This is a genomic window from Mucilaginibacter sp., from assembly GCF_964263795.1.
Lineage (GTDB): Bacteria > Bacteroidota > Bacteroidia > Sphingobacteriales > Sphingobacteriaceae > Mucilaginibacter.
Genome location: NZ_CAXVWK010000109.1, coordinates 1 through 46,054 on the forward strand (window position 1 = coordinate 1; position 46,054 = coordinate 46,054).

Annotated in this window: 56 protein-coding genes; 24 read left to right on the forward strand and 32 right to left on the reverse strand. The window is 44.6% G+C overall.

Annotated elements, in window-relative coordinates; genetic code table 11:
- The coding region (locus ACE5CV_RS17200) for an exo-beta-N-acetylmuramidase NamZ domain-containing protein (RefSeq protein WP_374951429.1) at positions 1–631 on the reverse strand (631 nt) is incomplete at its 3' end.
- An 84-nt stretch (positions 632–715) separates the two neighbouring features.
- On the opposite strand from ACE5CV_RS17200, the gene ACE5CV_RS17205 reads away from it, so the two are divergent.
- Positions 716–1,933 carry an ABC transporter permease gene (locus ACE5CV_RS17205; protein WP_374951430.1) on the forward strand — a complete coding sequence of 406 codons (1,218 nt, stop codon included), beginning with the start codon at positions 716–718 and terminating at the stop codon, positions 1,931–1,933.
- Here ACE5CV_RS17205 and ACE5CV_RS17210 read toward each other — a convergent pair whose 3' ends face one another.
- From ACE5CV_RS17210 to ACE5CV_RS17240, 7 genes are all read right to left on the reverse strand, one after another.
- Entirely contained in the window at positions 1,934–2,695 is a 762-nt protein-coding gene (locus ACE5CV_RS17210) for a hypothetical protein (RefSeq protein WP_374951431.1), read from the reverse strand.
- Positions 2,692–4,143, reverse strand: a complete 1,452-nt coding sequence (locus ACE5CV_RS17215; protein ID WP_374951432.1) for a hypothetical protein — start codon at positions 4,141–4,143, stop codon at positions 2,692–2,694. Before ACE5CV_RS17215 ends, ACE5CV_RS17210 begins: the two co-directional genes overlap by 4 nt.
- Complete coding sequence (locus ACE5CV_RS17220; RefSeq protein ID WP_374951433.1) at positions 4,136–4,690, reverse strand: RNA polymerase sigma factor; 555 nt, start codon at positions 4,688–4,690, stop codon at positions 4,136–4,138. Before ACE5CV_RS17220 ends, ACE5CV_RS17215 begins: the two co-directional genes overlap by 8 nt.
- Positions 4,691–4,838: 148 nt before the next feature.
- Positions 4,839–5,291 carry a hypothetical protein gene (locus tag ACE5CV_RS17225; protein WP_374951434.1) on the reverse strand — a complete coding sequence of 151 codons (453 nt, stop codon included), beginning with the start codon at positions 5,289–5,291 and terminating at the stop codon, positions 4,839–4,841.
- A gap of 65 nt (positions 5,292–5,356) precedes the next feature.
- A complete protein-coding gene (gene mazG / locus ACE5CV_RS17230; RefSeq protein ID WP_374951435.1) occupies positions 5,357–6,160 on the reverse strand; it encodes a nucleoside triphosphate pyrophosphohydrolase in 804 nt (267 codons plus the stop codon).
- 145 nt (positions 6,161–6,305) lie between these two features.
- Positions 6,306–7,019, reverse strand: a complete 714-nt coding sequence (gene mnmD, locus ACE5CV_RS17235) for a tRNA (5-methylaminomethyl-2-thiouridine)(34)-methyltransferase MnmD (protein WP_374951436.1) — start codon at positions 7,017–7,019, stop codon at positions 6,306–6,308.
- An 89-nt stretch (positions 7,020–7,108) separates the two neighbouring features.
- The gene (locus tag ACE5CV_RS17240; protein WP_374951437.1) at positions 7,109–7,453 is read right to left on the reverse strand and encodes a hypothetical protein; all 345 of its coding nucleotides are present in this window, start codon (positions 7,451–7,453) and stop codon (positions 7,109–7,111) included.
- 140 nt (positions 7,454–7,593) lie between these two features.
- Here ACE5CV_RS17240 and ACE5CV_RS17245 point away from each other — a divergent pair, with 140 nt between their 5' ends.
- Positions 7,594–8,427, forward strand: coding sequence for an N-acetylmuramoyl-L-alanine amidase (locus ACE5CV_RS17245; RefSeq protein ID WP_374951438.1), 834 nt, complete (start codon positions 7,594–7,596; stop codon positions 8,425–8,427).
- A gap of 261 nt (positions 8,428–8,688) precedes the next feature.
- Positions 8,689–9,789: a Gfo/Idh/MocA family oxidoreductase gene (locus ACE5CV_RS17250; protein WP_374951439.1), complete on the forward strand. Its 1,101-nt coding sequence runs from the start codon at positions 8,689–8,691 to the stop codon at positions 9,787–9,789.
- A gap of 31 nt (positions 9,790–9,820) precedes the next feature.
- Here ACE5CV_RS17250 and ACE5CV_RS17255 read toward each other — a convergent pair whose 3' ends face one another.
- Positions 9,821–10,429: a hypothetical protein gene (locus ACE5CV_RS17255; protein WP_374951440.1), complete on the reverse strand. Its 609-nt coding sequence runs from the start codon at positions 10,427–10,429 to the stop codon at positions 9,821–9,823.
- 196 nt (positions 10,430–10,625) lie between these two features.
- Between ACE5CV_RS17255 and ACE5CV_RS17260 the strand changes: the two genes are divergently transcribed.
- The gene (locus ACE5CV_RS17260) at positions 10,626–11,450 is read left to right on the forward strand and encodes an alpha/beta fold hydrolase (protein WP_374951441.1); all 825 of its coding nucleotides are present in this window, start codon (positions 10,626–10,628) and stop codon (positions 11,448–11,450) included.
- A 109-nt stretch (positions 11,451–11,559) separates the two neighbouring features.
- On the forward strand, positions 11,560–12,135 hold the full coding sequence (locus ACE5CV_RS17265; RefSeq protein WP_374951442.1) for a YceI family protein: 576 nt from the start codon (positions 11,560–11,562) through the stop codon (positions 12,133–12,135).
- Positions 12,136–12,237: 102 nt separating this feature from the next.
- Here ACE5CV_RS17265 and ACE5CV_RS17270 read toward each other — a convergent pair whose 3' ends face one another.
- On the reverse strand, positions 12,238–12,696 hold the full coding sequence (locus ACE5CV_RS17270; protein WP_374951443.1) for a DUF2147 domain-containing protein: 459 nt from the start codon (positions 12,694–12,696) through the stop codon (positions 12,238–12,240).
- A 250-nt stretch (positions 12,697–12,946) separates the two neighbouring features.
- On the opposite strand from ACE5CV_RS17270, the gene ACE5CV_RS17275 reads away from it, so the two are divergent.
- The 3 genes from ACE5CV_RS17275 (at position 12,947) to ACE5CV_RS17285 (ending at position 17,221) form a co-directional block, all read left to right on the forward strand.
- Positions 12,947–15,343, forward strand: a complete 2,397-nt coding sequence (locus ACE5CV_RS17275) for a glycoside hydrolase family 3 N-terminal domain-containing protein (protein WP_374951444.1) — start codon at positions 12,947–12,949, stop codon at positions 15,341–15,343.
- 86 nt (positions 15,344–15,429) lie between these two features.
- On the forward strand, positions 15,430–15,879 hold the full coding sequence (locus tag ACE5CV_RS17280) for a DUF695 domain-containing protein (RefSeq protein WP_374951445.1): 450 nt from the start codon (positions 15,430–15,432) through the stop codon (positions 15,877–15,879).
- A gap of 145 nt (positions 15,880–16,024) precedes the next feature.
- Entirely contained in the window at positions 16,025–17,221 is a 1,197-nt protein-coding gene (locus ACE5CV_RS17285; protein ID WP_374951446.1) for an ROK family protein, read from the forward strand.
- A gap of 64 nt (positions 17,222–17,285) precedes the next feature.
- Here the strand turns inward: ACE5CV_RS17285 and ACE5CV_RS17290 are convergent, their stop codons facing one another.
- The 6 genes from ACE5CV_RS17290 to ACE5CV_RS17315 form a co-directional block, all read right to left on the reverse strand.
- Positions 17,286–18,089 (reverse strand): alpha/beta hydrolase, encoded by an 804-nt coding sequence (locus ACE5CV_RS17290; protein ID WP_374951447.1) that lies wholly within the window; start codon positions 18,087–18,089, stop codon positions 17,286–17,288.
- 93 nt (positions 18,090–18,182) lie between these two features.
- Positions 18,183–18,845, reverse strand: coding sequence for an MBL fold metallo-hydrolase (locus ACE5CV_RS17295; RefSeq protein WP_374951448.1), 663 nt, complete (start codon positions 18,843–18,845; stop codon positions 18,183–18,185).
- A gap of 49 nt (positions 18,846–18,894) precedes the next feature.
- Positions 18,895–19,539 carry an HAD family hydrolase gene (locus tag ACE5CV_RS17300; protein WP_374951449.1) on the reverse strand — a complete coding sequence of 215 codons (645 nt, stop codon included), beginning with the start codon at positions 19,537–19,539 and terminating at the stop codon, positions 18,895–18,897.
- 71 nt (positions 19,540–19,610) lie between these two features.
- Complete coding sequence (locus ACE5CV_RS17305; RefSeq protein WP_374951450.1) at positions 19,611–19,763, reverse strand: hypothetical protein; 153 nt, start codon at positions 19,761–19,763, stop codon at positions 19,611–19,613.
- A 104-nt stretch (positions 19,764–19,867) separates the two neighbouring features.
- The gene (locus ACE5CV_RS17310; protein WP_374951451.1) at positions 19,868–20,098 is read right to left on the reverse strand and encodes a hypothetical protein; all 231 of its coding nucleotides are present in this window, start codon (positions 20,096–20,098) and stop codon (positions 19,868–19,870) included.
- A 68-nt stretch (positions 20,099–20,166) separates the two neighbouring features.
- A complete protein-coding gene (locus ACE5CV_RS17315; protein WP_374951452.1) occupies positions 20,167–20,637 on the reverse strand; it encodes a VOC family protein in 471 nt (156 codons plus the stop codon).
- Positions 20,638–20,768: 131 nt separating this feature from the next.
- On the opposite strand from ACE5CV_RS17315, the gene ACE5CV_RS17320 reads away from it, so the two are divergent.
- The 3 genes from ACE5CV_RS17320 to ACE5CV_RS17330 all read left to right on the forward strand — a co-directional run bounded on the left by ACE5CV_RS17320 (position 20,769) and on the right by ACE5CV_RS17330 (position 22,062).
- Entirely contained in the window at positions 20,769–21,422 is a 654-nt protein-coding gene (locus tag ACE5CV_RS17320) for a Pr6Pr family membrane protein (RefSeq protein WP_374951453.1), read from the forward strand.
- A gap of 135 nt (positions 21,423–21,557) precedes the next feature.
- Complete coding sequence (locus tag ACE5CV_RS17325; RefSeq protein WP_374951454.1) at positions 21,558–21,728, forward strand: hypothetical protein; 171 nt, start codon at positions 21,558–21,560, stop codon at positions 21,726–21,728.
- A 43-nt stretch (positions 21,729–21,771) separates the two neighbouring features.
- Positions 21,772–22,062 (forward strand): hypothetical protein, encoded by a 291-nt coding sequence (locus ACE5CV_RS17330; protein ID WP_374951455.1) that lies wholly within the window; start codon positions 21,772–21,774, stop codon positions 22,060–22,062.
- Between the two features lie 47 nt (positions 22,063–22,109).
- Here the strand turns inward: ACE5CV_RS17330 and ACE5CV_RS17335 are convergent, their stop codons facing one another.
- Complete coding sequence (locus ACE5CV_RS17335; protein WP_374951456.1) at positions 22,110–22,958, reverse strand: family 16 glycosylhydrolase; 849 nt, start codon at positions 22,956–22,958, stop codon at positions 22,110–22,112.
- A gap of 158 nt (positions 22,959–23,116) precedes the next feature.
- Here ACE5CV_RS17335 and ACE5CV_RS17340 point away from each other — a divergent pair, with 158 nt between their 5' ends.
- The gene (locus tag ACE5CV_RS17340) at positions 23,117–24,379 is read left to right on the forward strand and encodes a metallophosphoesterase (RefSeq protein ID WP_374951457.1); all 1,263 of its coding nucleotides are present in this window, start codon (positions 23,117–23,119) and stop codon (positions 24,377–24,379) included.
- A 288-nt stretch (positions 24,380–24,667) separates the two neighbouring features.
- Positions 24,668–25,708 carry an ABC transporter ATP-binding protein gene (locus ACE5CV_RS17345; RefSeq protein ID WP_374951458.1) on the forward strand — a complete coding sequence of 347 codons (1,041 nt, stop codon included), beginning with the start codon at positions 24,668–24,670 and terminating at the stop codon, positions 25,706–25,708.
- Positions 25,709–25,754: 46 nt separating this feature from the next.
- Here ACE5CV_RS17345 and ACE5CV_RS17350 read toward each other — a convergent pair whose 3' ends face one another.
- Positions 25,755–25,961 carry a hypothetical protein gene (locus ACE5CV_RS17350; RefSeq protein WP_374951459.1) on the reverse strand — a complete coding sequence of 69 codons (207 nt, stop codon included), beginning with the start codon at positions 25,959–25,961 and terminating at the stop codon, positions 25,755–25,757.
- A gap of 118 nt (positions 25,962–26,079) precedes the next feature.
- Between ACE5CV_RS17350 and ACE5CV_RS17355 the strand changes: the two genes are divergently transcribed.
- A complete protein-coding gene (locus ACE5CV_RS17355) occupies positions 26,080–26,292 on the forward strand; it encodes a hypothetical protein (protein WP_374951460.1) in 213 nt (70 codons plus the stop codon).
- Positions 26,293–26,313: 21 nt separating this feature from the next.
- A complete protein-coding gene (locus tag ACE5CV_RS17360) occupies positions 26,314–26,871 on the forward strand; it encodes a YdeI family protein (RefSeq protein WP_374951461.1) in 558 nt (185 codons plus the stop codon).
- 1 nt (position 26,872) lies between these two features.
- On the opposite strand, the gene ACE5CV_RS17365 is transcribed toward ACE5CV_RS17360, so the two are convergent.
- From ACE5CV_RS17365 to ACE5CV_RS17375, 3 genes are all read right to left on the reverse strand, one after another.
- A complete protein-coding gene (locus tag ACE5CV_RS17365) occupies positions 26,873–27,232 on the reverse strand; it encodes a DUF1493 family protein (protein ID WP_374951462.1) in 360 nt (119 codons plus the stop codon).
- A gap of 107 nt (positions 27,233–27,339) precedes the next feature.
- A complete protein-coding gene (locus tag ACE5CV_RS17370; RefSeq protein WP_374951463.1) occupies positions 27,340–27,849 on the reverse strand; it encodes a GNAT family N-acetyltransferase in 510 nt (169 codons plus the stop codon).
- 28 nt (positions 27,850–27,877) lie between these two features.
- The gene (locus ACE5CV_RS17375; protein WP_374951464.1) at positions 27,878–28,213 is read right to left on the reverse strand and encodes a cupin domain-containing protein; all 336 of its coding nucleotides are present in this window, start codon (positions 28,211–28,213) and stop codon (positions 27,878–27,880) included.
- A gap of 86 nt (positions 28,214–28,299) precedes the next feature.
- Here ACE5CV_RS17375 and ACE5CV_RS17380 point away from each other — a divergent pair, with 86 nt between their 5' ends.
- Positions 28,300–28,995: a DUF2490 domain-containing protein gene (locus ACE5CV_RS17380; RefSeq protein ID WP_374951465.1), complete on the forward strand. Its 696-nt coding sequence runs from the start codon at positions 28,300–28,302 to the stop codon at positions 28,993–28,995.
- A gap of 90 nt (positions 28,996–29,085) precedes the next feature.
- On the opposite strand, the gene ACE5CV_RS17385 is transcribed toward ACE5CV_RS17380, so the two are convergent.
- Positions 29,086–30,165 (reverse strand): acyltransferase, encoded by a 1,080-nt coding sequence (locus ACE5CV_RS17385; protein WP_374951466.1) that lies wholly within the window; start codon positions 30,163–30,165, stop codon positions 29,086–29,088.
- Between the two features lie 111 nt (positions 30,166–30,276).
- On the opposite strand from ACE5CV_RS17385, the gene ACE5CV_RS17390 reads away from it, so the two are divergent.
- The 3 genes from ACE5CV_RS17390 (at position 30,277) to ACE5CV_RS17400 (ending at position 31,941) form a co-directional block, all read left to right on the forward strand.
- Positions 30,277–31,182, forward strand: a complete 906-nt coding sequence (locus tag ACE5CV_RS17390; protein ID WP_374951467.1) for a DnaJ C-terminal domain-containing protein — start codon at positions 30,277–30,279, stop codon at positions 31,180–31,182.
- Between the two features lie 16 nt (positions 31,183–31,198).
- Complete coding sequence (locus ACE5CV_RS17395) at positions 31,199–31,492, forward strand: chaperone modulator CbpM (protein ID WP_374951468.1); 294 nt, start codon at positions 31,199–31,201, stop codon at positions 31,490–31,492.
- A 110-nt stretch (positions 31,493–31,602) separates the two neighbouring features.
- Entirely contained in the window at positions 31,603–31,941 is a 339-nt protein-coding gene (locus ACE5CV_RS17400) for a hypothetical protein (RefSeq protein WP_374951469.1), read from the forward strand.
- Positions 31,942–32,112: 171 nt separating this feature from the next.
- Here the strand turns inward: ACE5CV_RS17400 and ACE5CV_RS17405 are convergent, their stop codons facing one another.
- From ACE5CV_RS17405 to kaiC, 5 genes are all read right to left on the reverse strand, one after another.
- A complete protein-coding gene (locus ACE5CV_RS17405) occupies positions 32,113–32,883 on the reverse strand; it encodes an enoyl-CoA hydratase/isomerase family protein (RefSeq protein ID WP_374951470.1) in 771 nt (256 codons plus the stop codon).
- A 71-nt stretch (positions 32,884–32,954) separates the two neighbouring features.
- A complete protein-coding gene (locus ACE5CV_RS17410) occupies positions 32,955–34,613 on the reverse strand; it encodes an ATP-binding protein (protein ID WP_374951471.1) in 1,659 nt (552 codons plus the stop codon).
- Between the two features lies 1 nt (position 34,614).
- A complete protein-coding gene (locus ACE5CV_RS17415; RefSeq protein ID WP_374951472.1) occupies positions 34,615–34,932 on the reverse strand; it encodes a circadian clock KaiB family protein in 318 nt (105 codons plus the stop codon).
- Between the two features lie 14 nt (positions 34,933–34,946).
- On the reverse strand, positions 34,947–35,234 hold the full coding sequence (locus tag ACE5CV_RS17420) for a circadian clock KaiB family protein (protein ID WP_374951473.1): 288 nt from the start codon (positions 35,232–35,234) through the stop codon (positions 34,947–34,949).
- A complete protein-coding gene (gene kaiC / locus ACE5CV_RS17425) occupies positions 35,231–37,003 on the reverse strand; it encodes a circadian clock protein KaiC (RefSeq protein WP_374951474.1) in 1,773 nt (590 codons plus the stop codon). Before kaiC ends, ACE5CV_RS17420 begins: the two co-directional genes overlap by 4 nt.
- Before the next feature lie 374 nt (positions 37,004–37,377).
- Here kaiC and ACE5CV_RS17430 point away from each other — a divergent pair, with 374 nt between their 5' ends.
- Together ACE5CV_RS17430 and ACE5CV_RS17435 are read left to right on the forward strand one after the other, a co-directional pair.
- Positions 37,378–40,020 (forward strand): PAS domain-containing protein, encoded by a 2,643-nt coding sequence (locus ACE5CV_RS17430; protein ID WP_374951475.1) that lies wholly within the window; start codon positions 37,378–37,380, stop codon positions 40,018–40,020.
- A gap of 53 nt (positions 40,021–40,073) precedes the next feature.
- The gene (locus ACE5CV_RS17435) at positions 40,074–40,433 is read left to right on the forward strand and encodes a response regulator transcription factor (RefSeq protein WP_374951476.1); all 360 of its coding nucleotides are present in this window, start codon (positions 40,074–40,076) and stop codon (positions 40,431–40,433) included.
- A gap of 43 nt (positions 40,434–40,476) precedes the next feature.
- Here ACE5CV_RS17435 and ACE5CV_RS17440 read toward each other — a convergent pair whose 3' ends face one another.
- Together ACE5CV_RS17440 and ACE5CV_RS17445 are read right to left on the reverse strand one after the other, a co-directional pair.
- Positions 40,477–40,920: a DUF983 domain-containing protein gene (locus ACE5CV_RS17440; RefSeq protein ID WP_374951477.1), complete on the reverse strand. Its 444-nt coding sequence runs from the start codon at positions 40,918–40,920 to the stop codon at positions 40,477–40,479.
- Positions 40,907–41,791 carry a helix-turn-helix domain-containing protein gene (locus ACE5CV_RS17445; RefSeq protein WP_374951478.1) on the reverse strand — a complete coding sequence of 295 codons (885 nt, stop codon included), beginning with the start codon at positions 41,789–41,791 and terminating at the stop codon, positions 40,907–40,909. The genes ACE5CV_RS17440 and ACE5CV_RS17445 overlap by 14 nt, the downstream gene beginning before the upstream one ends.
- Positions 41,792–41,943: 152 nt before the next feature.
- Here ACE5CV_RS17445 and ACE5CV_RS17450 point away from each other — a divergent pair, with 152 nt between their 5' ends.
- A complete protein-coding gene (locus ACE5CV_RS17450) occupies positions 41,944–42,576 on the forward strand; it encodes an HAD family hydrolase (RefSeq protein WP_374951479.1) in 633 nt (210 codons plus the stop codon).
- A 40-nt stretch (positions 42,577–42,616) separates the two neighbouring features.
- Positions 42,617–43,006, forward strand: a complete 390-nt coding sequence (locus tag ACE5CV_RS17455; protein WP_374951480.1) for a hypothetical protein — start codon at positions 42,617–42,619, stop codon at positions 43,004–43,006.
- A 78-nt stretch (positions 43,007–43,084) separates the two neighbouring features.
- Here the strand turns inward: ACE5CV_RS17455 and ACE5CV_RS17460 are convergent, their stop codons facing one another.
- From ACE5CV_RS17460 to ACE5CV_RS17470, 3 genes are all read right to left on the reverse strand, one after another.
- Positions 43,085–43,405: a hypothetical protein gene (locus ACE5CV_RS17460; RefSeq protein WP_374951481.1), complete on the reverse strand. Its 321-nt coding sequence runs from the start codon at positions 43,403–43,405 to the stop codon at positions 43,085–43,087.
- Positions 43,406–43,407: 2 nt separating this feature from the next.
- On the reverse strand, positions 43,408–43,887 hold the full coding sequence (locus ACE5CV_RS17465) for a PA2169 family four-helix-bundle protein (RefSeq protein ID WP_374951482.1): 480 nt from the start codon (positions 43,885–43,887) through the stop codon (positions 43,408–43,410).
- A 134-nt stretch (positions 43,888–44,021) separates the two neighbouring features.
- On the reverse strand, positions 44,022–44,792 hold the full coding sequence (locus ACE5CV_RS17470; RefSeq protein WP_374951483.1) for a DNA-formamidopyrimidine glycosylase family protein: 771 nt from the start codon (positions 44,790–44,792) through the stop codon (positions 44,022–44,024).
- 128 nt (positions 44,793–44,920) lie between these two features.
- On the opposite strand from ACE5CV_RS17470, the gene ACE5CV_RS17475 reads away from it, so the two are divergent.
- The gene (locus ACE5CV_RS17475; RefSeq protein ID WP_374951484.1) at positions 44,921–45,979 is read left to right on the forward strand and encodes a type III polyketide synthase; all 1,059 of its coding nucleotides are present in this window, start codon (positions 44,921–44,923) and stop codon (positions 45,977–45,979) included.
- The last annotated feature ends 75 nt before the right edge of the window (positions 45,980–46,054 follow it).

A 46,054-nucleotide genomic window follows, 5' to 3' on the forward strand; every position in this document is an offset into this window, starting at 1 on the left:
TGCCGTGTACGATAGGGATAGTGTGCATACCTACAAACGACCGGTAGGCGGTGTCTAAGATCGGCCCGTCAACAAATACACCGTTGGGGTTTGGCCTGTCCAAAATCATCAGTTCGATGTTGTTTTCAGCGCAAGCCTCCATCACGTAATGGAGGGTAGATATGTAAGTATAAAAACGCGCGCCGACATCCTGCACATCAAATATCACCAGATTAATGCCCTTCAGATCTTCTTTGGTAGGTTTACGATGCGTACCGTATAGCGAAATTGCAGGCAACCCGGTAACCGGATCTTTAGTGTCGTCTATCTCCGCACCATCTGCAGCATTACCCCTAAACCCATGCTCCGGGCCAAAGATCTTCTTTACACCGATTCCCAGCTTTACCAAACTATCCACCAACGGTGTTTTTTTATTACCGATAACAGATGTTTGATTAATGAGCATCGCAATGCTTTTGCCCTTCAGATAATCCAGGTAAGCGGTGGTTTGGTCGGCAGCGGTAATAATGGTTTTAGCTGTCGTTTTAGGCGCAGGTATTTCTTGCTTTTTGGTTGACTGCGCAAAATTGTCGCATCCAAAAAAAAGGCGGCTGACTAATAAAATGGGTAGGAATAACTTTACTCTCGTCATAATTTATAAAGTTAAAGCAAATTAAAAGGCGATATGTTTAACGTTAAAAACGCATATTTGCGAAGGTACAAAAATCATTCTGCATTGAGTTTCGCCAGGTTCATATCCAATCGTATAACATTCAAATCAAAACGCACGTTCTCCAAACTGATCGTGCGGATTGCTATTGTAGGCATTATGCTGGGGCTTGGTGTAATGATCCTGTCGCTGGCCGTAATTAAGGGTTTTAAGGGCGAGATAAAAAATAAAGTACGCGGCTTTGCCGGAGATATCCAGGTGGTAAAGCTGGATAACAACAACTCGTACGAGAACTCATCTTTTGTGGATAGCCCTGCCGTTGTAAAAAAGCTGAAAGGGATAACTGATGTTACCGATGTTGCACCGTATGCCACCAAAGCAGGTATACTGAAAGCCAATGACGAGATCGAAGGGGTAGTACTTAAGGGTGTAGATAAAACTTACAACTGGGACTACATCAAAAAATCGCTGGTGGCTGGTTCGGTGCTCAATTTTAATGACGATACCGAGCAAGTACTGATATCGCGCTATACCGCCAACCGCATGAAGCTAAAAACCGGCGACCCGTTGCTGATGTATTTTATACAAGAAGGGCAGTTGCCGCGCAAGCGCAAATTCAAGATCATGGGAATTTTTAATCTTGGAGTGGATGAGGTGGATAAAACCTTTGTTATTGGCAACCTTGCCCTGATAAAGCGCCTTAATGATTGGAAAAGCGGTGAGATTGGCGGTTACGAAGTACGCGTAAAAAACTTTGACAGGGTTAACAATGTCGCTAATGCAATTGATGATAATTTGCCGTTGATCCTGAAATCTTCCACCATAGCTGAAAATTACCCTACGATATTTGAATGGCTGAAATTGCTCGACGTAAATACGGTGGTAATGCTGGTGCTGATGACGGCCGTTGCGGTGATCAACATGATATCGGCATTGCTTATTATGATACTGGAGCGTACAGCCATGATAGGTATGTTTAAAGCCATGGGCGCAGGTAACTGGGTTATCCAGAAGGTTTTCCTGTACAACGCCGCTTACCTGATAGGGGTGGGGCTACTTTTAGGCAACGCGCTGGGGCTGGGCATTGGTTACCTGCAACTTACGACCCACGTTTTTAAGCTCGACCAGGCATCATATTACATGACTTTTGTACCTATTAAATTTGAGGCCGCCGATGTGCTATTGCTTAACGTGGGCACACTGGTAGTTTGCCTGATGGTACTTATTATTCCATCGATGCTGGTAACACGCATCTCGCCGGTAAAGGCCATCCGGTTCAAATAATTAAAATATGCGGTAGCTGATCCCGAAACGGATCAATTCGCCTTTGGCGGTATTATCATTAACTGAAGCGCTACCATTACCCACATATGCGTATTGCGCTGCAGGATCGGCATACATTTTGCCTGCCTGGTTAACCAGGCCGTGCGCATAGCTGGCATTAAATCCAATCCTGCCATAGGTTGCTGCAAGGCCGATCCTTAAACGCGTATCGTGCTTAACATTTATCCTGTCTCGGTTAGTAGTAACAGTACCCTCCTGGTAGTTGGCTTTGCCATGTTCGCGTTCTGAAGTTTTAAATGCGATATCTATTCCGGGCAAAACATCCAGTGCTACCTTGCCAAACTGTAACCGGTAGCCTATGTAAGGATTTAGGTTGATGAAGTTGCTTTGCAAATACGTGCGGCCACTGGCAGGGAATGCTATGCTATTGTAGTTTGGGGAGTTGTTTGGGTAGTAAGTATTAACGTTTATTTTGCTGCGCAACACCTCGTAACCAGCACCCAACCCTAAAATAAAGCCGTGCCTGCTAACCATCTGCGCTTGCAGAACACCACCATAGCTTACGCCATTTTTGTTACCATAAGGATTGTTGGTATAGGCCTGGCTAACATTTCCATCACCGAGGATAAGGCTTTCTGACGCCGACAGTCCGCCGTTGTAATGGTAAAGGCCGGAGTTGGCCTGCAAAGTTAGTTCGATCTTTTGCGCCGATACGCTGCCGGTAATGGCAACCACAAATAATACTGCTAAAATTCTTTTCATCGTTTACTGCCTTTAAAATTTACTTTTAAATTTAAACCGCCTGCACCAAATTTAATCTGTTGCGCACCCAGGCCATCCAGCGGGTATTTCAGGAAGGGTTCTATAATGAGTCGGTTGCTTTTGCCCAGCGGGTACCCCACGCCAAATGAAACGTTAAGCGTTTTGCCAAAATAAAAACCGTTAAAACTCTTGTTAGATGCTTCGTCGTCGGTTTTTATGGTGGTGAAATTGTTCACAACATTACCGTTTGCTGTAGCCACATTGGTGCGGTACTGGTAGCTGGCGGTGTACCGCTCATCGATAAAAGTGCCGGAGCTTAACCCTGCCGATATGTAAGTATCACTCTTTTGCGGATTAAACTCGTACTTGATATTCACCGGGATATCCAGGCCAACCAAGCGAGCACTGTAGTTTTGAAAAACCGGTACGTTATAACTGCTGGCAAAACCGGCATCTTTACTTAACGCCGCTGCCGATGCGTACGCTAAGCCACCATCGCGGGTTGGCGGCGCCTTATCATACTTAAGCGTATTCTGCGCTAACGAAACACCGGTAGAGAGCTTGAAATTGTTGCTCAGCTTTATATCGGATGTAAAACCGGCGCCTGCGTTGATCTGGTTAGCGCTGCCCTGTGCATAGTTAATATAGGTTGCAGCATACACGCTAAAATTTACCCTTTTATCTGCCTGCTTCGCCGGCTCACTTTTTTTGGCAGCTATCGCGTTATTTTCGCCCTGCATCAGTTCTACAATAGTTTTTGCAGGTTGTTGCGGGTTGGCGGCTATAGTAGTACTGTTAGCAACAACATGTGTTTCTGTAACTCCAACTGGTGATTGACTTGTTTTGCTCGTCACATCAGTATTTTTAGCTGTTGCAACTTCATCGGGTACAGCGGCAATAACCGGGTTGGTGATAGATTTGTCGGTAATTACTTTGCCCGGTGCCAAACCATCTGCCTGCCCCGGCAGGTATGTTTGTGCAGGTTGTTTGGCAATTGTAATTGCCTGATTTTCATTTTTTTGTATAGCTTCTGCAGGGGCTGCGCCCGCTGCTAAATCATTTGTACGTACGCTGCTTTTTGGTAACGCCGACCTCGCTTCGTCAGCTATCTGCGCGGGCTGCTGAGAGTCAATACTGCCCCGTGATGCAGCAGTGTCTGCAAGTATATTATTTAGGTTGCTGTCTCTGTTTAAGGTTTTTGAAGGTTTGTTACTGGCAAAGTTGCCGGCAGGTTCATCAGCCCTGTACAGCCAGATGCCCACGCCCAAAAATACAAGCAATACGGCGGCGGCACTGCCCCACCACAGCCAGGCAATTTTATCTTTCTTCCCCCCGGCAGGGAAGTTTTTACGCAGTTCCTGCCAACCCTTATCAGCAGGCGGATAAGGATAATCCTCAAACACCTCCCTGATGCGGTTCGTCAGCTCCTTATCAAACTTATCATCCATGGTTTTGTGTCTCTGTTGTAATCAACTGCCTCAGTTTATCTTTTGCCCGGCTTAAATAAACCCGTGATGAACTTGCCGGCAGGTTCAATATTTTACCTATCTCGTCGTGGTTGTAACCATCAATTTCGTACATGTTAAAAATGGTGAGCTGTATTTGCGGTAACTGCTTCATCAGCTTTAAAATATCCTGTGCATTAAGGCCCTCTATTACTTGCGCACTGGCACCAACGCCTACGGCTGCATCCAGATCGGTATTGGCCATAAACTTTAGCTCTTTACGGCGCCTGTCTATAGCGGTATTAACTACAATTGTGCGGAGCCAGGCCCTAAAAGGTTTATCGGTGTTATAGGTGCCCAGGTTGTTGAACACTTTAATAAAAGCGTCGTTAACAACTTCTAAAGCATCATCGGTATTTAAACTATAGCGCACGCTTATCCTCATAGCATAGCCATAAAACTGTTTATACAACAATTCCTGATATTTAAGGCTACCTGTTTTACACTTACCTACAATTTCGTCCTCGGTAAGGCGGTGAGTTAGTTGCATTAATAGATTTGAACCCGCGTTTAAGATGTTTACGCAGCGTTTAATACAAACGCTACAAATGCTTTAAATTAGTTGCAGGGCTTTTACTGCAAAACTAAAAAAGCCATCCTTATAATAAGGATGGCTTTTTTAGTTTATGTGCTATTAATTAATTAGTCCTTTTTAAATCGTAACGATAGTTAAGCGTATCGCCCTGGTTAAACAGGATGATGAGGTTGCTGTTACCATCGTAGCTGTACAAATAAGTTCCGTACAGGTGTATTTTAGGTGGGGTGCCGGTTTTTGGAAAAGTTTCGTCATCAAAGGCTACGTAAGTTTGATTAATGCCGTAATGGCCTTTGCTGCCTGCATGTACAGTAGCTGTATCTCCCAAAACCTTAAAACCTACACCGTTTTCTAAAACCAGCTGTATGTTAGCTTTTTTAAGCGTATCTATAGTGGTTTGATTTACTTTTTTGCGCAGTAATTTAAATGTGCCGCTAAATGTACCATTGGGGTAGGGAACAGGTGTGGTATTGGCGTTGTTATTATTAAAACATCCGCTTACCAAAACAGCAAGTATCAACGTAAGCGGAACCAGTGGGATAAATTTTCTTTTCATAAATTTCAGTTACTATAATGGTTACGGGGCTCGCAACTAAAACGTAACAGCAGGCAAAATATTTTTTAAACCTTTTTTGCCTCATTCCAAAATACATCCATTTCGGCAAGTGTCATATCCTGTAATTTCTGGCCGCTAGCAGCCGCCTTACTTTCCAGGTACTGGAAACGTTTAATAAACTTACGGTTGGTTTTTTCGAGCGCGTCCTCGGGGTTGATGTTAATGAACCGGGCGTAGTTGATGAGCGAGAACAGCAGGTCGCCAAATTCCGCCTCGGCTTTTTCATGGTCTATAGCGGCATCATTGGCCACATTAAATTCGTCTTTAAATTCCTGCAACTCTTCTTCTACCTTGGCCCAAACCTGGTCTTTATTATCCCAGTCGAACCCAACGCCACGGGCTTTTTCCTGGATGCGTGATGCTTTAACCAGTGCCGGCAACGATGCAGGTACACCACCCAGAACGGATTTATTGCCTTCTTTCAGTTTTATTTGCTCCCAGTTACGTTTTACATCTTCCTCATTCTGCACCTCAGTATCGCCATAAATATGCGGGTGGCGGTTAATGAGTTTATCACAGATCCCATTCAGCACGCCGGTGATGTTAAAATCATTGGTTTCTGATGCAATGCGCGAGTAAAATACCAGGTGCAGCATAATATCGCCGAGTTCCTTTTTTATCTCGTCGCGGTCACCGCTGAGTATGGCGTCTGATAGTTCGTACGTTTCCTCGATAGTCAGGTGGCGCAGACTTTCCAGCGTTTGTTTTTTATCCCATGGGCAGTTCAGGCGCAGGTCGTCCATAATGGTCAACAGGCGTTCGAAGGCTGCGGATGGGGTACTGGCGGTAATTGGCGCTGTAATAGGCATAAATAAATTTATATGATGCAAAGGTATTAAATGGTTTGCAGTTATGCGGAGCGGGTGTGTGGTTTGGTGCGGGGAGCGGGGGCTTGGGAGCGAGGAGTGAGGTTTTGGAATGGGGTTTCAAGCGCAGGATTAAGGTTCACTGTTGTTACTCACTACTCACCTCTACTGATACCGCCCGCAGCATTTCTCTTTTTCCGGGTGCGCCGGGTGCCTTTTGTACTTTGAGGCCGAGTGATTTGATGATGCGCTTAAGGTTGCCGGTGATGGCGTAGGTTACAAACACACCGCCGGGCTTTAAAAATTTAAGGGTATGTGTAATGGCGGCTTCTTCCCACATTTCGGGCTGGTGGGCTGATGCGAATGCATCGAAATAGATCACATCAAACAGGTGCTCGTTGCGATAGTCGGCCAGTTTGCGGGCTGCTATTTGTAGCTGGCAGTAATCGTTAAGCTGTACAACGCTCGTCATCGACTGGCGGTAACTGGCAATAAAGGCATCCCAAATTTCGCCCGGCACATAATTGTCATACCCGGTTTGGGATATAAGGTCATTGCTTAAAGGGTAAGCTTCCACACCGGTATAGTAAAGCTGAATTTGCTGCTGCGTACAATAATCGGCACTTAACAAAAAATTAAGTCCGGTACCAAAGCCAACTTCCAGTACCGATACCGATGGAGCAAGATTGCCGCTATGCTCTAAAAAATATTGCAATCCCTGGTTGATGAATACGTGCCGGCTTTCTTGCAAGGCCCCGTTACGCGAGTGATAATTTTCGCCAACGTGCGAATTGTAAATGGTGTTTGATCCATCTGCAGTGGCAATAAGCTGTAAATGGCCGGGCTGTTCGTCGGTAGGCATAGTGGAAGTGAAATTCTCAAATATAAATTCTAAATCCTAATGGGTATGGCTTTAAATTGTAGCAGCCATTAAAATTTCAACACCGGCGATTACGCTACCTTTGCCAATAAGCGGTTTAAGCGATTGCAGTAATCGGGAAGCGAGATCTGGCCTTTATCATAAACTTGTACAAGTTCATCCAGCTGGCGGGCAACGTCCATTCTGTCTGTTTTATCTTTTGCCGATTCGCCGATGGTGCGCAGGGTAGCCAGTTTTTGTACCGCAGCTTTCTGCATAAAAAGGGGCTTTACATCTTTCGTGCCGTTAAGCATTATTTGCATTTTGCGTTTTTGCAGCTTGTCGAACTTCAGTATCAGGTAAACAATAACCGCGCTCGTTACCAGGAAAAATAACGGGATAAATAACGGTGACGATGAAAAAGCAGGCGTGTCCATAACATTAAGTACTGTGTAATGAAAGTGTTTACGTGTTTAAACCACTCTTGGTTTCAGGGTTTTTTGTTTAAAGCAAAAAAAATTTATATGTTGAAATATTTCGATAGCCGCATTTTAAGCAAAGCGTTTACCTTTGCGTTATGCTAACAAGGCGCCTTAAAAATCCTATCCTGTTAATAAGCAGTGTAATTGCTGCGGTTATATTAAATGTTTCTTTGGCCCAAGGGCAAACCAAAAAAGAAAAGGCAAAAGCCGAAGAAAGCGTAAGCTCGTTCCGGTTCAAAACCATCGTAATAGATCCCGGGCATGGCGGCAAAGACCCTGGCGCGCATGGCAGCTATTCTAACGAAAAGTCTGTTGCGCTGAGCATCGGCAAAAAGCTGAAGGAGGCCATTAACGACCAGCTAAGCGGGGTTAACGTGATTATGACACGCGGCAGCGATAAATTTATAGAGCTGCACCGCCGGGCCGATATTGCTAACGAAAACAAAGCCAACCTGTTCATTTCTATCCATTGCAACTCTACACCAGAGCGGGTAGGCAGCCGCCGCGGAACGTTGCTGTTAGTATATGGTTTTCACCGCAAGCAGGAGCAATTAGAGGCCCTACGCGAGAACGCGTCGATCTTTATTGAGAAGGATTACCAGAAAAAATATAACGGTTACGGCGATGATGCTGCCGTTAACGCGATAGTGCTGGCTGCGTTTCAGCAGCGTTACCGTAAGCAAAGCGTACTGTTTGGTGATTTGCTGAACACTGAATTTAAAAATGCCGAGCGCCGCACCATTGGCGTTAAAGAGCAGGGTGTACTGGTGCTACAGCAAAGCGGCATGCCCGGCCTGCTGATAGAGACCGGCTTTATCAACAACCCGGAGGACGAGCGGTATCTTAATTCTGATGAAGGGCAAAACGTAATTGTACGTTCGATTATGAAGGCGATTGCAAAATACCGGAGCAACCTGAACGAGCAATAAAGTAGCTGTTTTATGTTAACCCACCTTTTTTGCAAATTGTTGATATACAGTTATTTATGTTACTAGTTAACGAAAAAGTGTAAACCTTTGTTAACCTTTATCACAAAAAACTGTGGCCTGGGTTCGGCGTCCCTAGTAGCTTCAACATTCGGCAATGACTAGGTACCAGGAGCGGATTTACACAATTTTTTACCAAACTCGGTACCCGCTCTTCCTGTGGCATGGATTTTATTACCTTTAGCTAAATCAACCATTACGCGTATGAAAGCTGCTATTAAAACGTCCAGGAGGGACTTTATCAAAACGGGCTCGGTAAGTGCAGCGGCATTGCTGCTGGGTTCTAAATTATCGGCTTTTGCAGCACCGGGTAAAAAGCTGGGTATTGCGCTGGTTGGTTTAGGCGGCTACAGTGGCGGGCAGCTAGCGCCTGCTTTGCAGCACACGGCAAACTGCTATCTTGCCGGCATTGTTACCGGTACCCCTGCAAAAGCGAAAGACTGGGCGGCCAAATACAACATCCCGGCTAAAAATATTTACAACTACCAAAATTTTGATGAGATAGCCACCAATAAGGATATCGATATAGTTTACGTGGTGCTGCCGGTATCCATGCACAAAGAATTTACCATCCGTGCGGCACGCGCGGGCAAGCACGTGATATGCGAAAAGCCGATGGCCCTGAATGCCTCCGATTGCCGGGAGATGATAGCGGCGTGCAAAAAAGCCAACAGGTTGCTGTCGATAGGTTACCGCCTGCATTTTGAGCCGCACAACCAGGAAGTTATGCGCCTTGGGCAAAAACAGGTATTTGGTAAAGTTAACCAAATTGATACAGGCAACGGCTTTACCTACAATGGCGACCCTAATGCCTGGCGTTTAAAAAAGGCACTATCCGGTGGCGGCGCACTGATGGATATGGGCATCTACTCCATTCAAGGGTCACGTTACACATTAGGGCAGGAACCCATTGCTGTGAAAGCCCGTCAGGAAAAAACCCGTCCCGAACTTTTCAGGGAGGTTGACGAAACAATTTACTGGGAACTTAAATTCCCCGGCGGTGCAAAGGTTACCGGTAAATCAAGTTACAATAACAACTGGAGTTACCTGGATCTAACAGCGCAGAAAGGCAAATTTAAGCTGGAACCCGCATTTGGTTATGGAGGGTTAGACGGCACGGTAAATGGCAAACCTATGAACGTACCGAACAACATTCAGCAAGCCGCGCAGATGGATGATTTTGCTAACTGTGTAAGGCTCAACAAACAAAGCCGGGTGCCGGGCGAAGAAGGCCTTAAAGATATGAAAGTGGTAGATGCCATATACCGTAGCCTGGCCAGTGGCAAGTGGGAGAATATTGTATAATCAAATATCCACCGCCAAACAGGTTTAGCCGTTAATTTGTCTTCTCGGAGATTGATTTAATTGCGCGATCAAGCTCGTTAGCGCTATCGATAAGCATAGTAGTTATGCTTAATAGATTCTGGTCGATATCCATATTTTGAATAATGCCTGAAAGCCCCATAATGTTGGCCAGTGGCTTACGTACCAAATGTGATTGCAAAAATCCAATTTCGTTTAATTTCCCTGTCTTGTTTTCAATTTCGGCCTTCGCGTCATCCAGTTGATGGGTAATATCTATTTGCTCGGTAATGTTGTGGCCTACGCAAAATATGCCTAGCGGGTTATTGTCGTCGTCAAAAAGTGCCTTAAGTTCCCATTGGGTAACAACAAACCCACCTTTACCATCGTGTTTACGCAGCGTTGCAGGCAGTAGTTTGCCGGGGTTTTCAAAGCAGCGCCCGCCAACCTGCTGGCATATCTTAATATCATCGGGGTGCAGGGTAATGTAAAAGGGCTTCCCTACTAAAGATTCGTTCAAAAAATCAAAGTTGCGGTTATAGTGGGGGCTCACGTAAACGTAACGGTTATCCATCCCAATAATTAGCGAGTAATAAAACGATGAACCTTCTAAAAGCCGGATAAGTTGGTCTACACCTTTCATAAGCAGTGATATTATAGTTACAATAATAATTATATATTTTGTTTGAGGTTGATGGAAAGCAAAATTTTTTAGTTCGAATTAAATTGAATCTAGACAATAACCCTCTTAATCAGCTAACTAATTAGAATGTAATTAGATTTATGATAACATTTTACACGACTGACTGTAAACGCTATATTTACCTCAGCACAGATTTATGCTAAGTATCTATATGCGCATCAGAAGATTGATCTTGTTCATGGTGATTCCCCAACTATTATCGCTGCTGGGGTGTAAGCCAAGGTCGATCTACGGCAGTAATACCGAGGTAGGCAAATATTATGATATCAATGGCATTAAGCTATATGTGGAGCAATACGGTAAAGGCGAGCCATTACTGATGATTCATGGCAACGGTGGCAGCATGAGCGCTTTTAGTAAAAACGTGCCGTATTTTGCTAAACGATACCGCGTGATCCTGGTAGATAGTCGTGCGCAGGGCAAATCGACCGATCCCGGCGATACACTTACCTACGAGCAAATGACGGATGATTTTGCAGCGCTGCTGGATACCCTGAAAATCCCCAAAGCATATGTTATCGGCTGGAGCGACGGAGGGATCAACAGTATTGTAATGGCTATGCGCCACCCGGACAAGGTGATCAAATTTGCATCCACAGGGGCCAACCTCTGGCCGGATTCTACCGCTATCAACCCATCCGACTGGAAGAATGAGTATGATTATTACAACCGTCATAAAAACCGCATCTGGACAACTGACGAAGGAAAAAATTCATGGAAGATATTTAAGCTGGACTGGGAAGAGCCTAATATCAAACTTGCCGATCTTCAAAAAGTCAAATGCCCGGCTTTGATCATTGCCGGCGATCATGACCTGATTTGTGATGCGCACACGCGTCTTATCCAGCAAAACATTCCCGGCTCGAAACTTTGGATAGTTAAAAATTCAGGTCACGCCACGCTTATAGAGCATGCAGCAGAGTTTAACAAACGGGTAGACGATTTTTTCAGAGACAAATAGATTGTCATTACTTTCTCAAAAAAAGATGTTTAAACATCTTTTTTGTTTCCAATGTGAAACCTTTATATATCTTTGGTTCGTAAAATATAAACACTAAAATTTTAATACAATGAAAAAGATTCTATCAGTATTAGCAGTAGCTGCTTTTATGCAAACAGCTGCATTTGCACAAAGCACCTGGAAGGTTGACAAAGCGCACTCACGCGTAACTTTCACTATCACCCACTTAGCGGTAAGTGATGTTGACGGTGTTTTTAAAGATTTTGATGCTACCATTGTAGCTGCTAAAGAAGATTTGAGCGATGCTAAAGTTAGCTTTTCTGCAAATACTGCTTCAGTAAATACTGATAACGACAGACGCGACGGCCACTTAAAAGGCGAAGAATTTTTTGATGTTGCCAAATATCCAACGTTAACTTTTGTAAGCACAGGTATTAAACCTGCAGGCGCCGGTAAATTTAAACTGACTGGTAACTTAACATTACATGGCGTTACTAAACCGGTTGTTTTTGATATGCTTGCCCGTACAGGTGTAAACCCAATGAGCAAACAATCTGTAACAGGTTTAAAAGTTACCGGTACCATCAAACGTTCTGATTATGGTTTTGGCAGCAAATATGGCCAGCCAATGCTGAGCGACGAAGTTACATTAGCTGCTAACGGCGAGTTCGCAAAAGCTAACTAATTAGTAGTTAAGTTTGCCCATAAGATTTAGGCAGGCTATAAAAAAAGCGGTCCTGGTAATACACCAGGACCGCTTTTTTTTATTAAACGTTATTTGATTTTTTTAAATGCGGATAAAGGTCATGGTTTTGCCAATGAATTTAAAGTGCCAGTAGCCTTTTACTTTTAGCTTGCCATCTTTATCTATATAGGCAGACGAATTCCAGTGACGGCCGTTCTTAGCATCGTAAATAATGCCATCTTCCCATGAATTACTTTCGGGCGAGTAAACCAGTTTTTCCAAAACGTTCATACCTAATATTTTGCGGGTACGCAGGACAGGGTCGGGGTTTTTCTTATCGGTCCATTCTTCCATCTTCTTGGTTTCGCCTTTGTTGCTAAACCAAATGATCTTTGCTTTAAACTCGTCATCCACTTTATAAACCTGTACCGTCAAATTCTTTTCTTCGGTTTGCCATTTGCCGCAGATCATCTCCGAAGCCACGGTTGTACGGGTACTGTTGCTGTTGTTCCCAACGAACAGCAGCAAAGAAAAAAAGCTGAGTAGAAACTGGTAGCTCATAAATTGTTGACTTGTAATATGCGTAACACGCAATTGTAATGCCAATTTATGACTTTAGTATTACAAATACAATAGCTCTTGATTATTTGATTTACAACGGTTTAAGGCCGGAGCGCCCAACTTTCATTTTGATCTATAAAAAAAGCATCGTCTTCGCAAACGTTATCGTACACAAAACGCCCGCGTGGGTTATCGCCTAAACTGTTTTCTTATATATTTGGAAGGTAAACCAATGCTATTCTCTTCCTGTATGAAAAAAATGTCACTGCTGTTTTCGCTGCTTGCAATGGGGCTTTCGGCATCAGCGCAAAAGATCAATATTTACCACAAAGGCTGGGTGGACTTTAATAAAAACGGCCGTATGGATGTTTTTGAAGATCCTAAACAAACCATTGATAAAAGGGTAGAAGACCTGTTGAGCCAGATGAACGTTGATGAGAAAACCTGCCAAATGGCTACCTTATATGGTTACAAACGGGTGCTTAAAGATGAGATGCCTGTTGAACGATGGAAAACCGAGATTTGGAAGGATGGCATTGCCAACATAGATGAAGAGTTGAATAACCTTACATCGCATACGGATGATGCCCCAACGCAATATTCTTACCCATTTAGTAAACACGCGTCGGCCATTAATACCGTGCAAAAATGGTTTGTTGAAGAAACCCGCATGGGCATTCCGGTAGATTTTACCAACGAGGGCATCCACGGACTAAACCACGATCGTGCCACCCCGCTGCCCGCACCAATCGGTATAGGCAGTACGTGGAACAAGCAATTGGTAAGGCGGGCAGGCCAAACCGTTGGCCGGGAGGCTAAAGCCCTGGGGTATACTAACGTTTACGCGCCGATACTTGACCCGGCGCGCGATCAGCGGTGGGGACGCGTAGTGGAGTGCTACGGCGAAAACCCTTTTCTTATTGCCGAACTGGGCAAGCAGATGGTATTGGGCATCCAGGAAGAAGGGGTTGCATCAACACTTAAACATTACGCCGTTTACAGCGTGCCTAAAGGCGGCCGCGACGGCAGTGCCCGCACCGACCCGCATGTGGCACCGCGCGAAATGCACCAAATTTACCTTTATCCGTTTCGCCGGGTGATACAGGAAGCCCACCCTATGGGCGTTATGAGCAGTTACAACGATTGGGACGGCGTACCCATTACCGGAAGCTATTACTTTTTGACCGAATTGCTGCGCCAGCAGTTTGGTTTTAACGGCTATGTTGTAAGCGATAGCGAGGCAGTTGAATTCATATATTCTAAACATAAAGTTGCGGGCGATTACAAGGAGGCGGTTCGGCAGGCGGTAGAAGCCGGGCTAAATGTACGTACCAACTTCACTATGCCGCAAACATTCATTCTGCCTTTGCGCGAGCTGATCAAGGAGAACAAGATCAGCATGAAAATCATCGACTCAAGGGTGGGCGATGTGCTTCGCGTTAAATTTAGGTTGGGACTGTTTGATAACCCTTACGTAAAAGACCCTAAGGCCGCAGATAAGCTGGTGCATACCAAAGCTGATGCCGATATGAGCATGCAGGTTAACCGCGAGAGCATGGTGTTATTAAAAAACGAAAACAAACTGTTGCCGCTGGATAAGAACAAGTACAAAAACATCCTGGTAACCGGCCCGCTGGCTGCCGAGACCAATTATGCTGTAAGCCGTTACGGGCCATCGCACAACCCGGTGACCACCGTGCTTGACGGCGTTAAAAATTATATGGGTGCAGCCGCAAAAATAAGTTATGTACAAGGTTGCAAGATTGTTGATGCCACCTGGCCCGAAAGCGAGATCATCGATACACCGCTTACTCCGGCCGAGCAGGCGGGGATCGACTCGGCAGTGGCGCAGGCAAGGTTGAGTGATGTAGTGATTGCCGTAGTGGGAGAGGATGTTGACCGTGTAGGCGAAAGCCTTACCCGCACCGGCCTTAACCTTCCCGGCCGCCAGCTAAAGCTGATACAGGCGTTGCAAGCTACCGGCAAACCCGTGGTGATGGTGATGATAAACGGGCAACCACTTACCATCAACTGGGAAAATAAATATCTACCGGCGATTTTAGAAGCCTGGTTCCCGAGTGTACAAAGCGGTAAGGTAATTGCCGAAACCCTTTTTGGCGATAACAATCCCGGTGGTAAGCTGCCCATCACCTTTCCTAAAACTACCGGACAAATAGAATTCAACTTTCCGTTTAAACCAAACTCACAGGCCGGGCAAAAAGGGCAGAACAGCTGGGGCAAAACCAGCGTAAATGGCGCATTATATCCGTTTGGTTACGGGCTTAGCTATACTAAATTCGAATACAGCAACCTCGTGGTATCACCAGAAACAGGTAATTCGCAGGGCGATGTAACGGTTACCGTTGACGTGACCAACACCGGCCAGCGCAAAGGCGACGATGTAGTGCAATTATATCTTAAGGACGATATAAGCTCAGTAATCACTTATGAGTACGATCTACGTGGATTTGAGCGTGTAAGCCTGAACCCCGGGGAGAAGAAGACCGTAAGGTTTACTTTGCACCCGGATGATCTCGCTCTGCTCGATAAGAACATGAACTGGACCGTAGAACCCGGAACCTTCCAGGTGTGGATAGGCCAGTCGTCGGAAGAGATTAAGCTTAAGAAAACGTTTAGGGTGCAATAGGGTTGAAGTCGCATTCAGAGCAAGCTTATTGGTTAGCGATCTGCCACGTTCCCGCAATCTTTTATGCTTTCAACCGTTGGTAAACCATGGCTGAAATATTAAAACTCGATGACAGATGGGTAGGCGGAGAAGGGGTTAATACTAACGGCATATCGGTTATGGTGCGCTACCGGCCCGATATGCAGCATTTTATCAACAGCGGCCTGTATCATACCCGCATGGATATGGATTGGAGCTATGATGATGTTGGCGACTCGTATATGCCATCATCGGGCGAGATGACACTTATGGAAAGTTTTGAAGATGCGCTTGCCGACGCGTTCAGTGATAACCAAAGTGTACTTGCTTCTATTTTTACCGGCGATGGTACCCGCAAATGGTTATGGTACACTCAAAATAGTAATGAAGCCGCAGTACGCATAACCGCCTTGCTGGATAATTACAGCGAAGCAGCTATCAACTTTACCCGTACCGAAGACCCCGGGTGGAGCGCCTATTTCGATCTCATAGCCGACTACGATAACACAGCCGTGTAAACTTTTTCATCATCCTATACTTTTTGTCGTCTTAAAGCCGATCTGGTGACGGCTCTCATATCCCGGTGTTGTAGTTTGCTGCATTATTTTTATTTTAGCAAATTATTGGTGCCTGTAAATTTCGACCGGGCATAAAATATTCTTAATGGAAGTAAAAAGCAACAGTGTTAAAGGCGGCTGGTTAAAAAATATGATCGTAAAGCGGTTGTATTTTGATAAAGCAATGTCATGTGCCGAATTAAGTGAGCTTTTTGATAAAAGTATCCCCTCTATTGCTAAGGCAGTTAACGAACTTATAAAAGAAGGTTTTGTAGTTGAGCAGGGTTACGCCCCATCCAGTGGTGGCAGGCGGCCGCTTATGTACGCTATTAATGCCAACGCCATGTTTATACTCGCTGTAGCGATGGATCAGCTCTCTGCACGTATACAATTGGTTGATCTGCATAATAACCCTGTGGCAGACCTGGCGGCGGTTGAGCTTAAACTGCTGCATAACGAAAGTGCCCTGCCGCAGTTGATCCAGCACCTTAACGACTACATTAGCAACAGCGGCATCAGCAAAAGCAAGATTGCCGGTATAGGTATAGGCATGCCCGGTTTTATAAACGCGGTAGAAGGTATTAACTATACCTACCTGGACGCCGGCGGCGAAAGCCTGAGCGAGTATATTACCCGCGCAACCGGTATTAACACTTACATTGATAATGATAGCAGCCTGATAGCGCTTGCCGAACAAAAATTTGGTATTGCCCGCTCACAGCAGGAAGTTATGGTGATCAATTTGGGTTGGGGTATTGGTTTAGGGATGATAATAGATGGCAAGATCTTTCGCGGATATAACGGTTTTGCAGGTGAACTGAGCCATATCCCGCTATCAGAAGACGGTGCTTTATGTACCTGCGGTAAACGCGGCTGTTTAGAAGCCGAGGCGTCGATGCTGGTTGTAGCCCAAAAAGCCGAAGTCGGGATCAAAAACGGGCGCGTAACCAGCCTTAAGCTCCATAACGGTCAATCGAAAATGATGGGCGACTCCCTGATGGACGCTGCCAACCAGGGCGACCAGTTTGCCCTGGAACTGCTATCTGATGCAGGGTATAAAATAGGCAAAGCGCTGGCTATACTTATTCATATCATGAACCCGGCCAACATTGTGCTGAGCGGGCGTGGAGCCAAGGTGGGCAAGATACTCCTGGCGCCCATTCAACAGGCGCTTCACAGATATTGTATACCGCGTCTTGCATCAGGCACCGAACTGCTTATCTCTTCACTTGGTTTTGATGCGGAACTGATTGGTGCAGCGGTATTGGTGATGGAAAATTTTGATAAGGAAATGAAAGGATAGAATTAAAACAAACCCTCATATGCTAAAAGCACATGAGGGTGTTTCCATCTTACCTGTTTAAGAGTTATGCATGTGTGCCATTTGCAGGTGCATGATATTTAATGTTCTCATGTTCTTGCAAAAAGTTGGCAATGTAACCGGCAACTTCTTCCCAGCCCTTTTGCCCGCAGATCCAGTGGCCTCTGTTCTCAAACTCTTTATATAAAGTTATGCTCACCGGGTCGGTATAAGCTTCGCTGTTGCGTTTGTTCAAGGGTGCGGGGATTATCTCGTCCTTTTCACCGCCAATAAACAACATCGGCACGTGCGGCAGTTCTACGTCAATCTCGCCATCAGGGCCAAGGCAATCGCGCAACACGTTGCGGCTATCATGAGTTGCTGTTTCATTGTAGGCCACTTGGGTTTCTTCGTCGGTCATGGTGTTACAAAATGATCCTTTAAAGCTTTCCAGGTCTGTAAAAAACGGCTCGTTACCTTTTATAGGATTGGTGATCAGCGCGCTGTTTTTCATAAAGCCCCAGTCAAAGGCCAGCATTTTGTTAGGTGCTACAGAACTGATGGGTACACCTATATCAACCAAACCCTTTGCAACTAAAAGTTGGGTAATTAACCCACCAACTGAGTGACCTATAACAATAGGGGGTTGGCCTTGTGCACGCACAACGCGCTCCATTTCATCAACAACAGTTTTAAGTTCAAGGTCACCCAATCCTGCCGGCGGGTTTTGGCGAAGGTCTGCAGGTTCGCCTTCGTGCAGCGGCCATGCTGGGGCAACACAGTTATAGCCTTTGTCGGTAAAATAAGTTATCCATTTGTCCCAGCTTTTAGGGTTTTGGAACATTCCGTGTATAAATACGATAGTTTTCATGGTGTTAGTTTACACTATCACCTTAAAAAGCATACCAAAGGATTACAATTTAAACTAAAAAGAAATTTAAAATACTCTGTCTCGTTGTATGAATTAACTTAGCTGAATACTTTCGCCGGGTTTGTAGATGCTGTGAAATTTGATATCAAGCTTTTCAAAGTGCTTGTTGTAGTTTTCGTAACGCTGTTTAATGAAAAATTCCCTGGCGTACCCATCATGCACCGGCAGGATCTGTTTAGGTTTTATCTTGTCGGCAAAGGCGGCAATGGTAAGTTCGGTAGTGAATGGGGCCATGGTGACCATAATAAGTAATTCAACGCCTTGGTAGCTGGTTAGCTCTCCCTCCATTGAATCTACCGGGTGCAACACCTTGTCGTTAATCAAAAACCCTGTCATCTGTGGCATTGGGCTGTCCAGCAAAGGCTCGTGCTGTACAGGGAAGGCCTGCAGTTTAAACGGCCCTAATTGATAAATACCGTCTTCTACAAGAATGTAATTTAATCCCTCTTTCTGTAGGGCTGCGCCTACCTCGCTATTGGCGTATATGGCGGCATTGCTCAGCTCGACTATCTTTTTAAGATTTTCGTTATCCAGGTGGTCCGGATGGGTGTGGGTAATGATAATGCTGTTTACGTTTGCAAAGTCTTCATGAGTTACAATGCCCTCTGCAAACGTAAATTTACCCGGATCGAACAGCAGCTTATGACCGTCAAGTTCAAACAGTAAGCAAGAGTGTATATATTTGGAAATTTTCATACCGGCAGATTTAGGATAATAAACCTGCCGGTTAAAAAAAGGTTTGGGATTAAAGCAGCTCAGTTAACTCATTGAAAGCGTTAATAGTAGCCACCTGACCGCTCTCAACCACCCCGAATCCGTAAGATGCAAAAATGAACGGCACGCCTGCTTGTTTAGCCGCTTCATAATCACCCATGGTATCGCCAACGTAAACAGGTGCTTTTAACTGATGATCAGTAACGATGTCTTTTATATTATCGGCTTTCGGGTTGCCTTTGGTACCAAAGCACTGATGCGCCAGGAAGTGGCTATGCATATTGTTCAGATCTAAAAAAAGCTCGATGTAACCGCTTTGACAATTGCTTACGATGTACAGCTTATATTTTTCGCCCAGGTAATCAAGCGTTTCTGTAAGTTTTGGGTATAGTGTGCCTCCTTGCTTGTTCAGTATCTCGAGTTCGCTTACCGCACAAAGCTGTTTAACCTCGGCCCGCTGCGCATGATCTAAAAACGGGAATAATTTTTCAAAGATCTTATCATGAGTCATCCCTGTGATGGAGCGTACCCTTTCGCGGGTCATTACCTCGTTATGCATATAAGGTGCTTTGCTTAACGCGGTTTGCCAGGCTTGGGTTATCGTATCAGTACTGTCCCAAAGGGTACCGTCCAGGTCAAATATTATGCTGTCGTATTTATCTTTTAAACTATTCATTGCTGCTTGTTGTGCCGCAAAAGTATAAGTTTATTTAGAAAGGAATGCCAAACATTTGCCTGCGGTAGCTTTTAATATTCCGGAAAACTTCCGAACGCAAACAGCACGGTAAAAACGGGCACAGCCAGGAGTACAAATACACGTGCCTGCTCAACTTTGTCAGAATCGCCTATAACAAATACTTTGTACAGGTCGGCTTTTAGTTTAGTGATGATACGTTTCATGTTAAACAGATTTATTGTGTGTTTCTGTTCATTCTGACGGTAAGGACACGTAAAGGTTTAGCAGGAAACCAAAAAACAGGGTACCGTCAATTACCTTTACAGGATCATGCCCGGCGGAGTTGCTGCTCATCCCTGTCAGTATCGTACAGCTGCGTATTATGAATATTCCAGTCGTCAATATCTATCAGTCCGGCTTTGGTGTGATAATGGCTATCGTCTGTGGGGCATTTAACCGTATAATCGCTGTTTATAGTTATGGCAATAACAGGCTTGCTGCCGCAATACTTGCAGCGCTCGCAGTAAACATTCGCCGGAACGTTCAGATAGCCCCTCATAAAGCATCTATACGTTGATATACCCGGCGAGGTTATGTTGTATAAAAATTAAATGCCTTTACGTAACGTTATTTGGCGTCGTTAACCTCCAGCAGGTAGCCATCCGGATCGCGTAAGTATATTTGATCTACACCATCTATGCGGTGCTCAATCTTGCCGGTTTCGCCCTTCCAATTGCTGTATTCAATTTTCAAACTATTAAGGCGCTCAATAAATTTAGGTACAGATGGTACGCTGAAGCATAAATGCACGCCGCGGGGATAATCAGCTTTAGGGCAATCAGCTTGTATAACGTGCATAGCCAGATTCGGGCCAATGCTGTACCAGGTGTGTACGGTGTCTTTAAAAGGGTTTGGAATGATCTTTAGCTGCATTACAGTTGTATAGAATTTGTTGCTCACCTTTAAATTTTGTGAGCATAGGGCGGCGTGGTTAAACGTAGCCTGTGCCTTTACAAATACAGGTAAAGAAAACAGCGCTACTAAAATGGCGATTTTAGTAATTATTAATTTGGCCTGCGCCTGATAAGTATGTTTCATGAAATGTGGTTTATATTGATGAGCTAATATACAGCTTGCTTAAACTTTGAAGCGCTTTTTTTGGACAATTTTATTGTAACAATAGCGATAAACCGCTTTAGATAGATATATTTAGCCTTTTTTTAGAATAAATGAGCCGACCTTACGTAAAAACTTACCGCATTTGCGCTGGCATTATCGGGCTTTTGGCCGTGCTGGGTGTAGTGTTACAGTTTAATTCGGCCATACCTATGTTCATTAAAAATGGCCGGAGCACCGCAGGCGCAATGGTGGATTTTTTTAGTTATTTCACTATCCAAACCAATATATTAGTTGCCATTGCACTTGGAGTAATGGCATTAACCCGTATCAACAACTCCAATTTTTTTAAGCGGCCCGGCGTTGTAACAGCCCTTGCAGCATATATCAGCATTGTATGTTTGGTTTACAATTTGGTGTTAAGGCCGCTCACCCACTATACAGGCATAGCCAAGCTTGGCGATGAACTGGTACACTCTATAGTACCGGTGCTTTTTATTATTTATTGGCTTACTGCGGTGCTTAAAGAGACCATCACCTGGAAGGATACATTAACGTGGCTATGGTATCCGTTTTTTTATTTGGTATACATTATCATACGCGGCGCTTTAACAGGTTTGTATCCCTACTTTTTTGTGGATGTTACCCGTTTCGGCTATCCCAAGGTGCTGTTCAATTCTGCCATTCTGCTAATCATCTTCTTGATATTTAGCCTGTTGTACGTAGCAATAGCGCGGGGCATTCAACGTACTCACAAAGCGCTTTAAATATTCAAAACTACCTTTCTCAATTTTACATTTTGTAACAAGTTAGTGATAAGCTATCCTGCGGATTAAACTTTGCCTTGCTGCCGTAGTTTAACATTTAAACAACACAGAAAGCAACTTTTAAAAAATATCACTATGAAAAATGACCTTAAAAAACTGATAGCATTATTGTTATTTGGCGCGGTAGCCCTTGGCGGATGCGCTATTGAAAACCGGGGCCATCGTGGCCGTTACGACAACCATGGCCGGTATGACCGTAATCATGGCCGCTATGACAACCGCGATCATCATTACAATAATTACTAATTAAACAAGCAACCAAAATATTCACAACTAAATTTTAAACATCATGAAATATCTAAAAGTATTAGCCGTAGCCATAATTGCCACGTTTGCCTTTGAAGGCGCCCAGGCACAAGTAGTAGTAAATGCGCGTATTGGCGCACCCGCACATCGCGTTTACCGCCAGCGTACTGTTGTAGTGAACAGACCGGCTTATCGCCCTGCATACCGCCGTACGGTTGTAGTGAACAGGCCGGTGTACCGACGTACAGTTGTGAGGCCGGTTTATCGCCGCACTTATGTAAGGCCGGCTTACCACCGCGCATACGCAAGGCGCGTAGTTGTTCGTCACTATTAATATTTAGTTCATAAAAAAAGCCCTCCGGATAACACGGAGGGCTTTTTTTATTTGGTCACTAACACCCAGTCTACAATGGTTTTGGCTTTACCCGCCTTTATCTTATCAACAGATTGCTGCGAAAGCCCGTAGTAAGGCTGCGTAACTTTGTTTATAGAGTTAGGGTACCCGCCGCCTATCGCAAAATTAATGATCAGGAATTTTGGGTTATCAAATGCCCATCGGCCATACTTTTCTATCATTGCTTTGGTTACCGTGTAGGTAACCTTATCGTCTACTTTAAATGTTAATGTAGTTGGCGTCCAGTCTACACTATAAATATGCCATTTGGTAACATCAGTACCTTGTGCAAACGTATCGCGCTTTGCAAAAGGGGTATTGCCAAAATAATTAGGTCCATGCAGGGCATTGCTCACCCATGAGCCATCGCCAACAGTTTCCATTACATCTATCTCTCCGCAATCCGGCCATTTCCCTTTGCCCAACGCCCAAAATGCCGGCCATAACCCGGCACCATCTTCCATTTTCATACGTATGGATGCGCTGCCGTAGGTGAACATGAGCTTATCGCGTGTATTTATCCTGCCTGATACAAAATCATATTTTTTACCTTCCTTACTCATGTGGCCCGGTTTATAAAGTGCTGATAAAATGAGTGCACCGTTTTTGGCACCCTCTGCTTTGCCATTTGTAAGGTAAATCGTAGCTGCCGAATCGATATAAGCCTGCTGCTCGTCATTAACCGTGTTGCCGGTTATTTCCACGTTCCATTTGGTGCGGTCAAGCGTTTTTTGATTAAAGTCTTCAAAAAATACAATCTCTTTTTTAGCCTTCTGAGCAATAGCCAATCCGGATAAGAGCATTAATGATACTATAGATAACAGGTGTTTTTTCATGAATTATAAATTGGTTGCTAAAAGTACATTTTCTTAGTAATAAAGCAACAGTTGACTGGCAAGCTAAACAATCAGGCTGGCGACGTTGTGCCGTTGTAGGTCAATCTTTTTACACCTTAATTACCATTCCTTTTTTATCTTGCGGAAAATACATTGATATGCACGGTAGTGGTTTGTTTAAATTTTTCTTCGTTTTCGCGGCCATTACGCTTTTAATGGATTGGTATGTTTTTAACGGCTTACGCACCCTAACGCACGATTGGCAGTCTAAACCCGGCCGCGCAATAGTTATCTGGGGATTCTTAATTATATCCGTTGCGGTTACCGTAATCTTTTTACTGGGTATCAGCAGCTTTAGGTCTTCAAGGGGGATGACACCTTTCCACGAGTGGATGCTGAGCTTATTCCTTACTTTTTTTGTTACTAAACTGGTATTTGTTATCGTGCTTTCGCTGGGCGATTTTGGCCGTTTTGTTTACGGAATAGCGGATAATGCCGGCGGTAACCGTAATGCAAACGAGCCTTACTTTCCGCAGCGACGGAAATTTATCAGCGAGATAGCGGTGTTAATAGCAGCTATTCCATTCGCATCGTTCTTTTACGCGATGATACGTGGTAAGTACGATTACAAAGTACATCGCCAAACCATCTATTTTGATGAATTGCCTGAAGCCTTTGATGGTTTTACTATAACCCAGCTATCTGACATACACTCCGGAAGTTTTGACAACGCAGATGCCATGCAGCGGGGTATAGACCTGGCTAAAGCACAAAAAAGCGATCTGTTTGTATTTACCGGTGACCTGGTGAACAATGCCGCCTGGGAGATTGAACAATATATTGACAGGTTCAGCCAGATCAAGGCACCGTTCGGCCAGTTTTCTATCTTGGGTAACCACGATTATGGCGACTACATTGAATGGGAAAGCCCCAAAGCAAAAGCGGATAATTTGGCTAAATTAAAACGCCACCATGCCGAGCTGGGTTACCGCCTGCTTTTGGATGAGAATGTTGAACTGGAGAAAAACGGACAAAAGATCTCGCTCATCGGCATTCAAAACTGGGGCAAAGGGTTTATTCAAATTGGCGATTTGCCTAAGGCGCTTCAGGGTGTTGATAATAAAGCGTTCAAGGTGCTGCTCTCGCACGATCCTACGCACTGGGAAAAGCAGGTGCGATTTAACCCTACAGATATCCATTTAACACTATCCGGCCATACACACGGCGCACAGTTTGGTATCGAAGCGGCAGGCATCCGCTGGAGCCCGGTAAAATACCGCTACCTGGATTGGGCCGGTTTAGTGAATGAAAAGAACCGGTATTTGTACGTAAACCGTGGTTTCGGCTTCCTGGCGTTTTCCGGCCGTTTGGGCATCTGGCCCGAAATTACAGTGCTTACGCTAAAAAAGAAAAGAGCATAGGGTAAGTAGAGTTTGTGATATCGAATGGATATCCGGGGTAGAAATCTGCGTTAACTGGCAATCAGCATAAGCCAAGTAGTATCAACGAGAATAATCGCTCAATACTTTGTAAAGGGATAAGATTTACCTGAACTTACAAGGCCAACTGCACGATCTCCCGGCAACAACATCTCCGTCAAATTAACCCACTGAACACCCAATTAACGAATTCTTAAAAACAACTGTTTAAACAATTAACTTTTTACTTTTTTTTGGCGTTAAAGTTTTATTAGATTAGGTTTGAGTATTATGTTTTTGAGTGATATCCCTGAACAAAGAGCTAATGACGATCTGATATTAGAAACCATTTCGGTTACACGCAATTTCTTTGGCGATAAATCTTCAGGGGTAAATAACATCACTGTTTTCATACCAAAAGGGAAGATTACCGCTATTGTTGGTGAGAGCGGCAGTGGTAAAACCACATTGCTCAAACTGTTATCGGGCATGATTAAACCAGACTCGGGCGATGTGTTCTTTCATGGTCAGCCCTTACCCGAGCGCGGCGCAGCTTTTACCGCAGCCCACACCGTTATTACCATGGTAAGCCAGGACAGTCATGAAATGGATGCCAGCGCCAACGTTTGGAAAAACGTGAGCAATGGGCTGCCGACAGAAGATAGAAACTACCAGATTCAAAAAACTACACAGGCGCTTAATTTATTAGGGATTTACGACTTGCGCGACCAGCCCTTCGGCAAGTTAAGCGGGGGCGAAAAGCAAAGGGTTACTATTGCCAAAGCGTTGATCAACCGCCCCGAAGTGCTGATGCTGGATGAGCCTTTTAACCAGGTAGATGCCAATTACCGCGAAGGTTTACAGCATGATATCAGGCAGATCGTAAAAGAATGGGGAGTTACGGTGATACTGGTATCACATGATCCTGCCGAACTGCTATCTATGGCCGATGAGCTGATCGTGATAAAAGAAGGCGAAATTGTTGAGCATGGCAGCCCGGAGGAATTGTATCACTCGCCAAAATTATTGTATACCTCAAAAATACTGGCGGCAAGTACCGAGCTTAGTGCCGCTCAGGCTGCGGTATGCGGCATCACCTCGAAACGTGGCAGCGTTGTGATCTATGCCGAACACATCCGGATAGCGCCGCTGAGCCTTGCCAAAAAATGGGTGATTAAGCAGGTGCTGTTTAAAGGCTTTTACGAAGAGCTGATCATCGAATGTCAGGAAGTAACTTTACGGGCTTTTAACTACGCCCGTGGCAAATACCAGGTTGGCGATAAGATTGCCATTGTCATCAAAAAATTCTACGAATTTGGTAAGTGGCTGTAACAAATTGGTTTTGCAATTTCAACGCAACGCACACTTAGCGTTCACATTAAATCTTGATCACCCGGTTGCTTTTTACCGGCTGTTTTTCGTCGGCCGGCTTGGGGATATTTTTAACAATATGTACCAGCGCGCTGCCTAAAACGGCAATCGCCTTAATTCCAAAACCAACAAAAGGTTTCATTACCTCTACAATATTATTTGCGTTGTGATGGGTAGCATCTGCTTTACCCTTGCCAATTTTTTTTGGTTCCATAAACATATAAGCGGGGCAAAATGGAATTGTTTGCTTTAATGGGGTGCTTTACAACGTTGCGTGCAAACAATTTGGGCGGATAATCATTCCAATAGCATTAAACCAATAAATCATTATCATGAACAGAACTATCGGGATTGTACTAATCGTTATCGGCGCAGCAATGCTTATCTGGACAGGGTTTACCTATACCAAGAAAGAAAAGATTGTTGATGCCGGCCCCATCCAAATATCTGCCGACAGGCAAAAAACGGTTAACTGGCCGCCGTACCTGGGTGGCATTTTATTAGTTGGTGGTATTGTAATTGTGGCAACGGCTAAAAAATCGTAGTGCCGCCTTATATTTGCGCTTATGGAACCTGTCTTTTTTGAAACACCATCTGCTTTTCGCGATTGGCTGCAGCAAAATGCTGCCACAGCCACGGAATTGTTAGTTGGTTTTTATAAAACAGGTAGCGGAAGGCCAAGCATCACCTGGCCGCAATCTGTAGATGAGGCGCTGTGTTTCGGCTGGATAGATGGCGTGCGCAGATCTATCGACGCGGAAAGTTATTCTATCCGTTTTACGCCGCGCAGGCCTAAAAGCATCTGGAGTGCTGTAAACATCAAAAAGATTGCAGAACTGACAGAAAAAGGATTGATGCAGCCTGCGGGGATAGCAGCCTACGCCTTACGTGACGAGAGCCGCTCGAAGATCTATAGTTTTGAAAACGAAGCACGCACCTTATCACCACTTTACGAGAAGCAGTTTAAAGCAAATAAAAGGGCATGGACATTTTTTCAGTCGCAGGCACCGTGGTATATCAAGTTATCAATTGATAGGGTGATGACAGCCAAACAGGAAAAAACGCAATTGAGCCGGCTGGAAAAACTGATCACTGCGAGCGAAGAGGGAAAACGGATAGGGTAGTTTATAGTAACTTGCCGGTTTGCAAAGCGGTTTGCAGCACCTGTACTTTAAACCTGGGTTTATAGCAATAGCCCGCCAGTTGTTTTACCCACGTACGCTTATAGCCAAACATGGTTTTGAGGATACGTACCCTGGTAGAGCCTTTTGGATAACCATATTTGTACCAGCTGAATTTTGAATTGTCGATGCAGAAATGTTCAGCAAATTCCGCCAGGAATAATTCCACTTCTATAGCAACAATATCCAGGTCCAGATCTACACTTGTATCGGTATCGAGGCTGTCAGGTTCAATGCGCTGTACTTTGTATTTGCTGCAATAATCAACAATGGATTGTTTTAACCGGGGGTCGATCTGCTCCATACAATGCCTTATAGTCGCTTAAAAGACACCATTTTTATCGCGGCGTTGCAGTATTAAATATTATAAATTCTGCAAAACCAAAAGTGGCCGCAATCAGCTGTAAAAAATTACACCTCTTTAGCTAACAAACACAGATCTACCGGCTGTTTCAAAATACCGAACGATTTGGGGATGTTCAGTGGAATCACCTCGCCCGTTTTATGGTAACCGCGGCGCGTGTACCAGTTTAGCAACTCTACACGCGTAGTGATTACCGTCATGATGATGGTGTGGTAATCAATGCTCCTGGCGTAGTCCTCGGCCGCCTGTAATAGTTGCCTGCCCAGGCCATTAGCTTGTAACAGCGGCGATACAGTTAACAGACCGAGGTAGAGCCTTTTGCCGCGTTTTTGCAGGTAAACACAGCCGGTAATCTCACCATCGTCATTGGTATTTTTCAGGATCACAGCGTTGGGGTCTTCCAATTGCAGGGTCAGGTTCTCTTCGTCTATCCGCTGCCCGTCTATTAAATTAGCCTCAGTGGTCCAGCCCTTTTTGGACGATTCGCCACGATAAGCGCTGTTGATCAAATTGACAAGTTGCGGTACGTCGGTAATGGTAGCGGGAGTAATGGCCATGCTGCAAATGTAAAAATATTGGCCTGAATTAAAGGGCTTTCAGATCTTCCCGAACCGGGCTGAATATATCTATCAGCTTGCAATCGGTAATTGCTTTGCCGCTATGAGGTATATTAGGAGGGATCACCGCGAACAGGCCTGCATCCAGGATCTGCGGTACGCCGTTCACCGTAAGCTCAAATTGCCCCTCGATGATAAAGGCACACTGCTCGTGGATGTGCGTATGATAGGGCGATACACAGCCGGCTTTAACCTCGATAAAATTGATTGTGTTATTTACCGTATGAATTAGCTTGGAGTGGTATCCCGGGGCTATCTCTTTTGTTTGAATGTCTTTAAAATAACGAAATATTGAGGTATCCATGTTGATGCGGTTGGAAATTTAAATTTACAAAATTGTAAGAACATTACTATTCCAGGGTGGTTGGATATTAGAAACATATTTCTCAAATGATCAGATCCGTTTTCATCCTGTTTTTGCTCTTGTCGTTTGCAGGGGTGGGCTATGGGCAATCTGTAAAAAACGTTGGTTGGTTTTTTAATTCTAACACCCACAAAATTTCAAATAAATTTGATTTGCTAACCGATGTACAGTTACGAAGTGCCGACCGCTTTGCCTACCTTAATACGCTGCTGCTGCGCGGTGCTTTAAGTTACAATATTACCGGTAAGCATTCGGTCGCTTTTGGCTACGCTTATAAAGGCGATTGGGAACATGAGAATGGCGAACGCACCTACTCGCCCGAGAACCGCATTTACGAACAATACTTGTACGATTTTAAAGCAGGTAAGGTAGAAATAAACGCCCGCTTTCGCCTGGAGCAGCGTTTTGTAAAGGAAGAAGGCTCAACCAATTTCTCTCAGCGTGCCCGGGCGTTCATTAGCGCGCAGATCCCGCTTGTTGCAGATACCGGGTTTACTAAAGGAGTTTATACCGGCATTCAGAACGAGATTTTTTTAAATGTACAGCATAAAGACAATGTAAATAACAGCACGTTTGATCAGAACAGGTCTTTTGTGTCGTTAGGGTACAGGTTCAATAAACTCATCGATGCAGAATTTGGTTATATGTACTGGTATCAGAAAGAGGAAGATACCAATAGCAAATCTAATGTATGGCAGCTGATGTTAACCACTAAGTTTTAAGGTGGAAGGCGGACACAGCGAAGTGTTCCCCGGCTTATATAAATTAGTAAAAGCCAATCTGAGCAAGCGCTTATACTCAATAAAAAGAGACTACCCAACAATGTATTTACTTCCCGGCAGGTAACTAAGCAGCTTTATCAGCAGGTATGTGACGATAAAGGTACTTACCGCCAGTATCGGTATTACCAGTACCGCCTCATGCAGCCAGTTATTAATAATCGGGAATAATTGGTTTAATACTAAAATATGCGCCAGGTACATTCCGTAGGTTAGTGCCGACACTTTTGCAACAAAGCTTTCTGTAGCAGCACTTTTAAAAGAAAGTAAACTAAACATCAGGAACAACCCGGTAGCCATAAACGCTACATTAATAGTTGGGAACGCCCAAGAAAGCTCTAATTCGGGGAGATCTTTAGCTAATGGCATCTGGTGGGCAAAAACGAGGTTGGTAACTGTATACCCTATGATAACCATCACTAATCCGGTAATAAAAGCAGTGGCTTTGCTCAATCGAACATATTCTTTAATGTAATGTCCCAGCACCAGGTATCCTATGTAGCCGGAAAAATAGTATCCGGCGGGATACTTGTTCCAGAAAACTTCGCCCCACAGATCGGGCTGCACCGTTTTTATGTAAGGGATAAAGAGAGTAATTATCCAAATGATGAGGAAAAATTGTTTGAACTGTTTGGATGCGGTAACGATCCAGGGTGAAATTACCGGGATAAACAGGTAAACACCGATAAGCATGTAAACAAACCAAAGGTGGCCGGCGCTATCAGTAAAAGTAAGAGGGATAATATACAGGCTGCGCCACATTTGAGCTGTTGTGATGGTACCAAGCAGGTACGGTACTATCGCATACATTACCGACCATATTAAGAACGGTATCAGGATACGGCTAAATCGGCGTTTATAAAAAACGCCCGGTGTTTCTTTTATTGGCAGTAATAAATAGCCGGATATCATAACGAAAAGCGGGACACACGCCCGCATAAAACTGCCATAATTATTTACCCAAACATGGTTCTCGCGAATGATGCTGCCACCTGCGCCAATGTAAAAAAACTCGCCCGAGTGCACTGTAAGCACCATCAGGCAGGCAAATATGCGCAATGCATTAAGGTATGCAGTAGGGCTCGGTTTAAAACTGGTGGTATCGATTGGCATAGGGTTAATAAGTTGGTGGCGTAATTTATACAATCCGAAGGTAAATTATATACCGAAAATAAAACTTAGCTTCGGATACGTCGTTTTAACTGGATAGCTACCTTTACTGATATGGCATTTATAGATTACTATAAGATTTTAGGCGTTGATAAGAACGCATCCGAAAAAGATATAAAGAACGCTTATCGCAAACTGGCGCGCAAACACCACCCGGACCTTAACCCTAACAATGCGGAGGCCGAGCGCCTGTTTAAGCAGGCCAACGAAGCCAATGAAGTGCTGAGCGACCCCGAAAAGCGTAAGAAATATGATAAGTATGGTGAAAACTGGCAACACGGTGAAGCTTACGAACAGCAGCAACGCGCACAGAGCCAGCAGCGCAGTTATGGCGGTGGCCAAAGTCAGGGCGGCGGCGGATTTGATTTTGGCGGCGGTGGCGGCGATTTTTCCGAATTTTTCAACTCAATGTTTGGTGGTGGCCCACCCGGTGGCGGTGGCAGGCAACAGCGTTACCGCGGGCAGGATATGAATGCACAACTGCAAGTAAGCCTGCGTGATATCATGGAGTCTAAAAAGCAAACCATTACCGTTAACGGCAAAAACATCAGGCTCACTATCCCGGCTGGTATAGCCAACGGGCAAACCATTAAAATTGCAGGGCATGGCGGTGCAGGGGCAAACGGCGCACCTGCAGGCGACCTTTACATTGAGTTTTCGGTACCAGAAGATCCGGAATTCAAAAGGGTAGGGAACGACCTGTACAAAACCATTAACCTTGACCTTTACACTGCTGTATTAGGTGGCGAGATAACAGCGGATACACTTACCGGCAAAGTAAAGCTTAAAGTGACAGCAGGCACGCAAAATAACACAAAGGTTAAACTGAAAGGTAAAGGAGTACCGGTTTATAAAAAGGCCGAACAGTTTGGCGACCTTTACCTTACCTATAATATTCAATTGCCAACGGAGCTAACTGATAAGCAGCGGCAATTATTTGAAGAATTAGCTAAATCCTGATAAAAACGTTAAACCTATGAGAACAGATAATTTAATAACCGTCAGTGATTTTTGTGTGTTTCATAATGTGGAGTACACGTTTGTTGATTACCTGGCAGATGCGGGCCTGGTGAAGGTTACAGCGGTCAATCAAATCAATTGTATCCCCATAGATGAAATTCAGAAATTAGAACGCCTTGTGCGGTTGCATAATGAACTGGATATTAACGAACCTGGCGTAGCAACCATAAATAACCTGCTGCAAAAGCTGGAAGATATGGAGCACGAAATGAGCTATTTACGCAGCAAGTTAAGCCTGTACGAGGGCTAGTATTCTAAAAAATGGTAAGTTTTATTTAAACCATGGCATTAAATATGTGTCATAGCTATAAGAAACAGGAGTTAGTAACTAAAAACTTTTACCATGAAACTGATTAAATTTTGATAATAGCACTCGTTTTAACAATTTCCGCACAGTTTGCAAATGCACAGGTTAGGGTAGGCGTGGGTATCCATATCGGCGACCCTTATCCTTATCGCCGGGTTGTTTATGAACCAGCACCGGTTTACTACCCGCAGCCGGTTTATTATCCCCGCGCTGCATATTATCCACGCACTGTAGTTTATAGAGGTGGTTACCGCAGGGCTTACTATGGCCGCCCCGCTTATTACCCTGGCGGTGGTTTTCGCCCTGGCTTTAGGGGCCGTGGTTTTGAGCACGGTCGCGGTGGTTTCGGCCATGGTCATGGTGGTTTTGGCCATGGTCGCGGCAGATACTAAAATTGTTGAATAAATATATTGTAAAAGCCCTTTAGCGAAAGTTAAAGGGCTTTTTTGTTAAATATAAATTGAAATAAACAACGTAGCAATCTGTTAGGATGTGCAGCAATTACGCATCTTTGTAGGATTATTTCTGCGTTATCCGGCAGCTATAGTTAATAATTAATTTAGTTACTTCTTCAAAAAGCCGTTTAAAGCTTGTTGGGTAAATTCTGATAATACCAACTCCCCGCTAATGGCAGCACGTTCTGCTAAAAGTTCGTCCCAGTTTTCGGTGCCTTCCCAAAGGATCTGTTTAAGGCCCAGCAGGGCTTCCGGGTGATATGAGGCCAGTTTGATTGTTAGCGATGTTAAAGCTTCGTCTAAATCGGCTATATCGGCATAAACTTCATTGTATAGGCCCTTATCCTGCGCCCACCTGGCTGATTGAAAGTCGACCGCACAAATAGTTAATTGTGAAAAGGCAGGCAACCCAATTTTACGGGTAACTGCGGGCGAAATAACAAAAGGCCCTATTCCGATAGCCAGTTCACTTAATTTGATCGAGGCGGCTTCGGTAGCCAGGCAATAATCTGCTGCGGCTGCCAGTCCAACGCCACCACCCACGGCCTTACCTTGTATGCGTGCAATGATTATTTTCGGCGATTTTCGGCAAGCGTTGATCACATTAGCAAAGCCCGAAAAGAATACGGCCCCGGCTTGCTTGTCTTTGATCTGCAGTAACTCGTCAAAACTTGCACCGGCACAAAAGGTGCGGTCACCTTCGCTTTTTAACACGATTACACGCGTTAACGGATGTTTGCCGGCTTGGGTTATAACATCAGTAAGTTGCTGCAGCAAATTTGCTGGCAATGAGTTTTGCGCAGGGTGATAAAAGCTGATGGTTGCAACACCATCGCTGCTATGGGTAAGCGTAACGTGTCCGTTTGGGCTATCGGTCATAAGTTTGTCGGAGAAGGTATTGTGCCAATATCAACAAATTTATATTGTTAGCCATGAAATTTATTTATTGCTTAAACCAGCGGCAGAACAAAATAAAATGTTGATCCTTTGCCCGGTTCGCTTTCTACGCCTATGGCGCCGTTGTGGTTTTTAACAATTTCCTGGGATATGTAAAGCCCCATACCCAGCCCGCTGGTCATGTTCTGCTTGTCTTCTACCCGGTAAAAGCGTTCAAAGATCTTGCTTTTCTGATCGGCTGAAAGGCCAATTCCGAAATCGGTAACCGCCACACGCACCTTGTCGCTTTGTTGTACAGCGGCAATGTTGACTTCGCGGTTAGTGGGCGAATATTTAACCGCGTTATTGATAAGGTTCATTAACACCTGCTCTAACCGCTCCTGGTTGCCTGATACGGTAAAGCCGGGTTGCAGCTCCACATTGAATTTAAAATTTGGATGCGCGTGGTAAGCATTCTCCACGCAAATATTAACCAGGTTAGCAATATCAACCTCACCAATGGCGTATTGGAGGCGACCGGCTTTGATCTTGCTTACGTCCAGCAGGTCGTTGATAAGGCTTTGCAATTTGTTGATAGATACGGTAGCCTTGGTGATATACTGTTTTACCACCGGGGGTAATTCTTCTTTTTTATAAGCGGCAATAAGCTGCACATAACCTTTCAAGCTGGTTAATGGCGTTTTAAGTTCATGGCTGGCAATACCGATGAATTCGTCTTTACGCTCCATCTCTTTTTTTTGCTCTTCGATATCCGTAGCCGTACCCACCCAAAAAATTATATCACCGGCGTCGTTTTTAAGCGGTTTAGACCGGTTTAAGTGCCAGCGGTAAACACCGTCATGGCGTTTGTAGCGGTTCTCTACCTCAAAAAGGTCGCCGGTTTGCAGGGAGTGATTGTACTGGTTTAATGTATCGGCTAAATCATCCGGATGCACAAGCATCTCCCATTTCACCTCGTGATCGTCATCGAGCGTAAGCCCGGTATAGTCAAACCATCTTTGATTATAGGATATGAACTCGCCGGTGGGCAAGTTGGTCCAGGTCATCTGGTCGATGTTGTTGGTAAGCAAACGGAAGTGTTCCCTGCTGATCACCAGGTCATGCGTACGTTCACGCACCGTTGCTTCCAGGCTATCGTTAAGTTTTTCGGTGGCGGCGTGGGCAGCAACTAACTCCGTATTACGTACCTGTAGCTGGCGCTCGGTATCTTTTAAAACGGTAAGGTCGGTTATTATGATACTTAAGGCAGGGCCGTGGTCAAGCTCAATGGCATTGCATGAAAAAAGACAGTGCATATCCTTACCGGCACCATCTTTCAGCAACAGTTCATCGCGGCATTCCTCTTTCCAACTGCTATGGATGATCTGCTCTAACTTTGCTTTAGAAGCTTCGGGTACAAAAGATTCCAGCGGCTGTCCAATAGTTTTTTCGAGTGAGGTAGCCGCCATACTGGCAAAACGGGTATTGCAGTACAAAATAATACCGTTATGATTAATGGTAACCGCACCCTCACTCATTTTCTCAATAAAAACACGGTAAGTCTGGTCGGCAGTTTTAAGTGTGAACAACTGGTGGCCGCTTTCATCCTTAACTACCAGGGCGTCTACCTGGCCTGTGCGGATGGCATTGATCGTATCATGCGCTTCCTCTAACTGGATCCGCAGTTCTTCAATTTCGCTTAACAAGCTGCTATTTGAATTTTGCTGTTCCATATTAGCTATTAATAAGGCCTAATCCCTTTAAAACTTTCTGTGTATCGCTCATATCACCAATCAGGCGCCTTTCGGGCGAGGGTGTGCGTTTGATAAGCAGGGGCAGGGCGACTACATTTTCATGCTCGGCCAGTTCTTTTTGCTGGTGGATATCTATGATCTCCAGTTCGTAACGGCCGGCCAGATACTGCTCGCAAATGGCTTTGAGGTTTTCAACGGCACGTATGGAGTTGGGCGACGCGCCGATTATAAACAGGCGCAGGTGGTAAACCGCTGCTTCGTTTTCGTACCCTTCTAAAAACCCTTCAGTATCGGCCATAGTAAGTTATACAGTTAAGCCGGTCTAATGTTCAGTCCTACAAGTACCTTTTCTTCGTTGCTTAAATCGCCAATGATCTTTCTTATAGGCTCGGGCACTTTGCGCACCAGCGTCGGTATCGCCAGTATCTGGTCGCCCTCAGCAAGTTGTGGCTGCTCCAGCAGGTCAATTACCTCTATGCGGTACTCTCCTTTCAGGTGTTCTTCGCAATATTTTTTAAGATTAGCCAAAGCCGTGACAGATTTCGGGGTTTTGCCGGCCACGTACAATCTCAATTCCCATTTTTTATCAGGTTCGTTCATTTTTGTCCTCTTTTTCCGCGCTTTTGTTCTTCAGGTTTTTGTGTATCCTCTGCCGCCCCGCCCCTTCTTAATTTAGTAATCACTTCGCGGTTTTTAGCTAAAATTTGTTTCTTTAACTCTTCTTCCAGGTATACCTTGTTCAACTCCTCTTCAACAGATTCGTATTCGGTGTTCAGGCTGTCAATTTTTGCTTCCAGTACTTTGCGTTTGCGCAGTATCTCGCGGTCTTTACGGCTCATGGCCTGTGTGCGGATAGCTTCGCTTGTTTCTTCCATCAGTGCCTGTTGTTTACGGGCCGATCCGGTAAGCACCCCGTCAGGGCCCAGGTAAACATCAACCAGGGTTAAGCCGGCATCCGTAATAATAAATTCCCGCACCTGGTTGGAGTGTTTCATTCCGCGCGATTTCATCACGTACAAGCCCCGGTTACGTTCGCCGTTAAATTCGATGTCACGTACCAGTATCCAGGCATCAACCAATGATGATACGCCCTCGTCTGTCTGCTCGTTAACAATGGTGTTGAGGGATAACGCCGTAAACATTACAGAGATCTGTTCCTGCTGAAGGAAATCGATCATCCGCACCAGCATGTTTTTAACTTCGCTTACAGAGCCTATATTGATGAAATTGGTGATAGGATCTATGATCACTACATCCGGCTGGTATTTTTTTATGCACTTATGCATCGCTACCAGGTGCATTTCCAACCCGTATAGATTAGGCCTTGACGCATTAAAGTACAGCAAGCCTGAGTCGACGTGTTTTTGGAGATCCATACCTATCGAGCGCATGTTGCGTACTATCTGTGCAGGCGACTCTTCCATAGCGAAGTACACACATTTTTCGCCCCGGCTGCAGGTTTCGTTCGCGAAAGATGCTGCAAGGCTGGTTTTACCCGTACCTGCAGTGCCCGATACTAATACACTTCCGCCACGATAAAGGCCCTTACCGCCCAACATATCATCCAACGCAGCAATTCCGGTAGAGAGGCGATCTGTAGATGCCCGGCTTGTCATTTTAAGCGACGTAACCGGTAGTACAGAGATACCTTCCTCATCTATCAGGAAAGGGTACTCGTTTGTGCCATGCACTGTACCGCGATATTTGATAATGCGTAAACGACGGGTCGAGATCTGGTTAATGACACGATGATCTAATAGTATCACACAGTCAGATACGTACTCTTCCAGCCCCTGGCGGGTTAATGATGTACCTTCACCGCGCTCACCGGTTATTATAGCTGTAACACCTTTTTCTTTTAACCAGCCAAATAGTCTGCGTAATTCGGTTCGCAATACAGCAAGTTTATCCAGGCCGGCAAATAAATTTTCCAGCGTATCTAATACAACACGTTTTGCACCAATGCTGTCAATAGCGTAGCCCAGCCGAATAAACAATCCTTCCAGATCATACTCGCCGGTTTCTTCAATCTCGCTGCGGTCAATATGAACGTGATCTATGCGTATCTTTTTCTCGTCTTGTAATTTTTTAAGGTCGAAACCTAGTGATGCGACGTTGGCAGTCAGTTCATCGCTTTTTTCTTCAAAAGCAACAAACACGCCCGGCTCGTTATACTCAACAGCGCCGCGTACAATAAATTCTATCGACATCAGGGTTTTACCGCAACCCGCCTCACCACATATAAGTGTTGGCCTGCCGGTTGGTAAGCCGCCTTCGGTAATCTCATCTAAACCATTAATGCCGGTGAGCGTCTTCGGCAATGTTGGATAGGGCGGTCTGGCAATTATGTTTTTTGGCGATTTGCTCATTCAATCAGGGGATGTTAATCAAAAGTTTCATAAAAGTATCAATTATATTTTGGCAGGCAATATAAATTACCGGCTTATATACTAAATACCCGCTGTAGTTGTAATGTTTTAATGGAAAATTATTATCGGATAACCTTGCAAAATTGTAATTGTTTGGCATTTACCAATTTGTTAACAGTGCGGGCATTAGTAATCTTGATTGAAAAGCATTGGCTTTAATTGCCGCCCTTTCTTTTAGTATGGAATACCGCTATAAAATTTGCGCGATTTGTTTGTAATAGTATATCGTAAAATGCGCGGTAATGTTTAGTTTTGCTATTTACAGCGCATTCCCCCTAAGATGCCAAATATTAAACTTAATTTTTGGCCCCCTAATGGATAACAGTAGTTACCAAACCTATTTAGCGAATAATCAAATTTTTCAGGTACTGATAGAAGAATCGGTTTCACCTATAGGGCTTTATGTAGGCCGTGACATGGTGATCAAAGTGGCTAACAAAGCTATATTGGAAGTTTGGGACAAAGACGAATCCGTCGTGGGCAAAACCTTTAGAGAGGCTTTACCAGAGCTGGAGGGGCAGCCATTTTTCAACTTGCTGGATAAGGTTTTTACCACCGGCGTGCCGTACGAGGCGCATGGCGAACGTGTAGACTTGTTTGTGAACGGCCGGATGCAAACCTTTTATTTCAACTTTACTTATAAGCCACTTAAAACCGAAACCGGCGAGGTATGGGGCATTATGAATACCGCTTCAGACGTTACGGAACTGGTACTTACACGCCTTAAACTATCTGAAACAGAAGAACGGACCCGCTTTTCGCTGCAATCTGCCGGGTTGGGTACCTGGGACCTTGACCCCGTTAATGACGTGGTTGTTTGGGATGACCGTTGCAGGCAACTTTACGGCTTTAGCCAGGGCGAAGATGTAACTTCCTATAAGAACGTTTTAAAATACATCCATCCCGATGACCGCGAACGGATAGATATAACCGTGCAGCAATCACTGACCCCCGAACTGGGTGGTTTTTATGACAGCGAGTTTCGTACTGTTGGCGCGCAGGATGGTAAGCTGCGGTGGCTGCGCTGCCGGGGTAAAGCCTATTTTGATGACAAAGGCCGCTGCGTGCGTTTTGCCGGTACCGCGCTGGATATTACTGATGATGTGCTTAACCGCGAGGAACAGCGCAAACTGATCACGCTGATAGAGCATACGTCTGATTTTGTAAGCCTGAGCGATGTAGATGGCAACGTTACCTACATCAACAGCGCCGGCCGCGAGATGCTGGGGCTGGAACAGGGCGAAATTAACCGCCATAATAGTGAATTTTTGATGCCTGCCGAACTTGGTAAGCTTAACAATAACATCAATAAGACTTTATTTAAGGATGGCCGATGGAGTGGTGAAGTTGTTTACCGACACTTTAAAACGGGTGAATCCATACCCGTATCGGGCACAACCATGATGGTTTATGACGCGCTAACAAAAAAACCGCAGGGTAGGGCAACCATTGCGCGCGACCTGAGGCCCGAACTGGCTAACCGACGGGCTTTGATAGATAGCGAGCATTTACTTCAAAATATTACGAGCGCATCGCCAACGGCACTTTGGATGAGCGATGCGCAGGGCATGATTACCTATGCTAACAAAACCTGGCAGGACTGGACAGGCCAAACCCCTCAGGAAACCTTGGGTACCGGCTGGCTGGCGTGCATTATGGAAGAGGACCTTGAGCATGCAGCAAAGAAATTCCTGCATGACCTGGGCAGGCGCATTCCCTATAGAGTAGAGTTTAGGCTACGTGGCAAAGATGGAGGTATACGCTGGTGCATTGCCACCGGCAACCCGCAATATAATACCGATGGCTCTTTTGCCGGCTATGTAGGTGCCTGTACAGATGTTACCGAAACTACCCGGATAGATATGGAGCTCCAGTTAAAGAACAGGGAGTTGAACGATCAGATAAATCAGTTTGAGTTTGTTACTGATTTTATGCCGGTACAGCTTTGGACGGCTACAGTAAACGGTGACCTGGACTATGTGAACCAGCGTACGGTAGAATTTTTTGGCCTGCCCGCTAATGAAATTGCCAGCCCTAAATGGCTGGACAATATCCACCCGGACGACAGGCAAGGCTGTGCGGATGCCTGGGCGGCCGCAATATCTTCGGGTAACATTTATCAGTTTGAATTCAGGCTGCGTGACAAACACGGCAATTATAAATGGCATTTAACGCGCGCCCTGCCGTTTGTTAACGATGGCGTTATCATCAAATGGTTTGGTACCAATACCGATATTGATGAGCAGAAACAGTTGCAGCGCCAAAAAGACGACTTTTTGGGTATAGCCAGCCATGAGCTTAAAACACCGGTTACCAGTATTAAAGCCTATGCACAGGTACTGGGCGCCATGCTTAGCAAAGAGGGTGAAGAAAAAAAGGCCGCCATGGTCGAAAAAATGGATGCACAGCTTAATCGCCTTACCAACCTTATCGGCGATCTGCTGGATGTTACCAAGATCAACTCGGGCCGTATCCAGTTCAATAAAAGCTGGTTTGATTTTAACACAGCCGTGCAGGAAAATGTGCAGGATCTACAGCATACAACCAACAAACACATCCTGGTGATGGATTTTAAAGAAACCGGGCGCATATATTCTGACAAAGACCGTATTGGCCAGGTGATCACTAATTTGGTAACTAATGCTATCAAATATTCGCCTCACACTAACCGCATTATCATCAGTACCGAAAAAGAGGGGAATGAGGTAACCGTGTGTGTGCAGGATTTCGGTATCGGTATACCGGATGATAAGAAGGAAAAGGTGTTTGAACAATTCTATCGCGTAAGCGGCAGTAAGCAGCACACATTCCCCGGATTGGGGTTGGGATTGTACATCAGTAATGAAATTATAAGACGCGAAGGCGGAAAAATGTGGGTAAACAGCGTTGAAGGAAAAGGGTCTACTTTTTGCTTTACGTTGCCTGTAAGCCTGGATAATATTGCAGAGAGTAAATAAGTTAAACCGGAATTAAACGTAGCGGTAGTTAACGTGTCGAACTACATAGAAAGATGAAGCAAAAAAAGATAATGATAGCGGACGATGATCCGGGGATTGTGGATGCTGTGGAGATGCTGCTTGAATTTGAAGGTTACCATGTAACCAGCACGGTAGACGGATCGACCGTATTGGACATGAAAGACCAACTGCCCGATTTGCTGCTGTTGGATATTTGGATGAGCGGCGAAGATGGCAGGGATATCTGCAAAAAACTTAAAAGCGCAACCATCACTAAAAATATTCCCGTGATCATGATCTCGGCAAGCCGCGACATCAAGCAATCGGCAATGGATGCCGGTGCAGATGATTTTTTAGCCAAACCGTTCGAAATGGACGAATTAATAAAAAAAATAGAGAGCTTAACGCATTAAAGCGCTGTTTTCGAGGTCCCTTTAATAACAGACCCCTAAAAAATTACGACTCTTTTTCCTTAAACACCACCTTGTGCTGGTCCTCGCTTCTCCAGGGCTCATAATTTAACCCGGGTGTTAGCCAGTATAACAGTATTACCCGCGAGTAACGGTAATTAAACGGCGACAGGATAAAAACCACCGCCATCAGTACAGCTACGTATAGCCACGGCGAATTGGAACCCGTAAGTACATGCGTAGCAACCGCAAACGTCACCATTTCGGCTACGTTAAAAGCATAGCTTACAAACATAGCCACATACCAGTAGCCGGGTTCACGCTCGTAGGTGAGCCCGCAGTGCGAGCAACGCTCATGCATTTTTTGACCGCTAAAGCTGTACGTTGGGGTTGAGTATATATCACCTCGGCGACAACGGGGGCATTTGGCCTGTACAATGCCTTGCAACGCCGAGATTGGTTTATAGGGTTTAGTGTTATCGGTTGTCATGGTTTAATGTGTTTTTGCGGAAATCATCCGGGGTTTGGCCGGTGTATTTTTTAAAAAATTTGGTAAAGTACGAGTTGTCGGCGAAATTGAGTTTGGCGGCTATAGTAGCAATGCTTAGCTCCAGGTTTACCAGCAGGCGTTTAGCTTCTAGAACCACGCGGTTACGTATCACCTCGCCGGCAGATATACCCAGCATATCATTACAAAGGGCGTTTAAGTGATTAGGCGTAATATATAACAACGCTGCATAGTCTTTAGGTAGCTTTAGATTTACAAAATTCTGATCCACCAGTTTTCTGAAACTTTGCAGCAGCGTATAGTTGTAAGTGGGTAATGCTGATTGGCCAATTGCCGGACTTTGCCTTGCCACAAGAATGAACAACTGCAGCATTAGTGCCCTAATCAAATCCATCCCCAACTTGTTTGGTACGGCAGTTTCTGTAAGTAGCTGTTCAAACAACTGGCATATAGCAGGGATGCTTTCTGCCTTCAGGTCAATAACTTCATCATCCACGTTGCCCGTAAAAAAAGGAAGTTTGTCCAGATAATCCGGCCGCAATAAAAACGACTGGAAAAATGACCCTGAAAAATTGATGATATAACCATCTGCTGTGCCTTCAAAGTTCCAACGGTGTACCTGCCCGGGTGTCATAAAGTAGATCTGATAGGGCTTTACAGGGAAAGTTTTAAAATCGATAGAGTGGCTGCCGCTTCCCTGCGTAAAAAATACCACATGGTAAAAAGTATGCTTGTGTGGCAGGCTAAGGTTCTGGTGTTTTTGCAGATAAGGGGCAAACCGGCTCACCAACAAATCTTCGTGCTGATGGTCGGACAATGCGCAAATATCATATACCGGGAACGCCTTTTTCATTACACAACAAATGTACGCAACTAATAGCCGCTGTAATGGTGTATAACCTAGTGGTTATGGTGTTTTTTACCGATTGTAGCAAAGTATAAAAATTTGCGGCAGATGCATTTTGTTGGTATAAATACTTATTTTCACCATTCTAATAAGTAATAATGCAAAAGCCCGATAGCTTAATTTTTGATATGGACGGTACCCTTTGGGATGCCGTTGATACTTACGCACACTCCTGGAACGTTGTTTTCGAAAGCTTAGGCATCGATAAAACCATTGAACGCGATAGCCTGGCGGGAATGGTTGGCTGGGAGGGTAAAAAGGTAATTGAAGTATTAATGCCCGAGTTTGAGCCCGAGCGCCGGGTAGAAATTTACGCTATGGTAAATGAACGCCGCCACTCGCTTATTACAGAAAAAGGCGGAATTTTATATGAAGGTGTAAGGGAAGGGCTGCAGTTGCTTGCTCAAAGGTATCCGCTATTTATTTTGAGTAACTGCGCCAAAGGTATCATCCGTCGGTTTATTGATTGGGCTGGCATTGATGAACATATTACCGATGAAATTGCTTACGGGATCAATTTTATGCCCAAGCAGCATAATATTAAGTTGCTGATGGATAAACATGCTTTGCAAAACCCTGTTTATATTGGCGATACCGCCGGCGATGGCGAGCAAAGCCGCCTTGCAGGCATCCCGTTTGTATTTGTAAGCTACGGATTTGGTACAACCGATGATTACGACGTTAAATTTGATGATTTTACCAGCCTGACCAACTATTTTTTAAACTTATAACTACTTAATGCGTTAGTTGATTGTACAAACACCCATCAACATGAAAACACGCGTTTTACCTATTGTTTTAATTGTGCTGCTGCTGGTAATTACCGGTGTAGTTTATTACCGCTATTACTTTGTGTTTGGCGAAGGCGTTAAGGCCGGCACCATGAATTACTTTGTTAAAAAAGGCAATATCTTTAAAACTTACGAGGGCAGGCTTATCCAGACAGGTATCAGGTCGCAAACGCAGGGAAATATACAGTCTAACGAATTTATGTTTTCCGTTACTGACGAAAAAGTTGCCGATAAGCTTAACCACAGCGCCGGTGCATTGCTCGATCTGCATTATAAAGAATATAAACATACCCTTCCGTGGCGCGGGGTTAGCGTGTTTGTAGTAGATAGTGTAATGTCGGCCACGCCGGTTACACCAACGGCGCCATAAATAACGTTTAATGCAAAATGAATTTTTCGATTAACAAAAAAGGCGCAATATTCTCGCCTTTTTTGTTAGTGATATTTCTTAAAATAATTCATCTGCCTTGCCCGAATTAGGGGTAAGGATCTTGCTCAGGTTGTATTGCCTTTCGGCTTCGTCATCACCTTTTATCAGCCCTTTATTAAATAGGTGCTCCAGTATCTCGCGGGCATGCTGCTCATGTTTAGCTAAATCAGTAGCAGGTTCCAGTTCGGCCAGTTCTCCGGCTACTTCCGGTGCAGTAGCATACTCTAACTGGGCAAGTGCGTAAACTACATTGTCCTGTAAAGAAGCGTCCGCATCATATTTATGCGGTACATGCAGCGGTTTGTATTCTTCCAAAAAATCCTGGTCGGGGCTATCCATAATTATGCTGCTGATTGTTTAGATGAATCGCGTAACGCCTTGATGGCATCATGCGCCATTTTTAAACCATTCATATGGTTGGTTAGTAAGGTAAGCACCTTATCGTCTTCCCAAATCAACTCTTTGTCTTCCATTGCTTTACGATATGCACTTTTAGCCACATCCTCGCCGTACTCGCAATCAGACAAAACCGAATGTATATCCTTTTTGGTAAAGGCCGATTTTACATCCATCCAGGTATGGTAAAACTTACCGGCCAGGGTGGTACCATCTGCAGGCGAACCGCCCAACAGATGAATATAATCGTTAAGCTCATTTACATAGCCTTTACTTTGATCTGCATAGCCTTCGAAGATGCTGGTCAACGAGTTGTCGGTTATGCCCTCCAAAGCCTTTTGATAACCGGTGATCCGGTCGTTATTTATTTTGATCAGATCGTTCAATGCCGAGATCTGGTGTTGAATGTGTTGTAAAGTTCCCATTTTAGTAATTATAAATTAGATTGTTTCTGCTACTATATAATGGCAACAAGGTACTTTGGTTAAATGTTTTAATTTTGGCGAAAATACTCCGGTCTTACTAATCGTCTAATAAGGATTCACAACAAGAGAATTTACTAATCAAATAGCTCTTGCTCTTCGGTATAGTAAGTTTTTCGGCTGGCCTTTTTGATCAGGATATCTTTACCTGTAGGGCTCTTTTTCTTTTTAGCGTTATGGATCAGCATAAAATCACGAATCTCGCCTGCTATGATATCCGGGTCAGATTTTACGATCTCTTCTTCGGCATGTTTCAATACCGACCGGATGGCTTTCAGCAAATCTTCTACTTTATCTTCGGGAATCTTATTACCGGCTGAAAAAGGCGAGATGCGTGCTTCCCATAATATTTCGTCGGCATAGGCGTTTCCAATTCCGCGGATAATCTTTTGATCAAGTAACACTGTTTTCACAGCGGTTTTTGTTTTGCCCAGCTTTTGCTTAAGATAAGTAATATTGGCTTCGTCTGCATCAGGCACATCTGTTTCAGCCGGGTTCAAGGTTGGCTTGGCAGCACCCTGAAAATCGGTTAACACCAGGCCGGTATCATCTGTAAACAGGATGTCGATTACTGGGTATTTATTATCGCTCTTGCCTCCATATAAAAAAAGTTTCCCATGAAGCATCAGGTGCAGGGCTAATACATCGCCCTTGCTGAATTGTATGTAAAGCTCCTTGCCATCACGGTAAACCTTAGTTAATCTTTGGCCGTGCAGTGTATCCTGCAATTCCTGATGGGTTACGTTTAGTTTAGGCGCTTTGTGCACGGTAATGGCTTTAACCGTTTTATCGGCCAGTTTTTTATTGAGGTTGCGGGCAAAAACCTGCAGGTCTGGAAATTCGGGCATGGCGTATACTAAAGTTTACAATGTAATAAGCTTGTGTTAAATCAAACAATAATATTTGTTAAAAGTTATTAAGCAATTGATACTTTTTGCCACAGGTTTAAAGTTATCACCTATTAATACAATCACACATGCCATTTATAGCAGCAGTAGCAAAGATAGACTTGCCCAACCGCGTCCCGCAACAGGATGTTAAAGAACAGGCACGCAATTTATTTTCAAAAGATTTCCCGCAGGTAGACAGGCTGATCCAGGCGTTCGACAATACAGGTATCACCACACGTAACTTTGCCAAGCCCATTAGTTATTACGCCGAAGACACATCTTTTAAAGACCGTAATGACGAATATATCCGCCTCTCGCTGCAGCACTCGGTACAGGCCGCCGGCGATGCTATTGCAAAAGCAGGTATTAGCAAAGATGATATTACAGATATCCTGTTTGTATCAACCACGGGGTTGGCAACGCCAAGTATAGATGCTTTGATCATCAACGAGATGCACCTTAACCCGCACGTAAACCGTACACCTGTTTGGGGCCTGGGTTGTGCCGGAGGAGTGGCCGGTATAGCAAAAGCTAATATAGCTGCAAAAGCTAACCCTAATGCAGTGGTGCTGCTGGTAGCGGTAGAACTGTGTTCGCTAACGCTGATCAAAAGCGATTACAGCAAAAGTAATTTTATAGGCTCCAGCCTCTTTTCTGATGGGGTGGTAGCCGGTATCATTAAGGGAGATAACCACGCCCGACCTGACACACAGCTAAATATCATAGCTAATAGCAGCAAACTTTATTATGATTCGTTAGATGTGATGGGCTGGCAGTTTCAGGAAGATGGGTTTAAGGTGGTGTTCTCTAAAGATATACCTACATTTATCCATACCAACATCAGCGCGGATATCGAGGATTTTTTAGATAAGCAAGGCTTAGCGTTAAGGGATATCAAAAACTTTATTTTTCATCCGGGCGGTACAAAAGTGCTTGATGCTTATGTAGACGCACTGAAAGTTGAAGGCGATTTTCTGAGCAATACCCGTCGGGTAATGACCGATAATGGCAATATGAGCAGTGTAACTGTGCTATATGTTTTGGAACGTTTCATAAGCCAGGGCTTTACAGAGGGTTATGGATTAATGTTGGCTATGGGGCCGGGCTTTAGCAGCGAGATGGTGCTTTTAGACATGAAAAATTAAATCTTTACCATGACCTTTATCCTTTTTATTAGTTTTTTGATCATTCAGCGGCTGAGCGAATTGTTGGTCGCCTCG

What these genes read in the sequence shown, in the direction of transcription:
- ACE5CV_RS17210 (WP_374951431.1), bottom strand. Translation starts at nt 2,695, where the DNA reads ATGAAAAGAATTTTAGCAGTATTATTTGTGGTTGCCATTACCGGCAGC.
- ACE5CV_RS17215 (WP_374951432.1), bottom strand. Translation starts at nt 4,143, where the DNA reads ATGGATGATAAGTTTGATAAGGAGCTGACGAACCGCATCAGGGAGGTG.
- ACE5CV_RS17220 (WP_374951433.1), bottom strand. Translation starts at nt 4,690, where the DNA reads ATGCAACTAACTCACCGCCTTACCGAGGACGAAATTGTAGGTAAGTGT.
- ACE5CV_RS17225 (WP_374951434.1), bottom strand. Translation starts at nt 5,291, where the DNA reads ATGAAAAGAAAATTTATCCCACTGGTTCCGCTTACGTTGATACTTGCT.
- mazG (WP_374951435.1), bottom strand. Translation starts at nt 6,160, where the DNA reads ATGCCTATTACAGCGCCAATTACCGCCAGTACCCCATCCGCAGCCTTC.
- mnmD (WP_374951436.1), bottom strand. Translation starts at nt 7,019, where the DNA reads ATGCCTACCGACGAACAGCCCGGCCATTTACAGCTTATTGCCACTGCA.
- ACE5CV_RS17240 (WP_374951437.1), bottom strand. Translation starts at nt 7,453, where the DNA reads ATGGACACGCCTGCTTTTTCATCGTCACCGTTATTTATCCCGTTATTT.
- ACE5CV_RS17245 (WP_374951438.1), top strand. Translation starts at nt 7,594, where the DNA reads ATGCTAACAAGGCGCCTTAAAAATCCTATCCTGTTAATAAGCAGTGTA.
- ACE5CV_RS17250 (WP_374951439.1), top strand. Translation starts at nt 8,689, where the DNA reads ATGAAAGCTGCTATTAAAACGTCCAGGAGGGACTTTATCAAAACGGGC.
- ACE5CV_RS17255 (WP_374951440.1), bottom strand. Translation starts at nt 10,429, where the DNA reads ATGAAAGGTGTAGACCAACTTATCCGGCTTTTAGAAGGTTCATCGTTT.
- ACE5CV_RS17260 (WP_374951441.1), top strand. Translation starts at nt 10,626, where the DNA reads ATGCTAAGTATCTATATGCGCATCAGAAGATTGATCTTGTTCATGGTG.
- ACE5CV_RS17265 (WP_374951442.1), top strand. Translation starts at nt 11,560, where the DNA reads ATGAAAAAGATTCTATCAGTATTAGCAGTAGCTGCTTTTATGCAAACA.
- ACE5CV_RS17270 (WP_374951443.1), bottom strand. Translation starts at nt 12,696, where the DNA reads ATGAGCTACCAGTTTCTACTCAGCTTTTTTTCTTTGCTGCTGTTCGTT.
- ACE5CV_RS17275 (WP_374951444.1), top strand. Translation starts at nt 12,947, where the DNA reads ATGAAAAAAATGTCACTGCTGTTTTCGCTGCTTGCAATGGGGCTTTCG.
- ACE5CV_RS17280 (WP_374951445.1), top strand. Translation starts at nt 15,430, where the DNA reads ATGGCTGAAATATTAAAACTCGATGACAGATGGGTAGGCGGAGAAGGG.
- ACE5CV_RS17285 (WP_374951446.1), top strand. Translation starts at nt 16,025, where the DNA reads ATGGAAGTAAAAAGCAACAGTGTTAAAGGCGGCTGGTTAAAAAATATG.
- ACE5CV_RS17290 (WP_374951447.1), bottom strand. Translation starts at nt 18,089, where the DNA reads ATGAAAACTATCGTATTTATACACGGAATGTTCCAAAACCCTAAAAGC.
- ACE5CV_RS17295 (WP_374951448.1), bottom strand. Translation starts at nt 18,845, where the DNA reads ATGAAAATTTCCAAATATATACACTCTTGCTTACTGTTTGAACTTGAC.
- ACE5CV_RS17300 (WP_374951449.1), bottom strand. Translation starts at nt 19,539, where the DNA reads ATGAATAGTTTAAAAGATAAATACGACAGCATAATATTTGACCTGGAC.
- ACE5CV_RS17305 (WP_374951450.1), bottom strand. Translation starts at nt 19,763, where the DNA reads ATGAAACGTATCATCACTAAACTAAAAGCCGACCTGTACAAAGTATTT.
- ACE5CV_RS17310 (WP_374951451.1), bottom strand. Translation starts at nt 20,098, where the DNA reads ATGAGGGGCTATCTGAACGTTCCGGCGAATGTTTACTGCGAGCGCTGC.
- ACE5CV_RS17315 (WP_374951452.1), bottom strand. Translation starts at nt 20,637, where the DNA reads ATGAAACATACTTATCAGGCGCAGGCCAAATTAATAATTACTAAAATC.
- ACE5CV_RS17320 (WP_374951453.1), top strand. Translation starts at nt 20,769, where the DNA reads ATGAGCCGACCTTACGTAAAAACTTACCGCATTTGCGCTGGCATTATC.
- ACE5CV_RS17325 (WP_374951454.1), top strand. Translation starts at nt 21,558, where the DNA reads ATGAAAAATGACCTTAAAAAACTGATAGCATTATTGTTATTTGGCGCG.
- ACE5CV_RS17330 (WP_374951455.1), top strand. Translation starts at nt 21,772, where the DNA reads ATGAAATATCTAAAAGTATTAGCCGTAGCCATAATTGCCACGTTTGCC.
- ACE5CV_RS17335 (WP_374951456.1), bottom strand. Translation starts at nt 22,958, where the DNA reads ATGAAAAAACACCTGTTATCTATAGTATCATTAATGCTCTTATCCGGA.
- ACE5CV_RS17340 (WP_374951457.1), top strand. Translation starts at nt 23,117, where the DNA reads ATGCACGGTAGTGGTTTGTTTAAATTTTTCTTCGTTTTCGCGGCCATT.
- ACE5CV_RS17345 (WP_374951458.1), top strand. Translation starts at nt 24,668, where the DNA reads ATGTTTTTGAGTGATATCCCTGAACAAAGAGCTAATGACGATCTGATA.
- ACE5CV_RS17350 (WP_374951459.1), bottom strand. Translation starts at nt 25,961, where the DNA reads ATGGAACCAAAAAAAATTGGCAAGGGTAAAGCAGATGCTACCCATCAC.
- ACE5CV_RS17355 (WP_374951460.1), top strand. Translation starts at nt 26,080, where the DNA reads ATGAACAGAACTATCGGGATTGTACTAATCGTTATCGGCGCAGCAATG.
- ACE5CV_RS17360 (WP_374951461.1), top strand. Translation starts at nt 26,314, where the DNA reads ATGGAACCTGTCTTTTTTGAAACACCATCTGCTTTTCGCGATTGGCTG.
- ACE5CV_RS17365 (WP_374951462.1), bottom strand. Translation starts at nt 27,232, where the DNA reads ATGGAGCAGATCGACCCCCGGTTAAAACAATCCATTGTTGATTATTGC.
- ACE5CV_RS17370 (WP_374951463.1), bottom strand. Translation starts at nt 27,849, where the DNA reads ATGGCCATTACTCCCGCTACCATTACCGACGTACCGCAACTTGTCAAT.
- ACE5CV_RS17375 (WP_374951464.1), bottom strand. Translation starts at nt 28,213, where the DNA reads ATGGATACCTCAATATTTCGTTATTTTAAAGACATTCAAACAAAAGAG.
- ACE5CV_RS17380 (WP_374951465.1), top strand. Translation starts at nt 28,300, where the DNA reads ATGATCAGATCCGTTTTCATCCTGTTTTTGCTCTTGTCGTTTGCAGGG.
- ACE5CV_RS17385 (WP_374951466.1), bottom strand. Translation starts at nt 30,165, where the DNA reads ATGCCAATCGATACCACCAGTTTTAAACCGAGCCCTACTGCATACCTT.
- ACE5CV_RS17390 (WP_374951467.1), top strand. Translation starts at nt 30,277, where the DNA reads ATGGCATTTATAGATTACTATAAGATTTTAGGCGTTGATAAGAACGCA.
- ACE5CV_RS17395 (WP_374951468.1), top strand. Translation starts at nt 31,199, where the DNA reads ATGAGAACAGATAATTTAATAACCGTCAGTGATTTTTGTGTGTTTCAT.
- ACE5CV_RS17405 (WP_374951470.1), bottom strand. Translation starts at nt 32,883, where the DNA reads ATGACCGATAGCCCAAACGGACACGTTACGCTTACCCATAGCAGCGAT.
- ACE5CV_RS17410 (WP_374951471.1), bottom strand. Translation starts at nt 34,613, where the DNA reads ATGGAACAGCAAAATTCAAATAGCAGCTTGTTAAGCGAAATTGAAGAA.
- ACE5CV_RS17415 (WP_374951472.1), bottom strand. Translation starts at nt 34,932, where the DNA reads ATGGCCGATACTGAAGGGTTTTTAGAAGGGTACGAAAACGAAGCAGCG.
- ACE5CV_RS17420 (WP_374951473.1), bottom strand. Translation starts at nt 35,234, where the DNA reads ATGAACGAACCTGATAAAAAATGGGAATTGAGATTGTACGTGGCCGGC.
- kaiC (WP_374951474.1), bottom strand. Translation starts at nt 37,003, where the DNA reads ATGAGCAAATCGCCAAAAAACATAATTGCCAGACCGCCCTATCCAACA.
- ACE5CV_RS17430 (WP_374951475.1), top strand. Translation starts at nt 37,378, where the DNA reads ATGGATAACAGTAGTTACCAAACCTATTTAGCGAATAATCAAATTTTT.
- ACE5CV_RS17435 (WP_374951476.1), top strand. Translation starts at nt 40,074, where the DNA reads ATGAAGCAAAAAAAGATAATGATAGCGGACGATGATCCGGGGATTGTG.
- ACE5CV_RS17440 (WP_374951477.1), bottom strand. Translation starts at nt 40,920, where the DNA reads ATGACAACCGATAACACTAAACCCTATAAACCAATCTCGGCGTTGCAA.
- ACE5CV_RS17445 (WP_374951478.1), bottom strand. Translation starts at nt 41,791, where the DNA reads ATGAAAAAGGCGTTCCCGGTATATGATATTTGCGCATTGTCCGACCAT.
- ACE5CV_RS17450 (WP_374951479.1), top strand. Translation starts at nt 41,944, where the DNA reads ATGCAAAAGCCCGATAGCTTAATTTTTGATATGGACGGTACCCTTTGG.
- ACE5CV_RS17455 (WP_374951480.1), top strand. Translation starts at nt 42,617, where the DNA reads ATGAAAACACGCGTTTTACCTATTGTTTTAATTGTGCTGCTGCTGGTA.
- ACE5CV_RS17460 (WP_374951481.1), bottom strand. Translation starts at nt 43,405, where the DNA reads ATGGATAGCCCCGACCAGGATTTTTTGGAAGAATACAAACCGCTGCAT.
- ACE5CV_RS17465 (WP_374951482.1), bottom strand. Translation starts at nt 43,887, where the DNA reads ATGGGAACTTTACAACACATTCAACACCAGATCTCGGCATTGAACGAT.
- ACE5CV_RS17470 (WP_374951483.1), bottom strand. Translation starts at nt 44,792, where the DNA reads ATGCCCGAATTTCCAGACCTGCAGGTTTTTGCCCGCAACCTCAATAAA.
- ACE5CV_RS17475 (WP_374951484.1), top strand. Translation starts at nt 44,921, where the DNA reads ATGCCATTTATAGCAGCAGTAGCAAAGATAGACTTGCCCAACCGCGTC.